The following is a 57,671-nucleotide window of genomic DNA, read 5'->3' on the forward strand; positions in this document are numbered from 1 at the left end:
GAAACCGTGACGGATGAGGAATTGACTATGATTGAAAACCGATTGAATCACCGCCCCAGAAAGCGACTAGGATTCAAGACACCTCACGAGGTATTCCATGCCTCGTTAAAGCGTGTTGCACTTCGTCCTTGAATCCGCCGGTTGAATTAGGCTCATCTGAACCTGAATATTCATCGCTTGCGCTCATGTATGAGCTTGGCAAAATTCGCGCCATGAACGCACACCCCCAACAAAATCTGGCGCACGCCATCCGTTTTCTCTCCATTGACGCCATCGTCAAAGCCCAAGAGGGCCACCAAGGCGTACCGCTGGGCATGGCAGAAATTGCTACCGCTCTCTACACCAGACACCTCAAGTACAACCCACAAGACGCTGGCTGGTTTGACCGAGATCGCGTAGTGCTATCTAACGGGCATGGCTCCATGCTCTTGTATTCGTTGCTGCACCTAACTGGCTATCCAGCGTTCCCCATTGAAGAAGTGCAACGCTTTCGCGTACTGGGCTCTGTGTGCGAAGGCCACCCCGAGCGTCCGCACGATAAGCCCAACGGCATTGAAGTGACCACCGGCCCGCTGGGCCAAGGCATTGCCAACGCCTTCGGCATGGCCGTGGCCGAGGCGTATCTGAGCGCGCGCTTTGGCAACGACTTGATCAACCACTTCACCTACGCGTTTGTGGGCGACGGTTGTCTTCAAGAAGGCGTCGGCCAAGAAATGATTTCATTGGCAGGCCACTTGCAACTGGGCAAGCTCGTGCTGTTGTGGGACGACAACCTCATCACTGATGACGGCAGCACTGATTTGTCCATCAGCGAAAACGTGGCTGAGCGTTTTCGTGTTGCGGGCTGGCATGTGGTGGAGTTAGACGGCCACGACATCGACGCCTTAACGGCAGCACTGGATGTCGCGCGGCTTGACCCGCGCCCTTCCATGCTGGCTTGCCGAACCGTCATCGCCAAAGGCATCGCACGTTTGCAAGGCAAACGCGGTGGACACAGTGGTCGCTTGTTTGAAGAAGACGCCCAAGCAGCACGTGACATGCTGGGCTGGCCGCATGGTCCGTTTGAAATACCAGCAGATGTGCAACATGCGTGGCGCAGTGCCGGTCAACGCAGTGCTAGCGAATATCGGGCTTGGCAAGCACGTGTGGCAGCTTTACCCGCGGCTAAACGAGAAGAATTTGAACGCGTCATGCGCGGCGAGTTGCCAGCGCAATGGCAACAAGTGCTGCTGGACTTCAAACAACAAGCCTTGCAAGCGCCACCCGCGCCCAGCGGCATATTCATCTCTGCAGAAATCAACGACTTGCTCACGTCCGTGTTGCCCGAACGCATGGTGGGCTGCGCAGACCTGGAAGCACCCACCAGCCACAAGCGTGGCCTGACCGCTTTCAACGCACAAGACCGCTCCGGCTCTTATGTGCACTGCGGCGTACGCGAGCATGTGATGGGCTCTATGGCAAACGGCATGGCAGCGCACGGCGGTGTGACTCCGCTGTCGGTCACCTATCTTGCGTTTGCCGACTACGAGCGCCCTGCCATGCGCATGGCAGCACTCATGGGATTGCCTGTGAAGTTTGTGTTCAGCCATGACTCGATTGGCATTGGTCGCAATGGCCCCACACATCAGCCAGTGGAAATACTCGCTTCGCTGCGGGCCATGCCCAATATGTGGGTCATGCGTCCGGCCGATGCAGTGGAAGCGGCTGAGTGTTGGGAGCTGGCATTGGCAAACCAAGATGGTCCTGTGAGCATGGTGTTTGCACGTCAGTCATTGCCATTGGTACGTCACACACACACCACCGACAACCTCACGCGCCGAGGTGCGTATGTTTTGCACGAAGCTGCCTGCGGCCTGCGCAAAGTAACCTTGCTGGCCACTGGCTCTGAAGTGTTGCTGGCTGTACAAGCGCGTGAACAACTCGAAGCAGCAGGTGTAGGTACGGCGGTGGTGTCCATGCCTTGCTGGGAACTTTTTAACGTACAGGACACTGCCTACAAACACAGCGTGTTAGGCACAGGCGTGCGCGTGGGCATCGAAGCTGCGGTACGTCAAGGTTGGGATGCCTACCTTGGTATCGATGGCGGGTTTGTAGGCATGAAAGGTTTTGGTGCTTCTGGCCCAGCTGACGAGTTATACAAATTGTTCAACATCACGCCCGAAGCGATGGTGGCAGAGGCCAAGCGCCTGCTTAAAATGTAAATTACTGCAAAAGCCCGGGATGCGCGGCAACGTGGTGCTCGCCCAATTTTTATGAACAAATAAAACTAGGGGACTCGGCCACGACTTGTTTGATTGTTTCTTTAGGACAAGTCCATGACCACACTGCTCATCCACCGCGCCCGCTGCATCGCTTTGCTCGACGATGCCAACACCGAACTCAAAGACGCCTCGCTGCTGCTAAAAGGTGGCCGCATTGAATGCATCATTCAGGCTGACGAGAACATCGACGAACTGCAGAAGCAAGTGGATGAGGTGATCGATGCACGCCGCCATGTGGTGGTGCCTGGCCTCATCAACACGCACCACCACATGGTGCAAAGCCTCACGCGTGCCGTGCCGCAGGTGCAAAACGCCGAGCTGTTCAGCTGGCTCAAAGGGCTGTACCCCATTTGGGCGGGCCTCACGCCCGAGATGGTGTTGGTGTCTAACCAAGTGGCCATGGCCGAGCTGCTACTGAGCGGCTGCACCACGAGCAGCGACCACCTCTACATCTACCCCAACGGCGTGCGATTGGACGACAGCATTGAAGCCGCGCACACCATTGGCATGCGCTTTACCGCCACGCGCGGCAGCATGAGCGTGGGCGAGAGTCAAGGCGGCCTGCCGCCCGACCGCGTGGTGGAAAAAGAAGCCTTCATCCTCAAAGAAACCCAACGCCTGATTGAGACCTACCACGACGCCAGCTATGGCGCGATGACGCATGTGGCCGTGGCCCCTTGCTCGCCCTTTAGTGTGAGCCAAGACCTCATGCGCGAATCCGCCAAACTGGCCCGCGCACACAAGGTGCGCCTGCACACGCACTTGGCCGAGAACGACCACGACATTGCGTACACGAAAGAAAAATTCAACTGCACGCCCGCGCAATACGCCGAAGACTTAGGGTGGGTGGGCCACGACGTGTGGCACGCACACTGCGTGAAGCTAGACGACGAAGGCGCGTATTTGTTTGCACGCACGCGCACCGGCATTGCCCACTGCCCGTGCAGCAATATGCGCTTGGCCAGCGGCATCTTGCCCCTGCGCAAGATGTTAGATACTGGTGTGCCTATTGGCCTAGGCGTGGACGGTAGCGCCAGCAACGACGGTGCGCATCTGCTGAACGAAGCCCGCCAAGCCATGCTGCTGGCTCGCGTGGGGCGAGCACTGGACGAACCGAGCGTCGTAGGCGGGCATAACGTATTCGGCTGTGACCGCGGCCCCTCGGAGATGACGCCCCGCGACGCCCTGCGCCTAGCCACACGCGGCGGCGCAGAAGTGCTGGGCCGCGCACACGAACTGGGGCAAATCAAGCCAGGCTACTGCGCCGACATCGCCATGTTCCGCACCGACACACTCAGCATGGCCGGTGGCGCCGTGCACGACCCCGTGGGTGCGCTGCTGCTGTGCGCCAGCGATAACGCTGACTACGTCGTAGTCAACGGCCGCGTGGTGGTGCGCAAGGGTGAGATTGCCACGGTGGACATGGGGCCGTTGATTGAACGGCATAACCAGCTGGCGATGCAGCTGGCGTTAGGTGCACACTAAATCGTCTCTGTTTTCATCACAAGTGTTTTGACAAGTCATCTAGCGGTAGCTTGTCTACACTGACCCCATGATCCAAGGCCTCGTCCAACTCTTCATCTTCCAAGCCCTCGGCGAACTCGTCTCTAAGTTCGCCCTGCCCTTCATTCCCGGCCCTGTCTTGGGCTTGGTGTTGTTGCTGGCGTATCTCATCGTGCGCGGCCACGTGCCTGCGGCAATTGATTTGGTGGGCGGCAGCGTTCTGCAGCACTTGGGGCTACTGTTCATCCCCGCGTCGGTGGGCGTGGTGCTTTACTTGCCGGTGTTGCAGGCTAACGCGTGGGCCATCAGCGCGGCGTTGGTGGTGAGCGTGGTGGCCACGGTGGCTGTGACGGCGGGCTTGCTCAAGGTGTTGGCAAAGCAGGAGCCGACCGATGAGTAACGAATTTCAAACGCACTTGCCGCCCATCTCTGACATTTGGGTGTACCTCTCGGGCAGCCCGCTGCTGGCTTTGGTGCTGACGCTGAGTGCGTATTTGCTGGGCCTCACCCTTTACGAGCGCAGCCAGCGCAACCCTTTGGCCAACCCTGTGTTGATTGCGGTGGTGGTGGTCACGTTCAGCATCAGTGTGCTTGACATGCCCTATGCCAAGTATTTCGAGGGCGCGCAGTTTGTGCACTTCTTGCTGGGCACCGCCACGGTGTCGCTGGCCATTCCGATCTACAAAGGTTTTGCGTCGCTCAAGGGACGCATGCTTGTGTTGCTGCTGTCGCTGATGACGGGTGGCGTGACCTCGGTGTTCACCGCCGTGGGCGTGGCGCGTTGGTTGGGCGTAGACGAATCCTTGGTGCGCGGACTGGTGGCCAAGTCGGTCACCGCGCCGATTGCGATGGGCATTGCCGAGCGCGTGCAAGCCTCGCCCACGTTGACCGCCATCTTTGCAGTGAGCACAGGCATCTTGGGCGCCATTCTTGGTCGCTACGTGCTAGACGCCCTGCGCGTCACGCAATGGTGGCAACGCGGCTTTGCCCTTGGCGTGGCCGCACACGGCATAGGCACCTCACGCGCATTCAGCGTGCACCCAGAGGCCGGCGCCTATGCCAGCCTAGGCATGGGCCTGCACGGCATTGTGGGTGCGGTGGTGATTCCGCAAGCGGTGTCTTGGTGGTTCTAACGCAAGACCGAACGCGTTAACGCGACAAGTCTTGCATCACCTTGATCAAATCCGACTTGCCTTCAAAGCCAATGCCGGGAAGGTCTGGCATGGTGATGTAGCTGTTCTCCACCTTCACGCCATCGGGAAAGCCGCCAAAGGGTTGGAACAAATCTGGGTAACTTTCATTGCCGCCCAGACCCAAGCCCGCTGCAATGTTCAGCGACATTTGATGGCCGCCGTGCGGCACGCAACGGCTGGCTGACCAGCCGTGCTCTTTGAGCATGTCCAAGGTACGCAGGTACTCCACCAAGCCATAGCTCAAAGCGCAGTCAAACTGCAACCAATCGCGGTCAGAGCGCATGCCGCCATAACGAATGAGGTTGCGCGCGTCTTGCATGGAGAACAGGTTTTCACCCGTGGCCATGGGGTTCTTGTAGTAGCTGCGCAGAGTTTGTTGCAGTTCGTAGTCGAGCGGGTCACCTGCCTCTTCGTACCAAAATAAATCGTATTGCGAGAGGGCTTTGGCATAGGCCACGGCGGTGTCGCGGTCAAAACGACCATTGGCATCCACACACAATTTTTGACCGTCTTGCAACACACTCAGGACCGAGTCGATGCGACGCAGGTCTTCGTCTAACGAAGCACCGCCAATTTTTTGTTTTACTACCGAGTAACCACGGTCGATGTAACTGCGCATTTCGTCTTTGAGCTTTTCGTGGTCTTGGCCTGGGTAGTAGTAGCCACCTGCCGCATACACAAACACACGGCGATTGGGCTGGCCATTGCCATAGCGGTCTGCCAGCAATTGAAACAGGGGCTTGCCTTCAATCTTGGCCACGGCATCCCACACCGCCATGTCGATGGTGCCCATGGCCACCGAGCGCTCACCGTGTCCACCGGGTTTTTCGTTGATGAACATCGTGGCCCAAATTTTGTGAGGGTCGAAGTTGTTACCAGTGTCGTCTAGCAAGCTCTCAGGCTTGGCTTCCAGCACGCGAGGAATGAAGCGCTCGCGCATCAACATGCCCTGCCCGTAGCGACCGTTCGAGTTAAAGCCGTAGCCGACCACGGGCTTGCCATCGCGCATCACGTCGGTGATGACGGCAACGAGGCTCAACGTCATTTTGGTGAAGTCGATGTAGGCATTGCGGATCGGCGAGCTGATCGGCAGGGTGACTTCTCGGATTTCTACGATCTTCATTCTTGATTCCTCGGGCATTCAAAGTTAACAACCAAGGAATGCTAAGGTAATTTCTGCTGGCGCAGGCCCATGTTTGAATCAAGGCGACATCGCTTGGCTTGCTAGGTTTCAGCGCTCACGTCAAGAACCTGCGTTTCAGCAGGGCATGACAAGTTCACGCAGAATCGGCAGTGTTCATTTTCATAACAGGAGACAAACATGCACATTGGTATCGCAGGCATTGGCAAGATGGGCGCAGCTGTAGGCGCTCGACTGTTGTCGACGGGGCATTCCGTGACCGTGTGGAACCGCAGCGCAGAGCGCGCCCAACCCCTGCTTGATGCAGGCGCGACATGGGCCGATTCGCCCAAGGCATTGGCTGAGTCTGTCGATGTGATCATCACCTTGCTGACCAACGAGGCCGCCCTCGACGATGTGTATGGATCGGCATCTGGTTTGTTGGCGGGCCATGTAGAAAACAAAATCTTCATCGACATGAGCACGGTTCGGCCAGCCAAACCGCAGGAATTGGCCAAGCGTGCACACGCCGTCAAGGCGACCTTTTTAGAGTGCCCGGTTGGCGGCAGTGTGGGGCCCGCCAAAGAAGGCAAATTGTTGGGTTTTGTGGGCGGCGACGCGCAGGACCTGGCCAAGGTGAAAGCCTTGCTGGATGTGATTTGCAGACGTGTGGAGCACGTTGGCCCACATGGCTCAGGCGCCACCATGAAGCTGGCCATCAATTTGCCCTTGATGGTCTACTGGCAAACCTTGGGCGAGGCATTGTCTTTGGTTGAGCCCTTGGGTCTCGACCCAAAGCGGGTGATTGATATTTTTTCAGACACCTCGGGCGGGCCCAATATGTTGAAAGTGCGCGGCGGCATGATTGCCCAAACGCTGAGCCAACACAAAAGCGATCAGATCACGGTCAACGTGTCGACGATGCGCAAAGACATGCAGGCCATGCTCGACCAAGGCGAAGCAACGCACAAAAACATGCCGCTGACAGCCTTGGCCTTGCAACAGTTTGAATCCGCCGCGCACAGCGGACTCGACGACCGCGATTGCACGGAACTGCTGGTGTGGTGGTTGTCGCAAGGCAGCCGCGCTTAAGCGCTCGAGAGCTGCCCCATGCGCCTCGTTATTCGAGGCGCATTTCGCGAATGATGGCGCGGAATTGATCCATCTGTCGACGCAGCATGGCATCTTGCTCGGCAGGGGTTGAGCCTACGCCCTCTGCGCCCAAGTCGTTCAAACGCTTCACCACATCGGGGTGGCGCACAGCCGCAATGACTTCTTTGTTCAAGCGGTCAATGATGTCCTTGGGTGTTTTGGCGGGTGCGAACACGCCGTTCCAGCCTTCGAGCTCCAAATTAGGAAAGCCCAATTCTTTGACGGTTGGGATCTCTGGCAGACCAGGAATGCGCTTCGAAGCGGTGGTAGCCAAGGCCTTCAATGTGCCCGCCTTGATTTCAGCCAAAGAAGACGACAACTGATCGCCACCCACTTGGAGTCGGCCCGCCAACATTTCTTGCTTGAGGGGTGCAGCACCTTTGAATGGAATGTGCGTGATGTCAACCTTGGCGTCTTTTTTGAACGCCTCACCCAACACGTGCATGGTCGAGCCTGGGCCGGTAGAGCCATAGTTGTATTGCAGCGCAGGGTTGGCACGCAGCAGGGCTGCCAACTCTTTCAGATCTTTGGCAGGCACGCTGGGGCTGGCTGTCCACACAAAAGGCACATACACCGCAATCGAGACGCCGGCAAAGTCGGTGTCCACATTGAAGGGCGAGCGGTTGGCCAGTGTTTGCGCCACGGAGGCGAGTGGGAACGACAGGTTGTGCATCATGATGGTGTAGCCATCGGGGGCTGCCTTGGCCATCATGTCAGCGCCAATCGCACCGCCTGCACCGCCACGGTTGTCAACCGTGACGGGCTGACCCATGGACTCGCTCATGCGCTGGGCCACCAGTCGGGCCACGATGTCGGTGGTGCCCCCTGCAGCAAAGGGCACGATCATCTTGATGGGTTTGTTGGGATAGGCCTGAGCCATGGCGACTGGATGAAGCGCCAAAGACAAAAGTCCCAGCAGGCCTGCGGCGCATGTCTGTCGCCATGGTTGGAAAAATGAACGCATGTTGTCTCCTTGTGTGATCGCCCTCTGATGGGTGAAATGGGGCAAAAACACTATCGCATAGGGCACAGGTTCACGCGCATCACCAAAGTGACATGCCTTTCACGCCAATGACTAGGTTTACTTAACCAGCGCCACAGACTTCACCTGCGCCCAAGCAGGCATGCCCACCTGCAACCCCAGCGCATGCACCCCACGCGATGTGACGCGCGCCAGCAGAAAGGTGTCGCCACAGCGCAAGCGCAGCAGGGTTTGCGAGGGATGCGCCTCAGGCGTGATGGCATCCACCACGCAAGGCACGTGGTTTTGAATGCTGGTGTGAGTAGCTTCGTGCAAGGTCACGCTCACGTCGCGGGCCAGCACGCGCAGGCGCACGGTTTGGCCAATGGCCAAACCACTGTCGCGCACCCACAGTGCACCGCCAGCAAAGCCTATTTGGGCCAAGTGCCATTGCGAGTCAATGTTCAACACGATGCCCGTGAGTAACGCGCCTGCATCCTCGCCCAACGCCACGGGCAAGTTGGCTTGGGTCAGCACTTCGGCCACGGGGCCGTTGGCTTGCACGCGGCCTTCGTTCATCACCACCAGCGTATCGGCCAAGCGGGCCACTTCGTCCACCGCGTGGGTCACATAGAGCATCGGAATATTCAAGTCATCGCGCAGTTTTTCTAACCATGGCAGCACTTCTTGTCTGCGAGCGTGATCGAGCGCGGCCAAGGGTTCGTCTAGCAACAGCAAGCGCGGCTGCGTGACCAGGGCGCGAGCAATGGCCACGCGTTGGCGCTCGCCACCCGACAGCTCGTGGCTGCGACGCTTGAGCAAGTGGCCAATGCCTAGCAGCTCTGTGACTTGCACCACCACTGCTCGGCTCATCGCATTGCGGTTGTTTTTTTCAGCACGTTGGTGGCCATAGGCCAAGTTACCCGCCACGTCTAAGTGGTCAAACAACGACGCCTCTTGAAACACATAGCCCAAGGCACGTTGGTGTGTAGGCAAGTTCACACCTTGCGCATCGTCTTGCCAAACTTCGTGGCCCAGTTGCACCACGCCACGCGCCGAGGGCTCTAGCCCTGCAACGCAACGCAACAAGGTGGTTTTGCCGCAGCCCGATGGGCCGTAAATCACGGTAATGCCATGCGCGGGCAACTGCACATCGACCGACACATCAAAGTCGGCACGCGCAATGTCTAGCTTGAGGTGGATGTTCATGCGCCCACCTTTTTGCGCTGATCAGCGCGTCGGTTGAACCAAGACAGTCCCAACAACACCACAAACGAAAACACCAACATCACGCCAGCCAAACCATGCGCTTGTGAATATTCCATCGCTTCCACATGGCCATAAATTTGGGTCGACACCACACGCGTTTTGTCGGGGATGTTGCCGCCAATCATCAGCACCACACCAAACTCACCCACCGTGTGCGCAAAGCTGAGCATGGCGGCCATCACAAAACCGGGCTTGGCCAAAGGCACAGCCACGGTGAAGAACGCATCCCACTTACTGGCTCGCAGCGTGGCAGCCACTTCCATGGGGCGCGAGCCCATGGCTTCGAACGCGTTGACGAGCGGCTGCACTGCAAACGGCAACGAGTACACGATCGAACCCAACACCAAACCCCAAAAGCTAAAGGCCAAGGTGCCCCAGCCCGCCCATTGCGTGAACTGGCCAATCGGACCATTGGGCCCCAAGGCAATCAGCAAATAAAAACCCAGCACCGTGGGCGGCAACACCAAAGGCAGCGCGACGAGCGAGGCCACAGGCGCGCGCCAAGCAGAGCGCGTGTGCGCCAGCCACCACGCAACCGGCGTGGCAAGCAACAGCAGCAGCACGGTGGTCACGCTGGCGAGTTGCAGCGTGAGTGCAATGGCTTGGAAATCTTCGGCGCTTAAATTCATGTCCACACTTTACAAGGCGTAGCCATATTGGCGAATGATGGTCTTGGCTTTGTCGGCTTGTAGGTATTTCAACAACGCGATTGCGGCGGCGTTGTCTTTGCCTGCGTTGAGCAACACGGCGTCTTGCTTCAAGGGTGTGTGCATGCTTTGCGGCACGACCCACGCAGAGCCTTGGGTGATGCGACCGTCGAATGAGATTTGTGACAAAGCCACAAACCCCAGCTGTGCATTTTCGGTACTGACGAACTGGTAGGTTTGGCCAATGCTTTCGCCTTGCACCAGCTTCGTCTTAACGGCAGGCCATACGCCGAGATGCGTCATCACCTCCATCGCTGCTGCGCCATACGGTGCGAGCTTGGGGTCGGCCAAGGCAATCTTGTGAATACCCAGTTTTTCAAAGCGGTTGCCGCGTAACACGTCGCCTTGATCGTCCACCAAGCTGGAGCTTTTGCTCCACAACGCCAAACGTCCGGTGGCATAAGTCAAGCGCGAACCTGCGACTGCCAAGCCTTCTTTTTCTAGGCGTGCGGGTGTTTCATCATCCGCAGCCAACAGCACATCAAACGGCGCTCCGTTTTTGATTTGCGCGTAGAACTTGCCCGTTGCGCCAAAAGCAAGCTGCGCTTTGTGCCCTGTGTCTTGCTCAAATGCTTGCGCGATTTTTTGCATGGGGGCGGTGAAGTTGGCAGCCACAGCCACAGTCACTTCACCCGCTTGAGCAGCAACAAAAAATAGAGAGCTGACGATTGCCAGCATCAGTCGCAATTTCATAGGCACTGATTATCTCAGCGCAGCGCCCGCCTCGTACCAACGCTTGATCACAGCCCGCTCTGCCTCGGTGATGCCGGTGGCGTTGTTCATGGGCATTTGTTTGGTCACGACGGCTTGTTGGTAAATGCCCAAGGCGTGTTGCTTGACGCCCTCAGCCGTATCGAAACGCACGTTCTTCATTTGCACTTGTTCACCGTGACAGCTGATGCAGCGCTGCACAAAGACGGCGTTAACTTCAGCAAAGCTCACGGGTGCAGCATTCACTGCAGTGGGGGCAGCGGTTGAAGTTGAGGCTGCAGGCCGCATCCACACAATGACACTCAGCAAAATCACCACGCCTGCAATGGCAAACGGCAGTGGGTTCTTGGCGCGGCCCAAGTGGTAGCCGTGACGTTGCACAAAAAACTGGCGAATCAGCGCACCCGCCAACATCATCATCACCAAGATGACCCAGTTGTTTTCGTAGGTGTACAAAAAGCTGTAGTGGTTGCTCAGCATCGCAAAGATGACGGGCAGCGTGAAGTAGGTGTTGTGCACGCTGCGCTGCTTGCCGCGCTTGCCATGCGTGGCCAGCTCTTTGGGGTCCATCGCTATGCCAGATGTCATGGCAGCCACCACTTTGCGTTGGCCAGGGATGATCCAGAAGAACACGTTGGCGCTCATTGATGTGGCAATCATGGCGCCAACCAACAAGAACGCTGCGCGGCCTGCAAATAACTGGCACGACAACCATGAGGCAAACGCGACCACGACGATCATCAAAATCGCTACCGTGCGTTCGCCGTTTTCACGAAAACCAAACACGCGGCACACCGCGTCGTAAATCAACCAAAACGCCACCAAGAAACTCAACGCTGCAGTGATGGCCGCGGCGGGCGACCAGTCCATCAACGACTTATCGATCAAAAATGTGCCCGCATTCCACAGGTAAAGCACCGTGAACAAACCAAAGCCTGTGAGCCAAGTGGAATAGCTCTCCCAGTAAAACCAGTGCAGCTTGGTGTGAATCTTTTTAGGCGCCACCATGTACTTTTGCGGGTTATAAAAACCACCACCATGCACGGCCCACATCGCCCCGTCCACGCCTTTTTCAAGCAGGTCAGGTGAGTTGGGTTTGATGAGGTTGTTGTCTAAGAAGACAAAGTAGAACGAGGAACCAATCCACGCGATGGCGGTGATGACGTGCACCCAGCGCAGCAGCAGGTTGGCCCAGTCTAAGAAATACGTGTCCATGTCGAAACCTCAGTCACTTGATACAAAGTTGCCATTCACCACTGCGGGCGCTGTGAATGACACGAGGGTCGCGAACAAGGGCTGAATCTGCCCTGCTCCGCTGCGACAGGTGGTGCAAAGTGTATACAAAATTTGTCGCCAAACAAAGATGAATGTTTCGGGGCAAACCCTAGCGCCAGGACGACGCTGCAGTCTCAATGGTGCTGTCCTTAGCCAAGCGCTATGCAATGGTCAATTCATTCTAGAAATGGCAGACATCGCAGTGCATACACTTGGCCTATGGATCACAAAGACTTTTCACCATGGCGTGTCAAACCCAAGGGCAACTTCAAGCTCAATGACATCGACACCTTGCCCAAAGCCAAAGATTTACCCACCGACGAAGAGTGGGAGAACAATCTTAAAAAACTAGGCGACAAGCTCAACAAACTCCAAGGCACGTTGCATGCAGGCAAACACAAAGGTTTGTTGGTGGTATTTCAAGGCATGGACACTGCAGGCAAAGACGGCGTGATTCGCAGCGTGTTCACCCACATCAGCCCCTTGGGCGTGCGTGCAGAGGCATTTGGAGCGCCCAGCGATTTGGAAAAGGGCCACGACTTCTTGTGGCGCATCCACCAAAAAACACCTGCGCTGGGCGAGATGGTGATCTTTAACCGCAGCCACTACGAAGATGTGCTGGTCACACGCGTGCGCGGCTGGGTGAAAAAAGACACCTGCGAAGAACGCTACGAACACATCAAAAACTTTGAGTCCGTGCTGCACGATGAGGGCATCACCGTCGTCAAATGCTATTTGCACATCTCAAAGGGTGAGCAAAAGAAACGTTTGCAGTCGCGCCTAGACGATCCACTCAAACACTGGAAGCTACAACCCTCAGACTTTGAAGATCGAAAGCTATGGCCGAAATTTGCAGAGGCCTATGAAGACGCGCTGTCGGCCACCAGCACCAACGATGCGCCTTGGTATGTGGTGCCCGCCGACTCCAAGCCTTACCGAGATTTGTTTGTGGCGGGTTTGCTGGTGCAGACCTTGGAAAACATGAAACTGGAAATGCCCAAACCGTTATTTGACCTTTCACAAGTCAAACTGGATTAAGCGCGCTGCTGCAACAGCTGCGCCGCCACCGACACCGCAATGACTTCGGGTTCTTTGCCCGTGATGCCACTCACCCCGATGGGGCATGTGATGAACGCCAGCTCCTCGGCGGTAAAGCCCTTGGCCTCTAGGCGGTGTTGAAACGTGGCCCATTTGGTTTTGCTGCCAATCAGGCCGACAAATTTCAAATCACCCTGCAGGCGTTGGCGCATGAGGCAAGCAGCCACCACATCTAAATCTTCGGCGTGACTGAAGCTCATGATGAGCACGCTTACACCGCTGGGCAAATCGGCCACAGCCGCATGCACCGGGTCGGAGTGCTCGCACACCACATTGGGCGGCAAATGTGTTGGGAAGATTTCATCGCGGCTGTCGACCCACTGCACGTTGTAGGGCAAGCTACTGAGCACGTTCACCAAGGCGCGGCCAACATGGCCACCACCAAAGAGTGCGAGCGGTTGGCCATTGGCCAACAAGCGTTGTTTGAGTGCGGGCGCGTCCGCCGCACTGATGCGCTCAAACTTCAAGTGCACCACGCCACCGCAACATTGGCCCAAGGCGGGGCCTAGGGCGTAGCGGGTTGTGAGTGCGTTATCTTCGTGGGTCGCGCTTTGAAGCAAAGCACGCGCTTCGGTGATCGCCTGAAACTCCAAATGTCCGCCGCCAATGGTGTTGACCAAGGTCTGCGGAAACACCGCCATCCAAGCCCCCACCTCGCGCGGGCCCGAGCCGTGCACGCTGGCGACCGACACCAACACGCCGTCGGCATGTTGGAGTTGGTTCAATAACTCAGCGGTGTGGCGTGGCACGAAGGGTTTAAGCCGCGGCCTTGGCCTTGGCAGCTTCGCACGCCATCAGGATGCGCTCTGGCGTGGCCGGCGCATCCATGTACACCACCGCTTTGTGATCGGCACTAGCGGCCACGGCATCGCGCAAAGCGAAGAAGGCAGACAGGCCCAACATCAAAGGCGGCTCGCCTGTGGCCTTGCTGTTAAAGGGTGTGGGCTTGTTGTTTTGGTTTTCAAACAAAGACACCTTGAAGTGCTCTGGAATGTCGCCCGCCACGGGGATCTTGTAAGTGCTGGGGCCGTGCGTGAGCAGCTTGCCCTTTTTGTCCCAAATGCACTCTTCCATGGTGAGCCAGCCCATGCCTTGCACATAGGCGCCTTCGATCTGGCCTTTGTCCAATGCGGGGTTGATGCTGCGGCCCACGTCGTGCACGATGTCCACGGCCAAAAGCCGCCACTCGCCCGTGCGCGTGTCGATCTCCACTTCGCTCACGGCAGCGCCGTAGCAGTAGTAATAGAAAGCACGGCCGTTCAGGGTGGCGAAGTCGTATTTGATTTCGGGTGTCATGTAGAAGCCCGTGACCGACAAGCCCACACGTTCCATATACGCTTGCTTGGTCAGATCTGCCCACTTGACGGATTTGCTGCCACCGTGAACTTCGCTGTTCGCAAACGTCACATCACCCTCGGCGCAACCCAACATGCGGGCCGCTACAGGCTTCAAGCGCTCACGCATTTGCGTGGTGGCGTTCATGATGGCCGCGCCATTGATGTCGGCGCCGCTCGAGGCGGAAGTGGCCGAAGCGTTGGGCACTTTTTGTGAGTCGGTGGCAGTGATGCGCACTTTGTCGACGCTGATGCCCAAACCATCGGCACAAACCTGAGCCATCTTGGTGTTCAGGCCTTGGCCCATTTCGGTACCGCCGTGGTTGCAGCTCACCGAGCCGTCCATGTAAACCACCAGCAGCGCGCCACCTTGGTTCAAATGGGTAGCGGTAAAGCTGATACCAAACTTCAAAGGCACGAGCGACAAACCACGCTTGCGGGTTTTGCTCTTGGCATTGAAGGCCAACACCGCAGCACGACGCTCGGCGTATTTCGATTCGTGTTCGACCTGATCAATCACCTTGTCACCCACCCAGTCTTCGATGAGCTGGTTGTATTGGGTGGTCATGGTGTCGGGCGTACCGCTGATGGCGGGGTCTTTGTAGAGGTTGAGCTTGCGCACTTCCAAGGGGTCTTTGCCCAAAGTCATGGCAATCTCGTCCATCACCGTCTCAATGCCAAACATGCCTTGTGGGCCGCCAAAACCACGGAAAGCGGTGGCGCTTTGCGTGTTGGTTTTGCAGCGGTGGCTGACCAGCTTGAGTGCTGGCAAGTGGTAGGTGTTGTCAATGTGCAAGCAAGCGCGGTCGTTCACAGGGCCTGAGTAGTCGGTGCTGTAACCGCAGCGTGACATGAGCGTGATGTCTGCACCCAGCACGCGGCCGGTGTCGTCAAAACCCACTTCGTAGTCGATGCGGAAGTCGTGGCGCTTGCCGGTGATGGTCATGTCGTCGTCGCGGTTCACACGCAGCTTGACGGGCTTTTGCAGCTTGAACGCGGCCAGCGCAGCGCTCTGGCTGAAGATGCTGGCGTTGCCTTCTTTGCCACCAAAGCCGCCACCCATGCGGCGGCAAATCACCTCCACATCGTTGGTGTGCAGGTTCAGGGCGTGGGCGGCTTCGCGCTGGTTGCCGTCGGGGTGCTGGGTCGACACGTACAACGTGAGCTGACCGTCTTCTTTGGGCACCGCGTAAGTGATTTGGCCTTCCAGATAGAACTGCTCTTGCTGGCCAGTGCGGGTCGTGCCCTTGATTTTGTGGGGCGCATTGGCAATCGCTGCCGCTGCGTCACCGCGCGTGATGCCCTTGGGCGGCATGATGAAGCTGTTCGCTGCCATCGCTTCTTCCACCGTCAAGATGGGCTTGAGTTCTTTCACCAACACCTTGGTTTTGTGAGCGGCTTCGCGTGCATAGAGCATGTCGCGCGCCACGACCACGGCCACGGCCTGGCCGATGAATTCGACCTTGCCTGCGGCCAAGAACGGATCGTCATGGATGATGGGGCCACAGTTGTTTTCGCCGGGAATGTCTTTGGCGGTGTACACCGCGACAACGCCGTGCTCTTTCAGAATGGCTTCGCGGTCGATGCCATCGCCAATCAACTCGCCATGTGCCACGGGCGACAAGATGAGCGCGGCGTACAAAGTGCCAGCGTGCTCAGGGATGTCGTCGATGTAGGTGGCCGAGCCGGTCACGTGCAAGTGTGCTGACTCGTGAACGATGTCGGTGCCTTGCTGAACGCCTGACACAGGCAGCAGGTTTTTGAGTGCGGTAGGAGCGTTCATTCAAGCCACCTCTTTCGTTTGTTCTTCGATGAATTCCAAGGCCAAGTTGCGGGCCACCAAAGCGCGGTAAGCCCAAGTGGCACGCAAGCCGTCACGCGCGGTGAAGCTGGCGGTGATCGCGGCGTCCAGGTCGGCCGCTTTCACATCAGCGGGCAACTTGCCCTCAAGCACGGCTTCGAGCTTGGGTGCACGGCAAGGCGATGGGGCCAAGCCGTTGTAGGCCAACTTCACGCCGCTCAACTTGCCGTCTTTGAGCGTGTAGCTGATGGCAGCACAAGTGGCCGAAATGTCTTGCTCAAAACGCTTGCTCACCTTGTGGGCGCGGAACACTTGACCGGCCACGGGCTTGGGCAACTCGACCGCTTCGATGAACTCACCGGCTTCGAGCACGTTTTTCTTCATGCCGGTGTAGAAGTTTTCCAACAGCACGTTGCGGGTCTTCTCGCCACGGCGCAATACGAGGTTGGCACCCAACGCCAGCAAGCAAGGCATGGAGTCGCCAATGGGCGAGCCGTTGGCGATGTTGCCCGCCAGCGTGGCGGTGGAACGGATGGGGGGCGAACCAAAGCGGCGCAGCACTTCGGTGAAGTCGGGGTAAGCCTGGGCAACCAGCGCTTCCACTTGGGTCAACGACACCGCAGCGCCAATGCGCCAAGCCTTGTCGGTCTCGGTCACTTGGCGCAACTCTTTGACGTTGCCCAAATACATGATGTGGTCAGGGCGTGCGAACTGCTTGTTCACTTGCAAACCAATTTCGGTGCTGCCAGCCAACAAGGTGGTGGTGGGGTGCTTGACCAAATAGTCAGACACTTCGGCCAGCGTGGCAGGCGATACAAACTCGTTGCCCTTCTTGGTGCGCACCACCGGCTGCACGATGATGTCGCCCTCAAGGCTCATGGTCGGCACGCTGGCACGCTTGATTTCTTTGAGCAGTGGCAAGTCAGCGCTGTCGTCCACTTTCAAAGCAGATTTCTTTTCGCAGGCTTTGGCAGCCGCGTCGATGATGGGCACGTAGCCAGTACAACGGCACAAGTTACCGCTCAGGGCGTCGGTGATGTCTTGGCGCGCAGGCGAGGTGTTGGTTTGCACCAAGTTCACCAAACTCATCACGATGCCGGGCGTGCAAAAACCGCACTGCGAGCCATGGCACTTGACCATTTCTTCTTGCACGGGGTGCATTGCGCCATTGGCGTTTTTCAAACTCTCGACCGTCTTGATCGATTTGCCGTCCAGCGAAGGCAGCAACTGAATACATGCATTGGTGGCCACATAGTCCACGCCCGTGCCAGCGGCATTGAGTTCACCCACCATCACCACGCAGGCGCCACAGTCGCCCTCGGCACAACCCTCTTTGGTGCCGGTGCGGTGGAGCTGCTCGCGCAGGTAATCAAGAACGGTGGTGGTGCGACGGGCACCTTGGGCTTCGACGATCTGGCCGTCGAGCACAAAGCGCACGGTGTTGGTGACTTGGGTCATGGTGTGGGGTGTAGAAATCTGGGGGGGAAGACCCAGATTTTAGTGACTTGCACCCCATTTCGGTGGCAGGTATGCCACCGCGTATACAAAAAAACTTAAGACCCGCGGTAGGTTGAGTAACTCCAAGGACTTACCAACAGCGGAACGTGATAGTGCTGATCAGTGTGGGCCACGCCAAAGTCAAGGCTGACTTGGTTCAAGAAATTAGGCTCAGGCAATTCAACGTGCTTAGAGGCAAAGTAGCCCTTCACGTCAAACACCAAGCGGTAAGTGCCGCGTTGAAGGCTGTCGTTGTCATACAGCAAGCCATCGGGGTTGCGACCATCGTGGTTGAGGGTGAACGACTTGACCAAGGTGGCCTGGCCGTCCTCGGTGGTGGTGAACAACGACACCTTCATACCGGCTGCGGGGCCGCCGTGCATGGTGTCTAAAACGTGTGTGCTCAATCCCATGAAGTGCTCCGAAAATTGGTTAGCGACCGGCTTGGTCGACTGAAAGTGTATACAATTTTTGCATTCGGGTCTATCATCAGACCTCAGTGTATTTGCCGGAGATTCCAAATGGACAGCTCAACCGCCACCCGTAGCATTGTGGACGCCCTCACCAAAGCCATAGTGGAGCACCGCCTGCACCCCGGCACCAAACTGGCCGAGCAAAAGCTGGCAGACCACTTTGGCGTGTCGCGCACCCTCATTCGCCAAGCGCTGTTTCAACTCGTGCAAAAGCGCCTCATTCGCATGGAGCCCGCACGCGGCGCGTTTGTGGCCACACCCTCTTCCGACGAAGCGCGCCAAGTGTTTGCCGTGCGTCGTATGGTTGAGGCAGAAATGACGCGCAGCTTTGTGCGCAACGTGACGCCTGCACAAATCAAAGCCCTCAAAGACCACGTGGCCGAAGAAAAAGCCGCTGTGAGCCGTGGCGATGTGGCGGGGCGCACCGACTTGTTGGGCGACTTCCACGTGCGCATGGCCGAGCTGATGGGCAACGATGTGCTTGCGCAAATTTTGGGCGAACTGATTTCGCGCTGCGCCCTCATCACCTTGATGTACCAAAGCACCAACGCGGCCGAACACTCGGCTGAAGAACACGCCGAAATTTTGAAAGCCATCGCCGCCAAAGACGAAGACTTGGCCGTCAAGCTGATGGACGAACACTTGCGCAACGTGGAAGAAGGCTTAGCCCTGGACCGCAAAGTACCTAGCAACGACATCGCCATGGCGTTGGCCTAAGGAGTATTTAGATGTCCAACCCCAACGCCACCTACGACAGCACCGCCGCCTACCCCCGCGACTTGGTGGGCTACGGCCGCCAAGTGCCCCACGCGCAATGGCCCAACCAAGCCCGCATTGCGGTGCAGTTTGTGCTGAACTATGAAGAAGGTGGCGAGAACGCCACCGTGCATGGCGACGCCGGCAGCGAGATGTTTTTGAGCGAAATGTTCAACCCACCCAGCTTTCCCGAACGCCACCTGAGCATGGAAGGCATTTACGAATACGGCTCACGCGTGGGCGTGTGGCGCATCTTGCGCGAGTTTGAAAAACGCGGCCTGCCCCTGACCGTATTTGGCGTGAGCATGGCGCTCGAGCGTCACCCCGAACTCACCGCTGCTTTTGTCGAACTCGGCCACGAAATTGCCTGCCACGGCTACCGCTGGATCAACTACCAAACCACCGACGAAGTCACCGAGCGTGCGCACATGAACCAAGGCATCGAGATCATCGAGCGCCTCACAAGCACCACGCACGGCAACAGCATTCATGGCGCAGGCTGGTACACCGGCCGCGACAGCCCCAATACCCGCCGCCTCGTGGCCGACCACGGTGGCTTTGAATACGACAGCGACTATTACGGCGAAGACCTGCCCTTTTGGATGAAGGTCCAAAAAACCAATGGCGATGTGGTGCCCCAACTCGTCGTGCCCTACACGCTGGACTGCAACGACATGCGCTTTGCGCTGCCCCAAGGCTTTAGCCAAGCAGACGACTTCTTTGTGTATTTGCGCGACAGCTTTGATGCGCTGTATGCCGAAGGTGACCCAGACGGCGACAACGCCCCCAAGATGATGAGCATCGGCATGCACTGCCGCTTGCTGGGCAAGCCCGGCCGCATCGTGGCACTTCAAAAGTTCTTAGACCACATCGCCAAACACGACCACGTGTGGGTGGCCCGCCGCATCGACATTGCGCGCCACTGGAAGCAAGTGCATCCCTACAGCGGCAACTAAACAGCAGGACACCCCCATGAGCACCATCACGCTGAACCAAATCAACACCCTGCCCCGCGCTGAGTCTGCGGCCTTGCTGACTGGCTTGTACGAACACTCCGATTGGATTGCAGAGCAAGCACTCGACGCCCGCCCTTTTGCATCCGCCGCCGCGCTGAAACACGCCATGGTGAAGGTGCTGGCAAAAGCAGGCCGCGCACCCCAGCTCGCCTTGGTGCGTGCCCACCCTGAGTTGGCAGGCAAGGCGATGGTGAGCAAAAGCCTCACCGCTGAATCGACCCACGAGCAAACCAAAGCGGGCTTGACCAACTGCACGCCTGAAGAATTTGCGCACATCCAACAACTGAACGCCAGCTACAACACCAAATTTGGATTTCCGTTCATCTTGGCCGTGCGCGGCCCGCGTGGCACTGGCTTGAACAAGCAGCAAATCATCAGCACCTTTGAGCGCCGCCTGCACAACCACCCCGACTACGAACTGGCCGAGTGCTTGCGCAACATCCACCGCATCGTGGAGATTCGCCTCAACGACAAGCTGGGCTACGAACCCGCGCTTGGCCATGAAGTGTGGGACTGGCACGAATGGCTGGCCCAGTTCAGCGATGCCCACGAAGAACTCACCGTCACCTATCTGACCGACGCACACCTGAAATGCGCACGCACGATCGAGCTGGGCATGAAGGCCTGCGGCTTTGACGAGGTGCGCATTGACGCCGTGGGCAACGTGGTGGGCATCTACAAAGCGGCCTCACACAACGCCAAAACTTTGATGACCGGCTCGCACTACGACACCGTGCGCAACGGCGGCAAATACGACGGCCGTCTCGGCATCTTCGTGCCCATGGCCTGCGTGCGCGAGCTGGCCCGTGCGGGAAAGCGTCTGCCCTTCAACCTTGAAGTGGTGGCCTTTGCCGAGGAAGAGGGCCAACGCTACAAAGCCACTTTCCTCGGCTCTGGTGCTTTGGTGGGCGACTTCAAAAACGAGTGGCTGGACCAAAAAGATGCAGACGGCATCACGATGCGTCAAGCCATGAAGCAAGCGGGTTTGAAGATTGAAGACACCCCCAAACTCACCCGCAACGCAGCTGAGTATTTGGGCTTTGTGGAAGTTCACATCGAGCAAGGCCCTGTGTTGAATGAGCTCGACATTCCACTGGGCGTAGTCACCTCCATCAATGGCAGCGTGCGCTTTGTGGGAGAAATCGTTGGCATGGCCAGCCACGCAGGCACCACGCCTATGGACCGCCGCCGCGACGCTGCAACAGCCGTCTCCGAACTTGCGTTGTACGTTGAAAAACGCGCTGCAGCATTGAATGCCGGCTCTGCCGACACGGCGAAGTCGCCAACTTCAGCATGCGTTGGCACGATCGGCATGCTCACCGTGCCCAACGGTTCTATCAACGTGGTGCCCGGCCGCTGCCAATTCAGCCTTGACCTACGAGCCACCACCAATGACTTGCGCGACAGCCTGATGCACGATGTGCTGGCCGAGCTCAAAGCCATTTGCGAACGCCGTGGCCTGCACTACACCCTGGAAGAAACCATGCGCGCCAGTGCCGCACCGAGTGACGCCAAGCTGCAAGCTCTGTGGGAACACGCCGTGCAAAGCTTGGGCGTACCCGTGTTCCACCTGCCCAGCGGCGCAGGCCACGACGCGATGAAGCTGCACGAAGTCATGCCACAAGCCATGTTGTTTGTGCGCGGTCAAAACGCAGGCATCAGCCACAACCCGCTTGAATCAACAACGAGCGACGACATGCAACTGGCCATCGACGCCTTCATGCACGTGCTGCACAACTTATAAGAGACACACCATGAGCCAAACCCAATACGCCCAACTCGACGCATGGATTGACGCGCACTTTGACGAGCAAGTGAAGTTCTTGCAAGCCTTGGTGCAAGTCCCCACCGACACCCCGCCTGGCAACAACGCACCTCACGCCGAACGCACGGCAGAGCTGTTGCACGCCTTTGGCTACGAAGCTGAAAAACATGCTGTGCCCAGCGATGAGGTCAAAGCCTACGGTTTAGAAAGCATCACCAACCTCATCGTGCGCCGCAAGTTTGCCGATGGCGGCAAAACCATTGCTCTCAACGCCCACGGCGATGTGGTCCCTCCAGGCGAAGGCTGGACACACAAGCCCTACGGCGCTGAAATTGAAAACGGCGCGATGTATGGCCGCGCCACGGCGGTGAGCAAGAGCGACTTTTCTACCTTCACCTTTGCCACACGCGCACTCGAATCATTGGGCTTGCCGTTGAAAGGCGGGATCGAGTTGCACTTCACCTACGACGAAGAATTCGGCGGCGAAAAAGGCCCAGGCTGGTTGCTGTCACATGGCCTGACCAAACCCGACTTGATGATTGCCGCCGGCTTTAGCTACCAAGTGGTCACCGCGCACAACGGCTGCCTGCAAATGGAAGTCACCGTGCAAGGCGAAATGGCGCACGCCGCCATTCCCGACAGCGGCACCGATGCCCTGCAAGGCGCGGTGCACATCTTGAACACCCTGCACGCGCTCAATGAGGGGTACAAACAAACCACCTCGAAGATTGAAGGCATCACCCACCCCTACCTCAACGTGGGCCAAATCAGCGGCGGCACCAACACCAACGTCGTGCCTGGCAAGGTCGTGTTCAAACTCGACCGCCGCATGATTCCGGAAGAAAACCCCGTTGAAGTGGAAGCGTCCATCCGCAAAACCATCGAAGACGCAGCCGCCTCATTCAACCCACCCCGTGGCGGCAAGCAACTCAAGATCGACATCAAACGCCTGTTGCTCGCCAAGGCCATGGTGCCGCTCGCGGGCAACAAGCCTTTGGTGGACGCCATCCAAAAACATGGCGAACAACTATTTGGCGAACCCATCCCTGCGGTGGGCACGCCGCTGTACACCGATGTGCGTTTGTATGTGGCTCAGGGCATCCCAGGCGTTATCTATGGCGCAGGGCCACGCACGGTGTTGGAGAGCCACGCCAAGCGCAACGATGAGCGTGTGATGTTGGAAGATGTGCGTCGGGCGACCAAGGTGGTGGCGCGCACTCTCTTGGATTTGTTGAACTAAATCTAACTCGTGGGGGCTCTCTCCGGAGAGGGTTGAGCCACTTAGGTGCGGCGGCCTCCTCATGCTGGAGTACCAGAAATCGTTGGCCGCCGCACCCAAACGGCTCAACTGTTTCATCTGAAAAACTGCTCGCCGTAGTCTGTAGGTGGAGGCAGTGGGCAGGTGACGATTTCTGGTACCCCAGCATGAGGAACCTGCCCATTGCCTCCGCCTACAGCGAGCCCAGCAAAGAAACCCAAAAATAGGGTTTCTCCGTAAAACAACCCAATGATATTTTGTATACAGTTTTGTATGCGAAAAATCCCAAAGGAGAAACCATGACCCAATCCACCCATCCCGTCGATGAGCACCTGCCCACCGGCAAGCTCGCCGCTCTCGGCTTGCAACACGTGCTCGTCATGTATGCAGGCGCCGTGGCTGTGCCACTCATCGTCGGTCGTGCTTTGAAGCTCAGCCCTGAACAAGTGGCCATGCTCATCTCGGCTGACTTGTTTGTGTGTGGCTTGGTCACCCTCATTCAGTCTTGGGGCGCTACCCAATGGTTTGGCATTCGCTTGCCTGTCATGATGGGCGTCACTTTTGCAGCCGTAGCGCCCATGGTCGCGATGGCCAATGCCAACCCCGGCGACACAGGTGCACAAATGATCTTCGGCGCCATCATGGGCGCAGGTGCGATCTCTATCCTCATCGCGCCACTGGTCAGCCGCATGTTGCGCTTCTTCCCGCCTGTTGTGACCGGCACCATCATTGCCGTCATCGGCATCAGCTTGATGCGCATTGGCATCAACTGGATTTTCGGCAACCCCTTCGGCCCCACGGCGCCTTCCATCGTCAATCCAGAGCATGCCAAGTGGCTGGCTGATGCAGCAGCAGCAGCCTCAGCCCCGGGCTCTACGCTGGCTGCCGTGCCCAAAGATTTGGCGTTGATGGCCAAAGTACCTAACCCCAAATACGCCGACCTCACAGGCGTGGGCATTGCCGCTTTGGTGCTGGTGTCGATCTTGATGATTGCTAAGTTCGCCAAAGGCTTCATTGCCAACATCTCGGTGCTCTTGGGCATCATCATTGGCGGCATCGTGGCCACCAGCATGGGCCTGATGAACTTTGACAAAGTGGGCAAAGCCGAGTGGTTTGGCATCGTCACACCGTTCCAGTTTGGTATGCCGGTGTTTGACCCTGTGCTCATCCTCACCATGACTTTGGTCATGATCGTGGTGATGATCGAATCCACCGGGATGTTCTTGGCCTTGGGCGAGATGACCGACCGCCATGTGGACCGCGCTGCGCTCACCCGTGGTTTACGCACCGACGGTTTAGGCACGCTGATTGGCGGCATCTTCAACACCTTCCCCTACACCAGCTTCTCGCAAAACGTGGGCCTCGTCGCCGTCACTGGCGTGAAGAGCCGCTTTGTGTGCGTGGCAGGCGGCATTATCTTGATTATCTTGGGCGTCATTCCTAAGATGGCTGCTTTGGTTGAGTCCTTGCCCACTGTCGTGCTGGGCGGCGCGGGCTTGGTGATGTTTGGCATGGTGGCAGCCACCGGCATTCGCATCTTGGGCGGCGTGGACTTTAAAAACAACCGCTACAACAGCTTGGTGGTGGCCATCTCGATCGGCATCGGCATGATTCCGCTGATCGCCCCTAACTTCAAACAATGGATACCGCACAACCTGCACCCACTGATTGAGTCTGGCATCTTGTTGGCCTCTATTTCGGCGGTGGTGTTGAACCTGTTTTTCAACGGCGCCTCTCAAGACGACTCAGCCGCCATAGCGGCCGCACGTCAAGCTGACAGCCACTGATCCAGCGCTAACTTAAGAAATAGCCCGCCAAATGAGCGGGCTATTTTTTTGGCGGTGGGCTATGCCCCGTGCGCGGTGTGTCACATAAGCACTATTACCAACAGGTCCAGCAATACCGCGCCGTTACACTCGTTGATCAAAAAGCGGCCTGGTAATAAGGCCGTCAAACTAAAACATACCCATTGTCTGGAGCAAACAAAACATGGAACTACTTCAAAGCACTGACTTCTGGCTAGGCTTGCTGCTGATCATTTGGATCAACATCATCTTGTCAGGCGACAACGCCGTGGTGATCGCATTGGCGGCACGTAGCCTGCCACCCGAGCAACAAAAGAAAGCCATCATGTTTGGCTCGGGCGCAGCTGTGGTGTTGCGTATTGGCTTGACCGTGGTGGCCGCCAAGTTGATGACTTTGGAATACCTGCAAATCGTCGGCGGCTTGCTGCTTCTGTGGATTGGCGCTCAACTGCTCGAAGCTGAAGAAGAAGGCGACGAAGAAGGCGCCGAACACAGCAGCATGTTCTCAGCCATTCGCACCATCTTGATCGCTGACTTGGTCATGAGCTTGGACAACGTCATCGCCGTGGCCGCAGCTGCCAAAGGCAACGAAGTCTTGCTGATCATTGGCTTGGCCATCAGCATTCCCTTGGTCATCTTTGGCAGCACCTTGATGATCAAACTCATGGAGCGCTATCCCGTCATCATCACATTGGGTGCATGTTTGATCGGCTGGGTGGGCGGCGAAACCATTGCCAACGACGTGGTACTCAAAGAGTTTGGCGCTGCTAACTCTTGGTTCCACTTGGCAGCCGCTGCGACGGGCGCCGTGGTTGTGTTGGGCTGGGGCAAGATCAAATCTGCCAAGCACCACAAAACTGTGGAAGCCGAGTAATCATTTCAGATGAGCGCTCCTCAAAAGCCAGCCTTTGCGCTGGCTTTTTTCATGGCCTCATGCATCTAGACCGATGCGCACCATGCCAGTGCAAAACGCCACATTGGTGCAAACCCGTTTTGTATACAAACCAAAGTCGCGCACAATTTGTACCCAGCAGCCAGCAAACGGGTCCTTATGACTAGGCACCAATATTGCAAGCTTGTATACATCACCCTTTTTTCATTTTGATTTTCAGAGGCTCACATGATCAAACGCACTTTCATCAAAACCACCCTCGGCTTGGCACTGGCTGCCAGTTTTACAGGTGTTTCGGCACAGACCACCCCTTTGAAATTTCAACTCGACTGGCGTTTTGAAGGCCCAGCCGCCTTCTTCTTGGTGCCCGTGGCCAAAGGCTATTTCAAAGACGCCAAGTTGGATGTGACGGTCGACGCAGGCAACGGCTCTGGTGGTGCGGTGAACCGTGTGGCTTCTGGCGCCTACGACGTGGGCTTTGCCGACTTGGCCGCCTTGATGGAATTCCACGCCAACAACCCAGACGCACCCAACAAGCCTGTGGCCGTCATGATGGTCTACAACAACACGCCCGCTTCGGTGATGGCCTTGAAGAAATCAGGCATCAAGACCCCAGCCGACTTGGCTGGCAAAAAGCTAGGCGCACCTGTGTTTGACGCAGGCCGCCGCGCGTTCCCCATCTTCGCCAAAGAAAACAGCGTGGGCGCCGTGACTTGGGTGTCGATGGACCCTCCTCTGCGTGAAACCATGTTGGTGCGCGGCGATGTGGATGCCATCACGGGTTTCACCTTCACCTCCTTGCTCAACATCGAAGCCCGTGGCGTCAAAGCGGACGATGTGGTCATCATGCAATACCCAGACTTGGGCGTGAAGTTGTATGGCAACGCCATCATCGCGTCGCCCAAATTAATCAAAGAAAACCCAGCAGCCCTCAAAGCCTTCTTGGCCGCATTTGCCAAAGGTGCGAAGGACGTGATCGCTGACCCAGCCAAAGCCATTGAAACAGTCAAGGCCCGTGACGGCATCATCAACGTGGAACTCGAAACACGCCGCTTGAAGCTGGCCATCGACACCGTCATCAACAGCCCAGACGCACGCGCTGAAGGTTTTGGTCAAGTCAAAGGCCCACGCTTGAGTTTGATGGCGTCTCAAGTGTCTGACGCGTTCAACACCAAGACCCGCGTCAAAGCGGACGACGTGTGGAACGGTTCTTTCCTGCCCACAGCCAAAGAACTCGACGTGTTGCCAAAAGGTAAGAAGTAAATAGGCCCTGCTGCATGACCGCTTCTCCTGAACACTTCGTCGATTTCCAAAACGTCTGGCTCGCCTATAACGACGAGTTGTTGGCGCAAAACCACTTTGCGGTGGAAGACATCAACCTGCAGGTCAAACAAGGCGAGTTCATCGCCATTGTTGGCCCCTCGGGTTGCGGCAAATCCACCTTCATGAAGCTCACCACGGGTTTGAAAAAACCCAGCCGTGGTGAAATTTTTGTAGATGGCCAGCCCGTCAACGGCCCGCTCAAAATCAGTGGCATGGCGTTCCAGTCCCCTTCGCTCCTGCCGTGGCGCACCACGCTGGACAACGTGTTGCTGCCTTTGGAAATCGTGGAGCCTTACCGCTCCAACTTCAAAGCCAAAAAGGCCGAGTACGAAGCACGCGCCATCGAGCTGCTGCAAACCGTAGGCTTGGGCGGCTACGAGCGCAAGTTTCCGTGGGAGCTGTCAGGCGGTATGCAACAACGCGCCAGCATTTGCCGCGCCTTGATCCATGAGCCCAAAATGCTGTTGCTTGACGAGCCATTTGGTGCGCTCGACGCTTTCACCCGTGAAGAGTTGTGGTGTATCTTGCGCGACTTGCATGCGGCTCAAAAGTTCAACGTCATCTTGGTCACACACGATTTGCGCGAGTCCGTTTTCTTGGCTGACACCGTGTATGTGATGAGCAAGAGCCCGGGCCGCTTTGTGGTCAAACGCGACATCGAATTACCCCGCCCCCGCGACTTGGAGGTGACCTACACCCCCGAGTTCACCAACATCGTGCACGAGCTTCGAGGCCACATCGGCGCCATGCGCAAAACCGGCGCAACCATTCAGCAGTAACGCAAGACCATGAATTCAAAACAACTCGAAACCTGGGCACCTTGGGGCCTGCTCGTGGCCACCTTGCTGATTTGGCAAGCCGCGTGCTCGCTGTTCAACGTGTCTGAATTTGTCTTTCCCTCGCCGCTGCGTATTTGGGAACAAATGGTCGAATTCCGCGAGGTCATTGCAGGCCACGCATGGCGCACCTTCTGGGTGACCATGGTGGGTTTTGGCATTGCCATCGTGGTGGGTGTGCTGTTGGGCTTTGTCATTGGCAGCTCGCCCTTGGCTTATGCGGCCGTGTACCCACTCATGACTGGCTTCAACGCTTTGCCCAAAGCCGCGTTTGTACCGATCTTGGTGGTGTGGTTTGGCATTGGCGTGGGCCCAGCCATCTTGACCGCGTTCCTCATCAGCTTCTTCCCCATCATGGTGAACATTGCCACTGGGTTGGCCACGCTAGAGCCTGAGCTCGAAGATGTGTTGCGCGTCTTGGGTGCCAAGCGCTGGGACGTGTTGATCAAAGTCGGTTTGCCCCGCTCCATGCCTTATTTCTACGGATCTCTCAAAGTCGCCATCACTTTGGCGTTTGTGGGCACCACTGTGTCAGAGATGACCGCGGCCAACGAAGGCATTGGCTACTTGCTCATTTCTGCGGGCTCGGCCATGCAAATGGGCTTGGCCTTTGCGGGTTTGGTGGTGGTGGGCGCCATGGCCATGATCATGTATGAGCTCTTCAGCATGCTCGAAAAGCACACCACGGGCTGGGCGCACCGAGGTTCGCAAAACCACTGATGCAAGGCATCAAAGCCTCCTGGCCCGCCATCGCCATTTGGTTGCTGGCTTGGGGACTTTTGTTTGAGCTAGACGGCACCTTCAACCTCGCCAACTTGGCCTTGCTGCTGGTGCTGGCCAGCGCCATGGCTGGCGTGTTCTTGTCGACTCTTTTATCGTTGTTAGGCAGCGCCGTTTCTGTGCTGCTGTTCAACTGGTTCTTCATCGAGCCACGCTACACCCTCAATGTGCACCTGCACCAAGATGCGTTGTTGCTCATCTCTATGCTGGGTGTCAGCACGGTGGTGAGCTATCTGATGTCTAGACTGCGCTTGGCCGCCGATCGAGAAACACAGCACGCGCAGGCTGCTGAACAATTGAGGCAGCTGAGCGAGTCCTTGCGCGAAGCGGCTGACGCGTCAGTTTGTGCCCAATTGCTTCAGGCCTTTACTCAACAAAAAACCAAGCATCCAACATCTGTGCTGCTGGCCGAACCACAGCGGGTGATCGGCAACGCCAGCAGCCAAGACCAGCAAGGCCTGTGGGCTTGCGTGCAACAGTGTGCAGCACTCGGCCCGGGCTCGGGACGGTATGAAAATCAAACCACCCTGTTTTTGCCCATCCGTGGCCATGCCCGCGCCATAGGCGCTTTGGCGGTACATCGCCACACATCGTTGGCGCTCGGTGCAGCACACCAGCAGCTGCTTCAACAAGCCTGCGACCTGCTGGGCTTAGAAATTGAACGCGCCCACAACCTGCAACTCACCCAACAAGCCAAGCAAGATGCCCAAAGCCAAAGCTTGCGCAACACCTTGCTCACCTCAATCTCGCACGACTACCGCACGCCATTGGCCAACCTCATGGGTGCAGCGTCTGCCATTCACGACCAGTGCAGCAGGTTAAGCACTGACAAAGTAGAAGCCTTGGCCAGCACCGTCATCAGCGAGGCGCAGCACCTGCACCGCATGACCACCAACACCTTGCAGCTCGCTCGCCTAGATGCCGCCCCGCTGCAAATTAAGAAAGATTGGGAATCACTGCAAGAGATCTTAGGCTCGGTGCTCGCCAAAGCCAGGCAGCGGTTTCCCACGCGCCAAATCTTGGTGGACTTACCTGGCGACTTGCCCTTGATTCACTGCGATGCCATTTTGTTGGTGCAGCTCTTTGACAACTTGCTTGAAAACGCCGTCAAGTACAGCCCAGACCACGCCCCCATCCAAATCAAAGTGCAGGCACACCCGACAACCTTGGACATCCGCGTCATCGATGGCGGCCCCGGCATTGCCGATGCTTGGAAAACCAAAGTCTTTCAAGCCTTTGAGCGTGTGCACGACGACATTGCCCAAGCCGATGCCTCGCATGACCAACAGCTGCGCCGAGGCATGGGCGTGGGTTTGGCTGTTTGCCAAGCCATTGCCAAAGTACACGGCGCCAAAATTTGGGTAGAAGACCACCCGCCACAGGGGGCTGCACTTTGCTTGTCCATGCCTGTGGTGCCTCAGCCCAGTCTTCATTTGCAAGAAACTTGACCGATGACTCTCAAAGTACTGCTGATTGAAGATGACCGCGAGCTGCGCCTCACCCTGCGCGACGCCTTGGTCGTCGAGGGCTACGAGGTGCTCACCAGCGGCAGCGCAGCTGATGCACACGCGGTGCTGCGCCATGCCATGACATCGGATCGGCCGCTGGACCTGCTCATCCTCGATCTCGGCTTGCCTGACGGCGATGGTGCCGACTTGCTGCGTACCGTTCGGGCACAACACACCCTGCCCATCTTGATCATCTCTGCACGGCATGACGACAGCAACAAAGTCCACCTGCTCGATGCAGGCGCTGATGACTATTTGGTCAAACCCTTCAGCATCAGTGAGCTACTGGCGCGCATGCGCGTGACACTGCGCCACAGGGGTACCGTGGTGTTGGCCCCACAGACACACTACCAATGCGGCCCACTGCAGATTGATTTAGCCAAACATACGGTGCTGAAAGAGGGCGATACCGTGCACCTCACCCCCACCGAGTTCAAGCTTCTCGCCAGATTGGTGCGACAAACGGGGCAAGTGGTCACTCACCGGCAATTACTGGTGGATGTGTGGGGGCCTGAATTTGTGGAGCACACCCACTACCTGCGCCTGTACATGGGGCAACTTCGGGCCAAACTCGAAACCAACCCCACAGAGCCTGCGCTGCTGCTGACCGAGCCCGGTGTGGGCTACTGGCTGGCAGAGGCAGCGGTCTGATTCGTCACTTATGCGTTCCTAACGCCGGGTCTGGCAACCTGCAAGCACTTAAATTGGAGTGCACATGTCAGACCTTGATTCAGACAACCCCTCAGCGCATATCAAGCGCCAAACCACGGCGGCGCTCACGCTGGGCGCCATTGGCGTGGTGTACGGCGACATAGGCACCAGCCCGCTGTACACCGTCAAAGAAGTGTTCTTGCCCGCCACAGGCGTGGCCATGACACCCGACAACCTCATTGGCGTGGTGTCCGCCATCTTTTGGGCCTTGATGCTCATCGTCACACTCAAGTACATCATCTTGATTTTGCGCGCCGACAACCGCGGCGAAGGCGGCGCTTTGGCACTCACTGCCTTGGCCGCGAACGCGGTGAAGCACAACCCCCAGCTGCGCCACTTCTTGCTACTGCTGGGTTTGTTTGGCGCCACCTTGTTTTATGGCGACAGTGTCATCACCCCCGCCATCTCGGTGCTCGGCGCCATGGAAGGCCTGCAAGTCATTGCACCCAGTCTGGAGCCTTTCATCGTTCCGGTTTCACTGGCTGTGCTGATTGTCTTGTTTGTGATGCAGCGCCATGGCACGCACTTTGTCGGCAAGTTCTTTGGCCCCATCATCGTGGTGTGGTTTTTGGTCTTGGGTGCCACGGGCGTGGCGCAAATCATCCAAATGCCCATGATTTTGGAAGCCCTCAACCCCATACACGCAGCCACCTTTTTGTGGGACCGCGGCCCCTTCATCTTGGCGGCTGTGGGTGCCATCGTTTTGGCACTGACAGGGGCAGAAGCCTTATATGCCGACATGGGCCACTTTGGCCGCAAACCTATTCAAATTGCTTGGATGGGCTTGGTCTTGCCCTCGCTGGCCTTGCATTACATGGGACAAGGTGCCTTGCTCATGCGTGACGCCTCGGCCATTGAAAACCCCTTCTTTCGCATGTTCCCAGAAGATTGGCTGATTCCAGCCGTGGTCTTGGCGACGGTGGCGGCCATCATTGCCTCACAAGCAGTCATCTCTGGCGCTTACTCCATGACCAAGCAAGCCATTTTGTTGGGCTTCTTGCCACGCATGGACATCAAGTACACCTCTGAACAAGAGGTGGGCCAAATCTACATGCCAGGCGTCAACTGGATTTTGTTGGCCGGTGTGGTGGCTGCGGTCTTGGCCTTCAGAAGCTCATCGGCCTTAGCCGGAGCCTATGGCATTGCGGTCACGCTCACGATGGTCATCACCACCATCATGACCTTCTTTGTGGTGCATGACGCTTGGAAGATGTCCACGCCTTTGGCATTGACCGCCACTTTGTTCTTCCTGAGCATTGACACCTTCTTGTTTGCGGGTTGCATCATCAAGTTTTGGGATGGCGGTTGGTTCCCCTTGGTCATGGGCCTCACCTTGTATGTGGTGATGACCACTTGGGCCAAAGGCCGCGAGCTGGTGGTCGACACCATTCGTCGCGACGGCTTGGACTTGAATGCCTTCATCCAACACATCGACGCAGGCACCCCACACTTGGCCAAACGCACCGCCGTGTATGCCGTGGCCAACCCAGAAACCGTGCCCCAAGCCCTGCTGCACAACATGAAGCACAACCAAGTGCTGCATGAGAAAAACATCATCTTGACCGTGGTGTTTGAAAACGACCCTTGGATTTCCAACAAACAGCGCGTCAAAGTCGAGCGGCTGAGCGAACACTTCTGGCAAGTCTGGGTGTACTTTGGATTCATGAACACACCCGACGTGCCTAAAGCACTCAGCCTGTGTGCTCAACATGGCGTAGACATTCCCGTCTTTGAAACCTCTTACTTCCTCAGCCGTGAGACCGTGGTGTCCACTCCCGGCGGCGGCATGGCGCAGTGGCGGGAAAAACTGTTTTCAGCCATGACACGTAATTCAGGCGGCGTGGTGGAGTTCTTCCACTTGCCCGATAACTCAGTGGTTGAACTTGGAACAAGGGTACAAATATGATTGAACACACACTCCCCATCACGCTCAAACTCACCGGCAAAAACGGCCTTGATGCCCGCGTGTCTGCAGAATTGGCCATGACTGCGGCTAAGTTTCACAGCCATATCACCATCGCCGCACACCACCAAGGGGTGGACGCCAAGTCGGTGTCGCTCGTCATGGGCTTAGGCGCAGAACACAACGATTTGGTTGAGCTTCACGCCGAAGGTGACGACGCCCAAGCCGCCATCAATGCGCTGATCGCCGTGATCCAAAAATAAGGTCCTCAAATGAGGCTTGAGCCCGCCTTTAACGGCGCTCAAGCCCAGTTCAAAAGCCGCTGATTCAGCGGCTTTTTTACGCCTTTACTATTCAGTAAAAACGTCAACTTCGTCGAATATCTAGTGTTAAATCGATAAATTCACATAATTTACGAATATCATCAAAGCCATTTTCAACCGGCACAATAACCCTATGGAGCTGCCGGATTTCTTCCACTTGAATGGCGAGACCCCATGGCATCTTCCACAGACCACAGCACCGAGCATCCACACCTCGGCACCACCTCCGCAGATAAGCTTTTTCTGGCTTTTTTGGTTCTCGTCGTCGTAGCCGTCACTTGGCTTGGCGTGGTGAACTACAAAGAAGCACTCAAAGTTGAAGCCGCCAAAAGCAACGGCGAAGCTTGGGTGGAATGGCTGACCGAAGCCGGCACCACACGCTTTGAGGCAGACACCAAAAACGCCGCGTGTAAAGGTGGTGTCAAACCTGCGGCCGATGCCAAAGCCGACACACCCGGCACTTGGGGCGCTTGTTTGGCCCACATCTTGGCCAACACGGATTTGAAAGACCAAGTCAATGCGTTTTTCAACAAGCCCCCTCACTTTGTAGCGGCTTGTGACCCCAAAGACCGCACGTTGATGGGCGCCATTCTGTTGGAAGACTTGATGCCCACGCCTCCAGGCTCGGCCACACCATTCGTCGCGTCACAGCTGCTGGAAACCGACCCCATTGACTACAAGATGCAATTGCGCCTTTCTGTATGTGACAAGGGTGGCTACGCCATCAAAGTTGCTGAGTTTGAATTCTGAGGTCTGACATGAACACCACTACCAAACACGACAAATTCCTCGAAGACCTGGACGTCAAGGCCATCTTGGGCCAAGACGAAGAAGCCAATATCGACCGCAACTTGCCCATGCGCAAGTGGCTGTACTCATGGTTGCTCGACCCCAACATCCCCGGTAACTTCCAAAAAGACTTAGACAAGTGGATCAGCTATCTGATCATCATCAACTTGTTCACCTTGATGTTCGAAAACGTGCCTGCGGTGTTCGAACCGTACCGCGCTTGGTTTGAGTTTTTTGACATTTTCTCAGTGGCCGTGTTCACCATTGAATACGTGTTGCGCCTGTACTTGGCACCTGAAGACGAAGAGTTTAAAAATCGCAAAAACGCACGTTTGGGCTTTGTGACCAGCCCATTTGCCATCATCGATTTCTTGGCTGTGGCACCGTTCTACTTGCAAGCTTTCATCCCGATTGACTTGCGCGTGTTGCGATTCCTGCGACTCTTGCGAATCATGAAGCTGTTCCGCGTCTTGATTCCCGCCATTGCTGAATTCAAAGAACTCAACAAAGGCCGTACCTTCCGTCAAAAAGTGCACGCTTTGGTGTTCCCCAGCAACTACGGCGGCACCATGCAACACATCTTTGAAGTGTTCATTGGCGTGTGGGTGATCTTGTCTGTGATGGCCGTGATCTTGGAATCGGTCAAGGGCATCAACTACATCTTGCATTTGCAGTTCGTGATCTTGGACGCCGTGGCTGTGGCCATCTTCACGGTTGAGTACTGCATGCGTATGTACTCTTGCGTAGAAGAGCCTGGCTACAAAGGCGCACTCTTGGGTCGCTTCAAGCAAGCCAAATCGCCATCGACATTGATCGACTTTTTGGCCATCTTGCCCTTCTTCTTGGAAGTGTTCTTGCATCACCTGATTGACTTGCGCTTCTTGCGAGTCTTCCGTTTGGCACGACTGCTCAAGCTCACACGCGGCAGCGATGCCACCGCCGTGTTGGTCAAAGTGGTGGTGCGCGAGTGGCCTGTGATGGGCGCTGCCACCTTCATCATGATGTTGTTGTTGGTCTTGACTGCCAGCTTGGGCTACTTGTTTGAATACGACGCTCAGCCTGAAAAGTTTGAAAACATCCCCACTTCCATCTATTGGGCGGTCATCACCTTGGCCTCTGTGGGCTATGGCGACATTTCACCCGTCACACCGATGGGCCGTGCGATGACCAGCATCTTGGCTTTGATGGGTATTGGTATCTTCGCCATCCCCGCCGCTTTGTTGGCCTCGGCCTTCAGCGACGAGTTGGTGAAAGAACGTGACCAATTGAAGGCCAAACTGTTTGGCATTCTGAAAGACGGCCATATCAGCGACGCAGAAGCCGCCATCATTCGCTCTGAAGCCAAGCGTTTGCATTTGACAGTGGCTGAAGTGAATGCACTGATTGAGGTGGTGGTCAAAGAGCATGAGCTCGAAGAGCGCAACCCATTGCCCCTCCACAAAATTGCCGAAAACCCAGCCTTGGCAGTGGAGCACTACAAAGTGTTGTTGGGTCAAATCCGACAGCTCGGCGTGCAAGTGGATGCCTCGAAGTTTGACCAAGTCGCACAACAAGGCGAACGCTTGTCTGCCACCGAATTTGCCCTATGGCAAAAAATTCAAGGCAAGGCATAAGCCAGACTTAAGCCTCAATGCAAGCGGTCACACACAAGGTGTGTGACCGCTTGTCTGTTAAGACCCCCTACTTTCAATTTCGTTAGATCTTCGACATGACAACAGGTTTCAAGCAAACACTGATGGAAATATTGGATGGTTCGCCCAAACATGCGGCGAGCCATTACGTTGAATTGGCCATCACCTTTGTCGTGCTGGTCAACTGTTCTGCGGTGATTCTTGATTCCGTCCCCGAAATTCACGCCCAATACAAAGACTTCTTCCACGAGCTGGAGTTTTGGAGCGTGATGTTCTTCACGGTTGAATACATTTCTCGGGTTTGGTCGCTGGGTGCTAAGTACGACAAAGAACATGGCGGCTCTTGGAAAGGTCGCTTTCAATACATGTTCAGCCCGTTTGGTTTGGTTGACTTCTTTGCCACCATGCCCTACTACATGCACATGTTCATGCCCGGCCTGGACTTGCGCATCCTGCGCGTCTTGCGCTTGCTGCGAATCTTGAAGCTCTCCAAATACAACACAGCGTTACAAGACTTGTTTCATGCCATTCACTCGGAGCGCCAAGCATTTGGCTCGGCCGTGTTCTTGCTGACCATTGCCACCATTGTGTCGGCCTCGTTGATGCATTTCGCTGAAGGTCATGACCAGCCTGAGTTCTTTGGCACGATTCCACACTCTATCTATTGGTCGATCGTCACCATCACCTCAGGTTATGGCAACGTCGAGCCGATGACCAAGGCTGGCGAAGCCATTGCGCTCATCACGGGCTTCTTAGGCGTGTGTATGGCCGCCATCATGACGGGTATCGTCGCTTCGGCCTTCTCAAACCAAGTGGCGCGTAAGAAGGCGGCGTTTGAAGCGCAGCTGCGCGAAGTCTTCAAAGACGGCAATATGTCTGTCGAAGAAAAAGCAACCCTCCAACGCTTGCAAGCGCACTACCGTCTCAGCGATGAGCAGGTTGAAGCCATGATGCTGCGCGCCAAAAACAAATCGTCCGCCAATGACTGAGCGCACCATGAATACCGTCGCCGCTAACCTCTCGACTTACCAGCGCATCAAGCGCCGCACCTTTGAAATCATGGAAGGTGAAGTGCCTGACAAGTACAGCCACTTCGTAGAAGTCTTCATCGCTCTCTTGGTGGTGGCCAACGTGGTTGGCATCATCTTGGAATCCGTGCCAGAGATCCACGAAGCCTACTTAAACGAATTCCATTTGTTTGACATGTTCAGCGTGGCCGTGTTTTCGGTTGAGTTCGTCATGCGCGTTTGGTCGTACAGCGAGAAATACGTTCATAGCGGCGGCACAGCTTGGCAAGGTCGCAAAGAGTATGTGTTTAGCTTTTACGGCATCATCGACTTTGTCAGCACGGTGCCGTTTTACCTGCAGCTGCTGTTCCCAGGCGCTGACCTGCGCGTGCTGCGCATGTTCCGCTTGATGCGAATTTTCAAGCTCTCACGCTACAACAGCGCATTTGAAGACATGGTGGCAGCCGTCAAAGCCGAGAAAGACTCTTTCTCCTCTGCTGTGTTCTTGCTGTTCATCAGCTGCTTGCTGTTCTCTTCGTTGATCTACATCATTGAAGGCCACGAGCAGCCCGAGGTGTTCCCTTCCATCCCCGCAGCAATGCACTGGTTTGTCATCACCATCATCTCGGGCTGGGGCAATGTGGACCCCGTGACCTTTGTGGGCACGATCTTGGTCATCCTCACGCAAGTGCTGTCCATCGCCTTGGCGGCAATTCTGACCGGTGTGGTGGCCACGGCCTACACGGCTCAGGTGGAGCGTCGCCAAGCTTTGTATGAAATGGAAGTGCGTAACGTGCTGTCCGATGGCGTTGTCACAGAAGAAGAACAAGCCCAACTTAAAATCATGCAAGCCAAGCTGGGCATGTCTGATGAGCAAGTCGAAGCCATCAAGCATCAGATGGAAGAAGAAAAGCACATTTCAGAAGCCAACAAGCAATCCAAGTAACTACTCACGAAGGTCATCATGGACAACGGCGCATACGAAAAATACAAACAAGAAAACCCAGACGTTTACACCCCACTGTCAACCTATGACTATGTGGACCAGTTTGTGCACACCCTCACCAATGCAGAGTTGGTGGTGTGCGTGGTAGCAGCTGTCTTGGCTGTGTTTGCCCTGTACAAAATCTTTGCTAAGCGCAAAGACAAAGACTCAGACGATCACAACGCTAAAGGAAGAAACCATGAGTGAAGTTCCAGAAACCGAATTGCCAGACCACGGCAGCGACCCCTTTCGCACACGATGTGCCATGCTCGTGTCATTGCTGGCCATGTGCTTGGCCATTGCCAGCTTGGGTGGCAACAACGCTGCCAAAGAAAGCATGAGCAACAACATCTTGGCCTCGAACGCTTATTCGTTTTACCAAGCCAAGAACATTCGCCAGACCGATTACAAAATTGCAGCTGATGATCTGCGCATTCAACTGGCCAATGACAAGCTCTCTCCCGCCGCCAAAGCCATCGCTGAGAAAAAAATTGAAGGCTACGAAAAAAACATCGCACGCTATGAGTCAGAGCCAGAAACTGGCGACGGCAAAAAAGAGCTGATGGCCAAAGCCAAAGAACACGAGCACGAGCGCGACATTGCCCTGCGCCAAGACCCTTGGTTTGACTACGCCGAAGCCCTGCTGCAAATTGCCATTGTGCTGACATCAGTCGCCATCTTGACTGGTGCCCATGTGCTGTTCTGGGTGCCTTGCGGCCTGGGCTTGCTGGGTATCTTGTCCACCATCAACGGTTTTTTGCTTTTTATCTAAACAAATAACTGAATTTAAAAAGCCCCGAAAGGGGCTTTTTTGTCACTTTTACTCTCATCTATTTTTTAGCAATGCAAAGCACTTCTACTGCTACATCTTGGCGCGACCGAATTGAACAATTCATCATGCACCACGGCGTTCAACATTTCTTAGTTTTTCTCATTGTTGTCAACGCTGCCATCCTAGGCGTTGAGACAAACCACAGCATCATGGCGTCATGGGGAGAAGAGCTTTTCATGCTGGACCATGTGATCTTGGGGATCTTCATCGCTGAGATTGTCTTGCTGATCGCAGCACGTGGTTTTTCATTCTTCAAAGATCCTTGGAGCCTATTTGACTTCTTAGTCGTTGGCATTGCACTGGTCCCTGCCTCTGGCTCCTTGTCTGTGTTGCGCGCCCTTCGCGTCTTGCGCGTCTTGCGCCTGATTAACAAGGTTGAGAGCATGCGCAAGGTGGTGGGTGGCTTGCTCAGCTCATTACCAGGCTTGGGCTCCGTATTTGGCCTGATCATGATCATCTTTTATGTGGCCTCAGTCATTGCCACCAATCTGTTCCACAAAGACTTTCCCGATTGGTTTGGCGACTTGAGCATGAGTGCCTTCACTCTGTTCCAAGTGATGACCTTAGAGAGTTGGGCTGACGGGATTGCGCGCCCCATCATGGAAGTGTTCCCGTATGCGTGGATCTTCTTCATTTTGTTCATCTTGATCGCCACGTTCATCATCTTCAATTTATTCATCGCGGTGATCGTGGACTCCATCACAGCTGACCATGAAAAAGACCACCGTGACCACCACCACCAACTCACCGTGCAAGAAGAACTCCAACAGCTTCGCAGAGAAATGGCTGAATTGCGTCAACTACTGATCGAAAAGCACACCCGATGACCACACATCACACCTCGCCACTCGCTAGCTTTTACAAATGGGTGTTTGATCCCGAGTTCAAGCATGGTTTTCAACACCAAGTCGAACGCACGATTGCGTTTTTGATCGTGGCGAGTGTGATTGCTGTTCTGATCGAAAACACGCCCGAGATCTACAACAACTACAAGTCTTGGTTCCATTGGTTTGACGTCATCACGGTAGGCATCTTCACCGCCGAATATGTGATGCGCGTGGCCACCGCGCACCTGCACCCCGACTACGCGGGCAAGAGCTTTCCGCGCTTGCGTTATGCCTTTAGCTTTTACGCACTGATTGATTTGATCGCCATCGCGCCCTTCTACTTCGCACGCTTTGTGGATGTGGACGTTGAAATGTTGCGTGTGCTGCGGGTCATGCGATTGGCGCGGATGTTCAAGCTGTCGCGCCAAATCATCCCTGCTTGGCATGAGTTTCAAGAGCTCAACCAAGGCCGCACGTTCCGCGCCAAAGTGTTTGCATTGCTGGAACCCACTGGCCACTCTGGCCGCTTGCATGCCTACATTGATAACTTCATTGTATTTTGGGTGGCCTTGTCGATCACCTGCGTGATCTTTGAGTCGGTGGCCTCGGTACGCAGCTTGTTTGCGGTGGAGTTTCACGTCATCGACGTGATGGCGTTCACCATCTTCACGATTGAATACATCGCTCGCGTTTACTCAGCACCAGAGAATCCCAAGTACAAACATTTGCGTATGACCCGTTGGGCACATATGCGCTCGGGTTCGGCCATCATTGACTTGTTGGCCATCCTGCCATTCGTGTTGGAAAGTTTGTTCAGCCAACACCTCGATTTGCGTTTCTTGCGTGTGTTCCGCTTGGTTCGTATGCTCAAACTCACGCGCTACACGTCTGCACTGGAAACCCTTTACAAAGTGGTGCAGCGTGAGTGGCAAGTTATCTTTGCTTCGGTGTTTGTGATGATGCTGTTGGTGGTGCTCACCGCCAGCTTGGGCTTCTTGCTTGAGCACGAAGCGCAGCCTGATAAGTTTGAAAACATCCCGCAATCCATTTACTGGGCCATCATCACTTTGGCATCGGTGGGGTATGGCGATATTTCACCCATCACGCCCATGGGTCGTGCGCTGACTGTTGTGTTGGCACTGGTAGGCATTGGTATTTTTGCCATTCCTGCGGGCTTGCTGGCTTCGGCCTTTACCGACCAATTGCGCATTGACCGCGATGCTTTCAAACAGCGCCTGATGCTGGCCTTTGAAGACGGCATGCTCAACGGCGCGGAGCGCGAGCTCATCATTGCCGAAGCCGAGCGCTTGCACTTGTCGCACGACGAGGTCACACGCCTGACCGAAGAAGCCCGCGCCGAGTTTGCAGCCAAAGAAGCCGAAGATCACACCCACGCCAACGGCTTGGTGCTCGACGCCAAAGCGCACCCTGCTTTGGCTGCTGCGCAGTTCAAACTGCTGGTGGATCAGCTCAGCTTGATTGCCCAAGCCACTGGCGAAGAGAGCTTGCGCAAAGGTTTAGGCCAGATCAAAACCGATCACCAAGCCGAGCTGGATGTGTTGGCCATCGTGGCCAAGCGCAGCCTGTAAGACCCACGCGCACAGCGGTTTTGCAAGTAGGCGACAGCCTGCTTGCACGTTTGCGTTTACCGTATGGCTATGACGCATTTTTACGAACCCAAAAACGGCCACGGCCTGCCCCACGACCCTTTCAACGCCATTGTTGGCCCACGCCCCATTGGTTGGGTATCGACTCGTAGCAACGAGGGCGTGCTGAACCTTGCCCCCTACAGCTTCTTCACAGCGTTCAACTACATCCCGCCCATCATTGGCTTTTCTAGCACGGGCCCCAAAGACTCGCTGCGCAACGTGCAAGAAAACGGCATGTTTGTGTGGAACCTCGTCACACGTCCGCTGGCTGAAGCCATGAACGAAACCTGCGCGCCGGTAGGCCCAGAGGTGAATGAGTTTGAGTTGGCTGGCCTAACTACTGCGCCTTCACGCGTGGTCGATGTGCCGCGCGTGGCCGAGAGCCCTGTGTCGTTTGAGTGCCGCAGCACGCAAATCATCCAGCTCGAAGGCTTGGACAAACAAAAGGTACCCACTTGGTTGGTGCTCGGCGAAGTGGTGGGCGTGCACATTGCCGACCACTTGCTGAAAGACGGTATTTACGACACGGCCAATGCAGGTCACATCTTGCGTGGTGGTGGCCCTGCCGACTACTTCAGCATTGGGCCTGAGCAACTGTTCAAGATGTCACGACCCAAGGCTTAAGAAAGCTTTTTACTGGCCAAAGCTATCCGGCATTTGCACGGCCACCACTTCACCACGTGCAGTGGCCACATCACCAGCGTAAACGGTGGCTTCCACCACCACTTTGCGGCCTTTGATTTCTTTCACTCGGCCGCGAATGACCAGCTCGCATTCCAGCGGCGTGGGCTTTAAAAAGTCCACATGCAAGGAGCCCGTGACAAAACGAAACGCAGGCAACGAATCGTGGCTGCGCCCTTCTTGCTTGTACATGGCCGCCGCAGCTGTGCCGGTGCAGTGGCAGTCAATCAGTGATGCAATCAAGCCGCCATAGGCATAGCCCGGCACCGAGGTGTGATACGGCTCGGGCTTGAAACGCGTGACGGTTTCGTCGCCTTCCCACACGGTTTTGATTTGGTGGCCATGCTCATTGAGGTGGCCACAGCCATAGCAATGGGCTACGTTTTCGGGGTAGTGGTCTTGAAATGCGTCCATGGAAACTTCCTGTGATTGTTAAAGATGGGGCTGTTTTTCAAACACCACGCTGACGCATAAACCCTGAGGCTGCACGGGCTTCAGAGCCACACGTGCACCCAGCAACTTGGCGTAGGTATTTACAATTGCAAGTCCTAAGCCAAGACCTGCCTTGAGGGCCTCACCCGCTGCCCCTTGTACCCAGCGCTGGCTAATTTGCTTCAGTTTATCGGGGGGGACGCCTGCACCGTTGTCGATGACCGAGAGCGTGACGTTTTGATAAGTCTGCTCTAGCGATACCGTGATGTGACTTTCACCATCCATTGCACGGCCGTATCGCAAGGCGTTGTCAATCAAGTTGTTCAAAATTCCTTCAATCAGCGCAGCATTGCCTTGAACGACCACCGCATGGTCAATGCCTTTGGCCCCCAAGTCCACGCCTGCAGCATCGGCTTTAGGCAAATAGCGCAGGACGGCGTCGCCCACCAACACGTCCAAAGGCACCGCGGTTTTTTCTAAGTTTTGATGCGCTTCATCAGCCAAGGCTAAGGCCAGCAATTGGTCCACCAAATGGCTGGCTCGCTCTTGACTTTGTGCAATGCCTTGCAACTGCTCGCGCCACACCTGTGGATCGTTTTGACGTAAGCCATAGTCGGCCAAGGCACGAATACCTGCCAATGGCGTGCGTAACTCATGCGCCACATTGCCCGAAAATTCGCGCTGCGCTTGCACGCTGTAGGCAATTCGCCCTAAAAGTGCATTGATGGCTTGACCCAAACGCTGCACATCACGTGTGGTGGCCGTCACAGGCACAGGTGTCAAGTCACGTGCATCGCGCTGGCCCACGGCTTCTTCAAGATCGGCCAAGGGCGTCAAGTCGTCCTCAATGGCATGCTGCAACCATGCAGCCAACAAAACCAGTAGCAGCAACTGCGGCACGATAGAAAAGGTGAACAAGCGTTGCAACAATCTGTCTCGACTGGCTGTTGTTTGCGCCATCACTACATAAAAGTCACCCGGCTGTTGGCGGCGAATCGTCACCGTGCGCAACATACGCCCTTGGTATTCCATGGCTGCGAACTGGGGCTTCACCGCTGAGCCAAATTGATCGGGTCTCAAGCCCGCATGGCCGGCCAACAAATTACCCGTGGGGCTTAGTACAGCAAAGTAGAGGGACTCGCTTTGGTCAAACAACACGGTGCTCATCTCTTGTGCGGACAGGCTTAAGTCCAAAGTGCCCGCATCATCTGGGCCAATACGCACGTGGCTGGCCACCAAGTAAGCATCATCCAGCAATGAACGATCCAACGCCTGTTGTGCAAAGTACGACGCAATACCCACCACCAAAGCCGATCCCACCAGCCAAGTCACGGCCAATGGCACCAGCACGTGGCGCATCAAACGGTTGCGCAGCGAAGGCTTGCGTGGTGCGTCAGTCATAACTACTCCTCTAAAACATAACCAATGCCGCGCAAGGTGCGAATTTTTGCCCCGCTGTCGGCCAGTTTTTTACGCAAGCGCGAAATGAAAGCCTCAAGCGCGTTGTCGCCCAAAGCCTCATCAAAATCAGAAAGTTTGTCTGACAACACGCGCTTACTTACAGCTCGTCCAGGTGGCGTCATCAGTTCGCATAACACTTCAAATTCGCGCGCGGGCAACGCCAAATCGGCATCGCCTACAAAAATGCGGCGCAGCTTGCGATTCAAGCGCAAGCGCCCCACTTGCACTTCGTCGCTCACGCCTTGGGTGCGACGCACCAAGGCACGCAAGCGCGCTTCCACTTCTTCCAAATCAAAGGGCTTGCCCAAGTAGTCATCTGCGCCAGCGTCTAGACCAGCAATGCGCTCGTCTGTGCGATTTCGGGCCGTCAGCACCAGCACAGGCGTGCGGTCACCGCGCGCACGCGCTCCGCGCAGCAGCTGCAAGCCACTGCCTTGGGCAGCATGGGGCAGCCCGTTGAGCGGCAAGTTCAGGTCTAACAACACGGCGTCATAGGCCTGCACTTGCCAAAAATGCGCGCCATCTTCCAAATGGCTTGCCGCGTCTACGCGATGGCCTGCATCGCTGAGGCTGCGCAGCATCACCGCTTGCAGCACGGCGTCGTCTTCAATCAGCAAAATTCGCACAGGATGGACTCAATAAAAGTTAAGTCAGGGACTGGTCAGCCACGATGAACGATAAACGTGACATGAGCATACGACATAACCTGCAAGACCGCCTCCGCGACACCACGCGCCAACTGTTAGACACGCCCACCAAACGCTATGTCACTGGTGGCACAGCACTCGCCATCGCTGTGCTTGTGTCCTCGCTTCTGAATCAAGAAGCACCACACAAGCCTCCGGTGCCGCTGCCCATCGTGCAAGGGCAACAATTGCGCTTTCCTGCGGGTCACCCTCAGCTTGCCTTGCTCAGCGCTGTTGAAGCCAAGGCCGCAGACAGCGTGACCATTGAACTGCCCGCACGCTTGGTATGGAATGAAGAGCGCACTCAGCGCATTTACCCAGCATTTGCAGGCCGCGTGCTGAGTCTCCAAGCCGACATTGGCCAAAACGTGAGTGCAGGCCAAGTGTTGGCCACCTTGGCCTCGCCTGAATTTGGCGCAGCGCAAGCCGATACCGCCAAAGCCCTGGCTGATGCCCAAGTGGCTGACCGCGCCCTCGCCCGTCACCAAACCTTGTTTGAAGCCGATGTGATTTCACGTAAAGAACTCGACCTCACCGAAGCAGACGCTATGCGTGCACGGGCTGAGCTGTCCCGTGCACAAGCCCGTACACGCATGTACGGCAGCGGCGCCAACAACGTGAACCAACAACTCGGCATCGCCGCCACCGTCAAAGGCGTGGTGGTGGAGCGCAATCTGAGTGCTGGCCAAGAGGTGCGCCCTGACCAAGGTGGGCCCGGCAATCAAGCCTTGTTTGTGGTGAGCGACCCTAGCGTGCTGTGGGTACAAATTGATGCGCGTGAATCCGACACCGCCTCACTCAAAACAGGCACCAAAGTCTCATTGACCTTGCCCAACTTTCCTGGTCAAACCTTTGAAGCCAAAATCACCGCCACCGGCGACTTCATTGATAGCACCACCCGTTCGATCAAAGTGCGCGCCGTCATTGACAACGCACAACGAATGCTCAAAGCAGAAATGCTCGGCACTGCCCGTATCGAACGCAAGCTTGGTGCCGGTGTTTTGGTGCCTGCCAGCGCTGTGCAATTGCGCGGCACTGAGCACTGGGCCTATGTACAAACTGAGCCAGGCGTGTTTGAACCACGTCGTGTCAAGCTGGGCTATGAAGGCCTGCAAGAAGTGCTCATCGTCGAAGGCGTGCAAGCCAACGAACTGGTGGTGAAAGAAAACAGCCTGCTCTTGGCTCGTGAATTCCGCAATGCCCAAGACGAGGCCATGCAACACACGCCAGCCCCCGGTTCTGCCACACCCGCAAGCGGCGCAGGTAACAAATGAAGCGTCTCATTGACTATGCGCTGAACCAGCCGCTGTTCATCCTGCTGGGTACCTTGTTGTTTGTGATGGCGGGCGTGTTCGCCTTTAAAAATTTATCCGTTGAAGCCTTCCCCGACGTCACCGACACCCAAGTAACGGTGATTGCGCTTTACCCAGGCCGTGCAGCGGAAGAGGTAGAAAAAGAAGTCACGCTGCCCATTGAAGTGGCGCTGTCTGGTTTGCCCAACTCGATTCGCGTGTTCTCACATACGCAGTTTGGTTTGTCCTTCACCGTGGTCACCTACAACGACAACGCAGAAGTCAACCTGGCACGTCAACAAGTCAACGAACGCTTAAGCAGTGTGGACTTGCCTGTTGGGGTGCAAGCCAACGTCATGCCCAACGCCACACCTGTTGGCGAGGTCATGCGCTATCGCCTTAAAGGCGACGGCAAAACATCGACCGATCTGCGCACCATCCAAGACTGGACCGTGGAACGTGCACTGCGCCAAATCCCGGGCGTGGCCGATGTGGTGGGCATGGGCGGCTACATCAAACAATACGAAGTGCAGCCAGACATGCAAAAGCTGCGTGCCTACAAGCTCACCCTGCAAGACTTGCAAAACGCCATGGGCCGAGGCAACTCCAACGCCGGTGGTAGCTATGTGGCCCAAGGCACACAACAGTTCGCCATCCGCGGCATTGGTTTGCTGCGCTCGCCCCAAGACATTGGCAACATCGTGGTCACCGCACGCGGCAATACGCCGGTGCTGGTCAAAGACGTCGCCACCGTCGCCATTGGCGCCGTGCCACGTTTGGGCACTGTGGGTCAAGACATGGACGACGATGTGGTCACTGGCATCATCATCATGCGCAAGGGCGAAAACCCCAGCGTGGTGCTGAAAGGCATCAAAGACAAAGTGGCTGACCTCAACGACCGCGTGCTACCCAAAGGTGTGCAAATCGTGCCGTTTTATGACCGCACGTGGTTGATGGGCAAGACCCTCACCACCGTATTCAAAAACTTGGTAGAAGGTGCGTTGCTGGTGTCGCTGGTGTTGTACCTGTTCTTATCCAACATGCGTGCGTCATTGGCCGTGGTGGTGGTCATTCCACTCGCCTTGCTGTCGACCTTCTTGGGTCTGAAAATTTTGGGTGTACCCGCCAACTTGCTGAGCTTGGGCGCGATGGACTTCGGCATCATCGTGGACGGCGCGGTGATCGTGATTGAAAACATCATGCACCGTTTGGCCGAACGCGGTGAAGGCATGAACGAAAAAGAGCGTCGCACCCTCATCACCAATGCCGCTAGCGAGGTGGGCCGTCCCACGGTGTTCTCAATGCTCATCATCATTGCCGCGCACATTCCTATTTTTGCGCTGCAACGTCATGAAGGCCGTATCTTCCAGCCGATGGCTTTGTCGGTCACGACAGCGCTGATTGGCTCGCTTATTTTCTCGCTCACCCTCGTGCCTTTGCTGGCGTATTGGTTGCTGCGCAAAGGTGTGCCCCACGGTGACAACGGTTTGGTGTCATGGGCCAAGCGTGTGTACGACCCTGTGTTGAATTGGGCGATTGAGCAACCTCGCAAGGTCGTGAAAATTGCACTGGCCTGTTTTGCCGCATCGGTCTTGGCAGCGGGCAGCTTGGGCTCAGAGTTCTTGCCTGAGTTGAATGAAGGCACGTTTTGGGTCAACTGGGACATGCCAGCCAGCGTGTCACAAGAAGAAGCCGCCAAAGTGCTGCGCAAAGCGCGCTTACAACTGCTCACCATTCCCGAAGTTCGCACGGTGGTGTCCAAAGCAGGTCAACCCGAAGATGGCACCGACCCCAAAACGCTCAGCATGGCCGAGGTGTTTGTCGACGTGAAGCCCGCCGAAGAATGGCGCAAAGGCATAACGCGGGATTTGTTGATCGAAGAGATGGACCAAAAGCTGGCCATCATCCCCGGTGTCGATCCAGCGTTCTCCATGCCCATTCGGGACAACGTGCTTGAATCGATCTCACAGATCAAAGGCCAAATCGTGGTCAAGGTCTCGGGTGACGACTTAGATGTATTGCGAAAAACCACAGAAGCCATGCAACGCGAGTTCAAGCAAGTGGTGGGCGTACAGCGTGCCGAGATTGACCGCTTAGGCGAAGTGCCTCAACTCATCGTGGATATTGACCGAGACCGCGCTGCGCGCTTAGGCCTCAACGTGGGCGACATTCAAGATGTGATCGAGTCCGCCTTGGCGGGCCGCGCCACCACAGAAATCTGGGAAGGCGAACGTAAATTCTCAGTGGTGCTGCGTTTGGCGGGTGACCGTCGCTCGGTCATCAACCTGCCTGCCACGCCCATCGCCTTACCCAGCGGCGGCTATGCCACGCTTGAAAACGTGGCCACCATTCGCCAAGGCAGCGGCGCCATGAACATTGCCCGCGAAGCAGGCCGACGCACCATGGCCATCGGTATCTTTGTGAAAGGCCGTGACATGGGCTCGGTCGTGGCCGACATGCAAGCCCGCGTGGAAAAGAACGTGACCATCAGTGAAGGCTACGCCGTCACTTGGTCGGGCGAGTTTGAAAACCAAGAACGCGCCATGAAACGCTTGGGGGTGGTGGTGCCTATTTCGCTGCTGCTCATCTTTGTGTTGCTGTTTGACGCATTTGGCTCATTCAAAACTGCAGGCCTGATTTTGATCAACGTGCCTTTGGCTTTGATTGGTGGCTTTGTGGCCTTGTGGATGTTCAGCATTCCGCTTTCAGTATCGGCCGCCATTGGCTTTATTGCGCTGTCTGGGCAAGCCGTGCTCAACGGTGTGGTGATGCTGTCGGTGTTCCAGCAGCTGCGCAACGCGGGTTACACCGTGATTGATGCGGTCAAAGAAGGTGCGCTGCAACGTCTGCGCACCGTGCTGATGACTGCCATGCTCGCGGCCTTGGGCCTGTTGCCCATGGCTTTGAGCCATGATATTGGGTCGGAGACCCAACGCCCCTTGGCCATCGTGGTGATTGGTGGCTTGGTCACCGCCACGCTGCTAACGCTGGTGGTGTTGCCGGCCTTGTACGTGTCTTGGTTCTCTAAACCTCAAGACAGCAAGTCTGCACCCTTGAGGTAATCCATCTTGCCCACATCCACACCGTTGTGGCGCAAGATGTTGTAGGCCGTGACCGTGTGGAAATACAGGTTAGGCAACATCCACTGGTACAAAAAGTCGCGGCCTTTGAGCTTCAACACACGCTCGGGGCCTGCGGGAAAAGACACCACGTTGTCTTCTACGCCAGCCAAGCTCTCAGCGGTGACGGTGTGCAAAAAATCAATTGTTTTACCAATACGCGCTTGCAGTTCTTCAAACGTGGTTTCGGTGTCGGCAAACTTGGGGGCGTCGATGCCACTCAAGCGAGCAAAACCAAGTTTGGCCACATCGCAAGCAATTTGCACTTGCTTGGACAAGGCAAACATGTCGGGGGCCAAGCGTGCGCTGGTGAGCACCAGTGAGTCAATCTTGCGGGCTTGGGCTGAGGCTGCGCCTTTTTCAAGGATGCCACTCAAAGCAGTGAGGGTGCGAATGAAATCGGGAATGGATTGGGCAATCATGGTGTTTCCTTTTTAATCAGCCGTGATCTTAGCGTTCAGCACCACGGGTCGCCAACGCTTGATCTCGCGTTGAATGAGTTGGCCAAACGCTTCGGGGGTAGTGGGCGTGGCAGTGGAGCCTTCGGTTCTGAGTCGGGCCACCATTTCGGGAGCCGTCAAGTTGGCATTGACCACTTGGTTGAGTTTTTGCACGATGGCAACCGGTGTGCCAGCAGGGGCCACCAGGCCATACCACTGGTCTGCTTCAAAACCTTCTAGGCCTTTCACACCAGACTCAGCCAAAGTTGGCACATCAGGCAGCAGGTCTAAGCGCTTAGGGCTAGACACGGCAATGGCGCGCAGCTTGCCTGCTTTGACCATCGGGACCAACGCGGGCGCACCGGTGAACACCATTTGAATTTGCCCAGCCACCGCATCGGTCACCGATGGTGCAGTGCCACGGTAGGGCACATGCACCACGAAGGTTTGGGTGGAGAGTTTGAAATACTCCATCGCCAAATGCGCGGCACTGCCATTGCCACCCGAGCCATAGTTGACTTTGCCCGGATTGGCCTTGAGGTACTTCACCAACTCGGCCACGGTGTTGGCCGGCACTGAAGGGTGAACGGCCAACACATTGGGTACCTTGGCCACCCACGCCACAGGTGTGAACGACTTGATGGGGTCATAAGGCAAGTTGGGATACACGGCAGGCGCCACAGCCAAAGTGCCCACATGGCCCATCAGCAAGGTGTAGCCGTCAGATGCGGTTTTGGAAGCACGATCAGCACCCACCGTGCCGCCTGCGCCCGCCACGTTTTCAATCACCACAGGTACGCCCGTGCTCTCAGAAATTTTTTGGCCGATGGTGCGTGCCAACACATCGGGGCTACCACCAGGCGTGAACGGCACGATGATGCGTATCGGTTTGTTGGGGTACGTTGGGTCGGCCCACACGGGTGAAGTAGCCACTGTGGCAAGCGCTAGCAAGAACGTCGATCGTTTCATCATCTCACTCCAAAAGGTGTCTGTGGCTGGGCATACTACATGGATAGCGGTGCGCACCTACACCGGATGCCCAAGGATTTCACCATGAACTTCATCGACCCCGTCCTCACTCGCCGCCAACTGTTGACCAGCACCGCAGCATCGGCACTGAGTTTGTCGCCACTGCAATCCCATGCACAAGCGGCATGGCCCACCAAGCCTTTGAGGTTGGTGGTTCCGTTTGCGCCGGGCGGCAGCTCTGAAATTGTGGCGCGCGCCTTAGCGGGCGAGATGGGCAAGACGATGGGGCAAAGCGTGTTTGTGGACAACAAGCCCGGCGGCGCAGGCAACATTGCCATGCAAGAGGTGGCCAATTCAACCGATGAGCACACCCTCATCTTGGGCCACATCGGTACGCTGGCGGTCAACCCGTATATCTTTCCCAAGTTGTCCTACGACGCCAACAAAGACTTCACGGCCATCACCCTCATCTCGAAAGTGCCCAGCCTCTATGTGGTGCACCCCGACTTGCCAGTGAAGAACCTCAAAGAGTTTGTGGCCTACGCCAAAGCCAACCCTGGCAAACTCAACTACGGCTCGGCGGGCAATGGCAGCGCGGGACACTTGGCGTTTGAATACCTCAAGATGGTGTCTGACACCTTTGTGTTGCACGTGCCCTACCGTGGCACAGGCCCCATGCTCACCGACTTGATGGCGGGCCGATTAGATGCCGCCGCGGTGGGCGCACCTGCTCTGCTGCAATTCATCAAGGCAGGCAAGCTGCGCTGCATTGCCACCGGCACCAGCACACGACTGCCTCAACTGCCCGATGTGCCTACCGTGGCCGAGCAAGGCTTTAAAGGCTTTGAAATGACACAGTGGTACGGACTGATGGCCCCAAGCAAGATGCCCAAAGCCAACTTAGAAAAACTAGAGAAAGAAGCCATCGCTGCCGCGCGTGGCAAAGTGGTGCACGACAAACTCAGCCAAGACACGGCACTGGCCATTGGCAACACGCATGCCGAATTTGAAGCCTTCATCAAACTCGAACAAGCGCGTTGGAAGCCCGTGATTGCACGGGCGCAGATTAAGCCTGAAGGGGTTTAAGCGTCCGTCAAGTCTTTGAGCAAGCATCCAGTATGCTCACTGGCTCACGCACATATTTAGCCCGTTTTTTTGCCCGTTCTGCCTCACATGTCTAGCCCCCACGCCACCGGTTTTATGGTGCTTCATAGCAACCAGCTAGAGGGCCTGCGCGAGTTGGCGGTGCAGTTCATCCGCAACCACCCGCTGCCCGTGCTTGCGCCCGAGGTGTTGCTGGTGCAAAGCAACGGCATGAAGCATTGGCTAGAGCTGGCTTTGGCCAAAGACCTTGGCATTTGCGCGGCCACGCAGGTGGATCTGCCGTCGACGAAGCTGTGGCAAATTTACCGCGCCGTGCTGGGCCCCAGCCATGTGCCCGCGCACATGCCGCTGGACAAGTCGCCGCTGGTGTGGCGGATCATGCGTTTGCTGCCCGTGTTGTTGGCCAAGCCCAGCTTTGCGCCACTGAAAAACTATCTAGGCCAAGCTGAAGACCAAGCTTCGCTCATGAACCGCCGCTCGTATCAACTGGCCGCGCAGCTGGCCGACGTGCTGGACGGCTACCAAAACTACCGCGCTGATTGGCTAGAAGACTGGGCTAATCACAAAGACACACTGCGCACACAAGCAGGCATGGCAACGCCTCTGCCCGCCGCACAAAGCTGGCAGCCCGAACTGTGGCGCGATTTGCTGGACGACCTAGCGGCTGATGCCGATGTCAAAGCAGAGCTTCAACACAGCTACAGCTCACGCGCCAAAGTGCACGAGGCCTTCATGGCCAAGATGGCTACTCTTGCCGAGGGCCAACGCCCTGCGGATGTGCCGCATCGCATCATGGTGTTTGGCGTGACGTCGCTGCCCATGCAAACCGTGCAGGCACTGGCCGCGTTGGGCCGCGTGTGCCAAGTGCTCATGCTGGTGCAAAACCCCTGCCAGCACTACTGGGGCCATGTGGTGGAAAGCCGTGTGCCATTGGCCAAGTTGTCTAAGCAACGCCAAGCGCACAAAGCCGGTTTGCCCGTGCCGCAAGACGATGGCTCGCTGTCTGAGGCCGACCAATACACCCTGCACACCGACACGCACCCCCTGCTGGCCGCATGGGGCAAACACGGCCGCGACTACTTGCACTTGCTCGATGGCTTTGACGACGTAGACCAATACAAAGGCCAGTTCAATCGCGTGGATGTGTTTGTCGACCCTGCAAACACAGCAGCCGATCAAGGCCGCGAGCCCACGATGCTCGAGCACTTGCAATCGTCCTTGCTCAACCTTGCGCCATTGCCCGACCACTTAACCGACGTGCCCGCAGACGACACCAGCGTGCGCTTTGTGCAAACGCACTCGGCCCAGCGCGAAGTAGAGGTGCTGCACGACCGCCTGCTGGCGTGGCTAGATGCAGACCCTACGCTCAAGCCCGCCGACATCATGGTGATGGTGCCCGACATGGCCAACTTTGCGCCGCACATCCATGCGGTGTTTGGGCGCTTCGCCAGCAATGATGCACGCCACCTGCCCTACACCGTGGCCGACACCACGCCGCGCACCGAGCCACTGGTGCAAGCCCTTGACACCCTGCTGCAACTTCCTCAACTGCGCGTGACACGCGTGGAGTGGCAAAGCCTGTTTGAAGTGGCCGCTGTGCGCGAACGCTTTAGCCTAGAAGAACACGACGTAGCCCAGCTCGACACTTGGCTGGCCGACGCCGGCGTGCGCTGGGGCCTAGACGCGCCACACCGCAAACCGTGGGGCATTGCGCCCGACATGGCCGATGCAAACCAAAACAGTTGGCTGTTTGGCATCGAGCGTTTGCTGCTGGGCTACGCCACGGGTGCGAGCGACGACCTTGCCACACCATGGGCCGACACACTGCCCCAAGCAGGCGTGGGCGGGCTAGACGCACGCGTGGTCGATGGCCTGTTGCAATGGCTGCGCCACACACAAATTGCGCTGATCAAACTGCGCCAAGAACACACGCCTACCGAATGGGTGGCGGTGTTGCAGCAGTTGGTGAGCTTGTTCTTTAAGCCGAGCGACGAAGCAGATGAGCGTTTGATCGAGCGCGTGATGGCCCCGCTAGAAACATGGCTGGCCGAATGCCAGCTGGCCCGCCTCGACAGCCCACTGCCACTGGTGGTGGTGCGCGAACACTGGATGGCCCAGCTGCAACAGCCCGCCATGCAACGCCGCTTTTTTGGTGGTGGCGTGCAGTTCGCCACGCTGATGCCCATGCGCTCCATCCCCTTCAAGTGCGTGTGCTTGCTGGGCATGAACGATGGCGACTACCCACGCAGCCAAACCCCACGCGACTTTGATTTGATGAGCGACTCCGCACACGCAGGCAGCACGCAATCACACTGGCGCGCAGGCGACCGCTCGCGCCGAGAAGACGACCGCTATTTGTTTTTAGAGGCGTTGCTATCAGCACGCGACAAGCTCTACATCAGCTGGCAAGGTCGCCGCACGACGGACCACGAAGTGAAGCCACCCTCGGTGTTGGTGGCGCAGCTGATGGACTACCTCAATGCGGTGTGGACGCAAGATGGCGGCTTGGCCTGCGATGCACCGTTGCAACCGCTGCAAGCGTTCTCGCCCAAGTACTTCACGCAAGACTCCACGTTCCAAACCTATGCGGATGATTGGCAGCGTGCGTTGTTGTCGTCCTCTGCTTCGTCTGCGGCGGCAAAGCCAAACGAAGCAACGCCAAGCGAAACAGCACCCACCGAGCTGACGCTGCAACATTTGCAACGCTTGCTGCGTCAACCCGTGGAAGTGTTTTTGGTGGACCGTTTGCGCTTGCGCCTAGACCAGCCCGAACAAGCCGCCGAGGAAGAAGAGCCTTTCTCGCTGGACGGTTTAGAAAAATACAAACTCAACCAACGCATTGCACAGGCAGAAGATGCGCAGCAAGCCATAGACCAACTGCACCTGAGTGGCCAACTGGCCATGGCCGGTTTTGGCGAAGCGCAGCAACACCTGTTTGAGAACGACCGCGAAAAACTGCGTGAGCAATTGGATGTGTTGTTGCCCAAATGGCCAAACCACTTGAGCGTGCAATCTGCCCACTGCCAACTGGGCCACACGCACCTGAGTGCCGAGTGGGCCAATGGCCAAACCATGTGGCACACGAATGGCAAAGCGCATGACGCTGGGCAGCATTGGCTGCAAGTGGCGCTGCGCCCAGGCGCGGTGACCGAAGGCAAAAAAGAAAACCAAGTCACCCGCATCGACACGCTCAGCCACCTGTGGCTGCACCACTTGGCCGCGTGCGCCAGTGGCACGCCCACCACCAGCGTGCAAATTGGGCTTGATGCGGCCATCGAACTCAAGCCCATCAAAGCGGAACAAGCGCAAGAACATTTGCAAGACCTGTGCAATGCCTATCTAGAAGCATGGGCACAGCCCCTGCCCGTGGCAGCCAAAACCGCCTGCGCGTTTGTGATGGGCGTGTACGGCGGCAGCAAAGACGCGATGGGCAAAGCGCAAGCTGCATTTGAAGGCGGCTTCGGCAAGAGCGGCGAATACACAGGCTCGCCCGCCTTGCAACGCGTGTTCACGAGTTTTGAAGATGTGGAAGGTGGCCTGAACCATTGGGCCACCCGCTTGTACGAACCCATGTTCAAAGCCGCCAAGGTGATTCACCTGAATGCCGACAGCGCGGACCACGCCGAGGAGGCTGACGCATGAAAGCCCTCAACGCACACACCCTGCCGCTGCGCGGCCGCCAAGTGATTGAGGCCAGCGCCGGCACAGGTAAAACATGGACACTCGCTGCGCTTTATCTGCGCCTAGTGCTGGGCCACGAACGCACCGAGGCTTTGCTGCCCCCTCAAATTTTGGTGATGACGTTCACCGATGCCGCCACCGCCGAGCTGCGCGAGCGCATTCGCACACGCCTGAGCCAAGCTGCGACCTACTTTGACTTGAGCGCGCAAGGCCGCGACTACCCTGCCTCAATAAAAGTAGATGCGTTTTTAGAAACACTGCGCGACAGTTTTGACGACGCGCTGTGGCCACGCTGTGCGCTGCAACTCAACTGCGCCGCCGAGTGGATGGACGATGCGGCCATCTACACCATTCACGGTTGGTCACGCCGCATGCTGACGCAGCACGCGCTGGAGAGCCACAACCTGTTTGAGCAAACGCGACTTGAGAATGCCGACCAACTCAAACTCACGCTGGTGCAAGACTATTGGCGCGAATGGTTTTACCCACTCAGCGGCGACACGCTGCAACACATCACCCCCCTCATCGGCCAAGACCCAGCCAAGCTGCTGAAAACCTTGAGCGAGATGTGGAAGGAACAAGAGCGCAAACCACGCGAGGTGGTTGCACCCGACATCACGCCCACACAAGCCATTGACACGCACATGGCGTGGCAAGCACAAGTAGAAGCTGCGGCACTTGCTGCGCGTGAGGCATGGGGCGAGACGACGCTGCAAGCCCTGCAAGAAGCAGGTGCGCAGAAAAAAATCAAAGGCTTGCGTGCCGACTACTTTGCCAACTGGCTCAAAGCGCTGCAAGCGTGGGCCACGCAAAGCGCGAAGGCGCACATCAGCAAAGAAGAATTCAAAGTACTCGAGCGCTTCACCACCCAAGCCCTGAAAGACAAAGGCTGGGCTGAGGCCGAGGGTTTTGCTTTCTTCGCGGCGATGCAAACCTATGTTGCGTTGTTTGACGCCAAGCCAAGCACCGACAAACACATAGCCCTGCACGCCGCACACGCGGTGGGCGAAGCCTACAAAGCGGCCAAAACGCAACGCGCCGCGTTTGACTTTTCAGACCTGTTGCAAAACCTGCATCACGCCGTGATGGCCGACGACGGCCGATTGGCCACTGCCATTCGCCAGCAATACCCGGTGGCGTTGGTGGACGAGTTTCAAGACACCGACCCTTGGCAGTACGGCACGCTCAACCGCATCTATGCGCCAGACGCCTGCAACGATAGCAACGCGCTGGTGATGATTGGCGACCCCAAGCAAGCCATCTACAGCTTTCGTGGCGCAGACTTGGGCACGTACTTGCAAGCGCGCAACGATGCGCAAGCCACGAATGAGGACGCGCTGCACACCCTCACCGGCAACCACCGCTCCAGCGTGGGCTTGGTGCAAGCGGTGAACCATGTGTTCATGCAAACCGAGCAACCGTTTGCATCCACACAAGGCGAGATTGAATTTGTGGAAGTGTCGGCCCAAGGCAAAGAGCCTGCGCTGGTGGTGAGCGGCGAGGCATGCCCGCCCTTCACCGTGTGGCAAATGCACCCGCAAGGGGACACTGAAGTAGTCAGCAGCACAAGCTACTTGCAACACACCGCACAAGTGTTTGCCGACCAAATGGCAGACCTGCTGAACAAAGGTGCAGCCACCCCCGGCGACATGGCCGTGCTGGTGCGCAGCCAAAAGCAAGCCGATGCGGTGCGTCACGCCCTGCGTGCGCGACTCATTCCTAGCGTGTATTTATCAGACCACACCAGCGTGTACCAATCGACCGAGGCCACCGACTTGTGGCGCTTGTTGCGTGCAGTGGCTTCGCCCCGCCAAACAGGCTGGGTGCGTGCCGCAGTGGGAAGCCGCTTGTGGGCGCTGGACTTGCACCAAGTGCTGGCCATCACGCAAGACGAGGCGCAGTGGGAGCAACTGCTAGAACAGTTCCACCAATGGCACGGGCTGTGGCAACAACACGGCGTGCTGCCCATGCTGCACCAGTGGCTGCACAGCCAGCACGTGGCGCAGCGCATGTTGGCGCAGCCCGATGGGGAGCGGCGTTTGAGCAACCTGTTGCACTTGGGCGAATTGCTGCAACACGCCGAGCAAAGCCTGCAAGGCGAACACGCGCTGGTGCGCCACCTGGGCGAACAAATTCAAAGCCAACACCACGACAGCGATGCACAGCAAGCACGCTTAGAAACTGACGCCTTGTGCGTGAAAGTCATCACGTACCACAAGAGCAAGGGCTTGCAATACCCGCTGGTGTTTGTGCCGTTTGCAGGCGCGTTTGCGGTGGAGAAAAAAGCCAAGACCAACTTCGCGCAAGCAGACAAGAGCGAAGAAGGCGATGACGACGGCGACCCAACCGCCACGTCGGTGGAAGAAGACATGCGCTTGTTGTACGTGGCCCTCACGCGTGCACAACGCGGGTTGTGGCTGGGCGTGGCGGAAACCAAAAATGATGTGAGCAAAGCCACCACCAAAAGCGATTTAAAGCTGAGCGCGTTGTCGCAATTGCTGATGCGCCAAGAGCGCGGCGATTTAGGAAATCAATTGCACGCCTTGTGGGGCGCATGCCCACACATCCAAGTGGCCGACTTGCCACAGTTGCAAGGCATTCGCTACCAAGCCACCGCTGCCATCAGCGCACCCAAAGATGCCCTGACACCCACACGCACCCACCACAGCTTGTGGTGGACGGCAAGCTTTAGCGCCATCACGCGCGGGTTGGTGTCTGAATCGAAACGTGACGAAGCAGTGGCCGACGCCATCACGGATGCGCTTGCTGACACAGCTGCAGATGCGCTGTCTGTCGTCACCACACTTGCACATACAACTGGGACTGCCGCCTCTGCGCTAGAACCCGAAACCATC

48 protein-coding genes (1 of these 48 running past the window's edge) are annotated in these 57,671 nt (G+C 56.8%); 33 read left to right on the top strand and 15 right to left on the bottom strand.

Annotation, left to right across the window (positions count from 1 at the left end; all coding sequences use genetic code 11):
- The first annotated feature begins 185 nt into the window (after positions 1–185).
- From tkt to RMR24_RS02755, 4 genes are all read left to right on the top strand, one after another.
- On the top strand, positions 186–2,201 hold the full coding sequence (gene tkt, locus RMR24_RS02740) for a transketolase (RefSeq protein WP_310613660.1): 2,016 nt from the start codon (positions 186–188) through the stop codon (positions 2,199–2,201).
- Between the two features lie 114 nt (positions 2,202–2,315).
- Positions 2,316–3,746 carry an 8-oxoguanine deaminase gene (locus RMR24_RS02745; protein ID WP_310613563.1) on the top strand — a complete coding sequence of 477 codons (1,431 nt, stop codon included), beginning with the start codon at positions 2,316–2,318 and terminating at the stop codon, positions 3,744–3,746.
- Positions 3,747–3,813: 67 nt separating this feature from the next.
- Complete coding sequence (locus RMR24_RS02750) at positions 3,814–4,164, top strand: CidA/LrgA family protein (protein ID WP_310613564.1); 351 nt, start codon at positions 3,814–3,816, stop codon at positions 4,162–4,164.
- The gene (locus RMR24_RS02755; RefSeq protein WP_310613565.1) at positions 4,157–4,897 is read left to right on the top strand and encodes an LrgB family protein; all 741 of its coding nucleotides are present in this window, start codon (positions 4,157–4,159) and stop codon (positions 4,895–4,897) included. The genes RMR24_RS02750 and RMR24_RS02755 overlap by 8 nt, the downstream gene beginning before the upstream one ends.
- A gap of 16 nt (positions 4,898–4,913) precedes the next feature.
- Here RMR24_RS02755 and RMR24_RS02760 read toward each other — a convergent pair whose 3' ends face one another.
- Complete coding sequence (locus RMR24_RS02760) at positions 4,914–6,080, bottom strand: mandelate racemase/muconate lactonizing enzyme family protein (RefSeq protein WP_310613566.1); 1,167 nt, start codon at positions 6,078–6,080, stop codon at positions 4,914–4,916.
- Positions 6,081–6,278: 198 nt separating this feature from the next.
- On the opposite strand from RMR24_RS02760, the gene RMR24_RS02765 reads away from it, so the two are divergent.
- Positions 6,279–7,169, top strand: coding sequence for an NAD(P)-dependent oxidoreductase (locus tag RMR24_RS02765; protein WP_310613567.1), 891 nt, complete (start codon positions 6,279–6,281; stop codon positions 7,167–7,169).
- A gap of 28 nt (positions 7,170–7,197) precedes the next feature.
- Here RMR24_RS02765 and RMR24_RS02770 read toward each other — a convergent pair whose 3' ends face one another.
- The 5 genes from RMR24_RS02770 to RMR24_RS02790 form a co-directional block, all read right to left on the bottom strand.
- Positions 7,198–8,193 carry a tripartite tricarboxylate transporter substrate binding protein gene (locus RMR24_RS02770; protein ID WP_310613568.1) on the bottom strand — a complete coding sequence of 332 codons (996 nt, stop codon included), beginning with the start codon at positions 8,191–8,193 and terminating at the stop codon, positions 7,198–7,200.
- 117 nt (positions 8,194–8,310) lie between these two features.
- The gene (modC, locus tag RMR24_RS02775) at positions 8,311–9,399 is read right to left on the bottom strand and encodes a molybdenum ABC transporter ATP-binding protein (protein ID WP_310613569.1); all 1,089 of its coding nucleotides are present in this window, start codon (positions 9,397–9,399) and stop codon (positions 8,311–8,313) included.
- Positions 9,396–10,088 carry a molybdate ABC transporter permease subunit gene (gene modB / locus RMR24_RS02780; protein ID WP_310613570.1) on the bottom strand — a complete coding sequence of 231 codons (693 nt, stop codon included), beginning with the start codon at positions 10,086–10,088 and terminating at the stop codon, positions 9,396–9,398. The genes modC and modB overlap by 4 nt, the downstream gene beginning before the upstream one ends.
- Before the next feature lie 9 nt (positions 10,089–10,097).
- On the bottom strand, positions 10,098–10,859 hold the full coding sequence (modA, locus tag RMR24_RS02785) for a molybdate ABC transporter substrate-binding protein (protein WP_310613571.1): 762 nt from the start codon (positions 10,857–10,859) through the stop codon (positions 10,098–10,100).
- Between the two features lie 9 nt (positions 10,860–10,868).
- Positions 10,869–12,092 (bottom strand): urate hydroxylase PuuD, encoded by a 1,224-nt coding sequence (locus tag RMR24_RS02790; RefSeq protein WP_310613572.1) that lies wholly within the window; start codon positions 12,090–12,092, stop codon positions 10,869–10,871.
- A gap of 279 nt (positions 12,093–12,371) precedes the next feature.
- Between RMR24_RS02790 and RMR24_RS02795 the strand changes: the two genes are divergently transcribed.
- Positions 12,372–13,190, top strand: coding sequence for a PPK2 family polyphosphate kinase (locus tag RMR24_RS02795; protein ID WP_310613573.1), 819 nt, complete (start codon positions 12,372–12,374; stop codon positions 13,188–13,190).
- On the opposite strand, the gene xdhC is transcribed toward RMR24_RS02795, so the two are convergent.
- From xdhC to uraH, 4 genes are all read right to left on the bottom strand, one after another.
- The gene (gene xdhC / locus RMR24_RS02800) at positions 13,187–13,999 is read right to left on the bottom strand and encodes a xanthine dehydrogenase accessory protein XdhC (RefSeq protein WP_310613574.1); all 813 of its coding nucleotides are present in this window, start codon (positions 13,997–13,999) and stop codon (positions 13,187–13,189) included. The two genes, RMR24_RS02795 and xdhC, sit on opposite strands and share 4 nt — an antisense overlap.
- Positions 14,000–14,006: 7 nt before the next feature.
- Positions 14,007–16,367: a xanthine dehydrogenase molybdopterin binding subunit gene (xdhB, locus tag RMR24_RS02805; protein ID WP_310613575.1), complete on the bottom strand. Its 2,361-nt coding sequence runs from the start codon at positions 16,365–16,367 to the stop codon at positions 14,007–14,009.
- On the bottom strand, positions 16,368–17,843 hold the full coding sequence (gene xdhA / locus RMR24_RS02810) for a xanthine dehydrogenase small subunit (RefSeq protein WP_310613576.1): 1,476 nt from the start codon (positions 17,841–17,843) through the stop codon (positions 16,368–16,370). It abuts the gene before it with no gap.
- 95 nt (positions 17,844–17,938) lie between these two features.
- Positions 17,939–18,295 carry a hydroxyisourate hydrolase gene (gene uraH / locus RMR24_RS02815; protein WP_310613577.1) on the bottom strand — a complete coding sequence of 119 codons (357 nt, stop codon included), beginning with the start codon at positions 18,293–18,295 and terminating at the stop codon, positions 17,939–17,941.
- Between the two features lie 108 nt (positions 18,296–18,403).
- Here uraH and RMR24_RS02820 point away from each other — a divergent pair, with 108 nt between their 5' ends.
- The 22 genes from RMR24_RS02820 (at position 18,404) to RMR24_RS02925 (ending at position 41,575) form a co-directional block, all read left to right on the top strand.
- Positions 18,404–19,072, top strand: coding sequence for a GntR family transcriptional regulator (locus tag RMR24_RS02820; protein ID WP_310613578.1), 669 nt, complete (start codon positions 18,404–18,406; stop codon positions 19,070–19,072).
- A gap of 11 nt (positions 19,073–19,083) precedes the next feature.
- A complete protein-coding gene (gene puuE, locus RMR24_RS02825) occupies positions 19,084–20,067 on the top strand; it encodes an allantoinase PuuE (RefSeq protein ID WP_310613579.1) in 984 nt (327 codons plus the stop codon).
- A gap of 16 nt (positions 20,068–20,083) precedes the next feature.
- Positions 20,084–21,871: a 2-oxo-4-hydroxy-4-carboxy-5-ureidoimidazoline decarboxylase gene (gene uraD, locus RMR24_RS02830; protein ID WP_310613580.1), complete on the top strand. Its 1,788-nt coding sequence runs from the start codon at positions 20,084–20,086 to the stop codon at positions 21,869–21,871.
- Between the two features lie 10 nt (positions 21,872–21,881).
- The gene (locus RMR24_RS02835; RefSeq protein ID WP_310613581.1) at positions 21,882–23,132 is read left to right on the top strand and encodes a M20/M25/M40 family metallo-hydrolase; all 1,251 of its coding nucleotides are present in this window, start codon (positions 21,882–21,884) and stop codon (positions 23,130–23,132) included.
- A gap of 317 nt (positions 23,133–23,449) precedes the next feature.
- Entirely contained in the window at positions 23,450–24,937 is a 1,488-nt protein-coding gene (locus RMR24_RS02840; protein WP_310613582.1) for a nucleobase:cation symporter-2 family protein, read from the top strand.
- Between the two features lie 202 nt (positions 24,938–25,139).
- Positions 25,140–25,829 (top strand): TerC family protein, encoded by a 690-nt coding sequence (locus tag RMR24_RS02845; protein ID WP_310613583.1) that lies wholly within the window; start codon positions 25,140–25,142, stop codon positions 25,827–25,829.
- Between the two features lie 246 nt (positions 25,830–26,075).
- Positions 26,076–27,110 (top strand): ABC transporter substrate-binding protein, encoded by a 1,035-nt coding sequence (locus RMR24_RS02850; protein ID WP_310613584.1) that lies wholly within the window; start codon positions 26,076–26,078, stop codon positions 27,108–27,110.
- A 14-nt stretch (positions 27,111–27,124) separates the two neighbouring features.
- On the top strand, positions 27,125–27,949 hold the full coding sequence (locus tag RMR24_RS02855) for an ABC transporter ATP-binding protein (protein WP_310613585.1): 825 nt from the start codon (positions 27,125–27,127) through the stop codon (positions 27,947–27,949).
- Positions 27,950–27,958: 9 nt separating this feature from the next.
- Complete coding sequence (locus tag RMR24_RS02860) at positions 27,959–28,726, top strand: ABC transporter permease (protein ID WP_310613586.1); 768 nt, start codon at positions 27,959–27,961, stop codon at positions 28,724–28,726.
- Positions 28,726–30,234, top strand: a complete 1,509-nt coding sequence (locus tag RMR24_RS02865; protein WP_310613587.1) for an ATP-binding protein — start codon at positions 28,726–28,728, stop codon at positions 30,232–30,234. Before RMR24_RS02860 ends, RMR24_RS02865 begins: the two co-directional genes overlap by 1 nt.
- Positions 30,235–30,237: 3 nt before the next feature.
- Entirely contained in the window at positions 30,238–30,945 is a 708-nt protein-coding gene (locus RMR24_RS02870) for a response regulator (protein WP_310613588.1), read from the top strand.
- A 64-nt stretch (positions 30,946–31,009) separates the two neighbouring features.
- The gene (locus tag RMR24_RS02875; protein WP_310613589.1) at positions 31,010–32,911 is read left to right on the top strand and encodes a potassium transporter Kup; all 1,902 of its coding nucleotides are present in this window, start codon (positions 31,010–31,012) and stop codon (positions 32,909–32,911) included.
- On the top strand, positions 32,908–33,171 hold the full coding sequence (locus RMR24_RS02880) for an HPr family phosphocarrier protein (protein WP_310613590.1): 264 nt from the start codon (positions 32,908–32,910) through the stop codon (positions 33,169–33,171). Before RMR24_RS02875 ends, RMR24_RS02880 begins: the two co-directional genes overlap by 4 nt.
- Positions 33,172–33,405: 234 nt before the next feature.
- Entirely contained in the window at positions 33,406–33,981 is a 576-nt protein-coding gene (locus tag RMR24_RS02885; protein WP_310613591.1) for a hypothetical protein, read from the top strand.
- Between the two features lie 8 nt (positions 33,982–33,989).
- The gene (locus tag RMR24_RS02890) at positions 33,990–35,633 is read left to right on the top strand and encodes an ion transporter (RefSeq protein WP_310613592.1); all 1,644 of its coding nucleotides are present in this window, start codon (positions 33,990–33,992) and stop codon (positions 35,631–35,633) included.
- A 95-nt stretch (positions 35,634–35,728) separates the two neighbouring features.
- Entirely contained in the window at positions 35,729–36,640 is a 912-nt protein-coding gene (locus RMR24_RS02895; RefSeq protein WP_310613593.1) for an ion transporter, read from the top strand.
- Positions 36,641–36,647: 7 nt separating this feature from the next.
- Positions 36,648–37,604 carry an ion transporter gene (locus RMR24_RS02900; RefSeq protein ID WP_310613594.1) on the top strand — a complete coding sequence of 319 codons (957 nt, stop codon included), beginning with the start codon at positions 36,648–36,650 and terminating at the stop codon, positions 37,602–37,604.
- An 18-nt stretch (positions 37,605–37,622) separates the two neighbouring features.
- Positions 37,623–37,850: a hypothetical protein gene (locus RMR24_RS02905; RefSeq protein WP_310613595.1), complete on the top strand. Its 228-nt coding sequence runs from the start codon at positions 37,623–37,625 to the stop codon at positions 37,848–37,850.
- Entirely contained in the window at positions 37,843–38,415 is a 573-nt protein-coding gene (locus RMR24_RS02910; RefSeq protein ID WP_310613596.1) for a DUF4337 domain-containing protein, read from the top strand. The genes RMR24_RS02905 and RMR24_RS02910 overlap by 8 nt, the downstream gene beginning before the upstream one ends.
- A gap of 71 nt (positions 38,416–38,486) precedes the next feature.
- A complete protein-coding gene (locus RMR24_RS02915; RefSeq protein WP_310613597.1) occupies positions 38,487–39,302 on the top strand; it encodes an ion transporter in 816 nt (271 codons plus the stop codon).
- Entirely contained in the window at positions 39,299–40,891 is a 1,593-nt protein-coding gene (locus RMR24_RS02920) for an ion transporter (RefSeq protein WP_310613598.1), read from the top strand. The genes RMR24_RS02915 and RMR24_RS02920 overlap by 4 nt, the downstream gene beginning before the upstream one ends.
- A 69-nt stretch (positions 40,892–40,960) precedes the next feature.
- Positions 40,961–41,575 (top strand): flavin reductase family protein, encoded by a 615-nt coding sequence (locus RMR24_RS02925; protein WP_405023301.1) that lies wholly within the window; start codon positions 40,961–40,963, stop codon positions 41,573–41,575.
- A 9-nt stretch (positions 41,576–41,584) separates the two neighbouring features.
- Here RMR24_RS02925 and RMR24_RS02930 read toward each other — a convergent pair whose 3' ends face one another.
- Genes RMR24_RS02930 through RMR24_RS02940 form a run of 3 tightly spaced genes read right to left on the bottom strand, consistent with a single transcriptional unit; the run spans position 41,585 to position 44,151 of the window.
- On the bottom strand, positions 41,585–42,046 hold the full coding sequence (locus RMR24_RS02930; RefSeq protein ID WP_310613600.1) for a PaaI family thioesterase: 462 nt from the start codon (positions 42,044–42,046) through the stop codon (positions 41,585–41,587).
- Positions 42,047–42,064: 18 nt separating this feature from the next.
- On the bottom strand, positions 42,065–43,465 hold the full coding sequence (locus RMR24_RS02935; protein WP_310613601.1) for a sensor histidine kinase: 1,401 nt from the start codon (positions 43,463–43,465) through the stop codon (positions 42,065–42,067).
- Positions 43,466–43,467: 2 nt separating this feature from the next.
- Positions 43,468–44,151 carry a response regulator transcription factor gene (locus RMR24_RS02940; RefSeq protein WP_310613602.1) on the bottom strand — a complete coding sequence of 228 codons (684 nt, stop codon included), beginning with the start codon at positions 44,149–44,151 and terminating at the stop codon, positions 43,468–43,470.
- A 62-nt stretch (positions 44,152–44,213) separates the two neighbouring features.
- Here RMR24_RS02940 and RMR24_RS02945 point away from each other — a divergent pair, with 62 nt between their 5' ends.
- Both RMR24_RS02945 and RMR24_RS02950 read left to right on the top strand, forming a co-directional pair.
- Positions 44,214–45,485 carry an efflux RND transporter periplasmic adaptor subunit gene (locus RMR24_RS02945; RefSeq protein WP_310613603.1) on the top strand — a complete coding sequence of 424 codons (1,272 nt, stop codon included), beginning with the start codon at positions 44,214–44,216 and terminating at the stop codon, positions 45,483–45,485.
- Entirely contained in the window at positions 45,482–48,565 is a 3,084-nt protein-coding gene (locus RMR24_RS02950) for a CusA/CzcA family heavy metal efflux RND transporter (protein ID WP_310613604.1), read from the top strand. Before RMR24_RS02945 ends, RMR24_RS02950 begins: the two co-directional genes overlap by 4 nt.
- Here RMR24_RS02950 and RMR24_RS02955 read toward each other — a convergent pair.
- Together RMR24_RS02955 and RMR24_RS02960 are read right to left on the bottom strand one after the other, a co-directional pair.
- Positions 48,535–49,044, bottom strand: coding sequence for a DUF1993 domain-containing protein (locus RMR24_RS02955; RefSeq protein WP_310613605.1), 510 nt, complete (start codon positions 49,042–49,044; stop codon positions 48,535–48,537). The genes RMR24_RS02950 and RMR24_RS02955 overlap by 31 nt on opposite strands.
- A gap of 12 nt (positions 49,045–49,056) precedes the next feature.
- Positions 49,057–50,031: a tripartite tricarboxylate transporter substrate binding protein gene (locus tag RMR24_RS02960; RefSeq protein WP_310613606.1), complete on the bottom strand. Its 975-nt coding sequence runs from the start codon at positions 50,029–50,031 to the stop codon at positions 49,057–49,059.
- 84 nt (positions 50,032–50,115) lie between these two features.
- Here RMR24_RS02960 and RMR24_RS02965 point away from each other — a divergent pair, with 84 nt between their 5' ends.
- The 3 genes from RMR24_RS02965 to recB all read left to right on the top strand — a co-directional run.
- Positions 50,116–51,117, top strand: coding sequence for a Bug family tripartite tricarboxylate transporter substrate binding protein (locus RMR24_RS02965; protein WP_405023300.1), 1,002 nt, complete (start codon positions 50,116–50,118; stop codon positions 51,115–51,117).
- Between the two features lie 87 nt (positions 51,118–51,204).
- Positions 51,205–54,777 (top strand): exodeoxyribonuclease V subunit gamma, encoded by a 3,573-nt coding sequence (recC, locus tag RMR24_RS02970; protein ID WP_310613608.1) that lies wholly within the window; start codon positions 51,205–51,207, stop codon positions 54,775–54,777.
- Positions 54,774–57,671 carry the 5' portion of an exodeoxyribonuclease V subunit beta gene (gene recB / locus RMR24_RS02975; RefSeq protein WP_310613609.1) on the top strand. The gene runs 747 nt beyond the window's last position, so the window shows 2,898 of its 3,645 coding nt (coding positions 1–2,898); the start codon lies at positions 54,774–54,776; its stop codon lies beyond the right edge, outside the window. Before recC ends, recB begins: the two co-directional genes overlap by 4 nt.

It is taken from the genome of Limnohabitans sp. (genome assembly GCF_031539105.1).
Classification (GTDB): Bacteria; Pseudomonadota; Gammaproteobacteria; order Burkholderiales; family Burkholderiaceae_C; genus Limnohabitans.

Coding starts and splice junctions, on each gene's coding strand:
- RMR24_RS02955 (WP_310613605.1), bottom strand. CDS start 49,044: ATGATTGCCCAATCCATTCCCGATTTCATTCGCACCCTCACTGCTTTG.
- modB (WP_310613570.1), bottom strand. CDS start 10,088: ATGAATTTAAGCGCCGAAGATTTCCAAGCCATTGCACTCACGCTGCAA.
- modA (WP_310613571.1), bottom strand. CDS start 10,859: ATGAAATTGCGACTGATGCTGGCAATCGTCAGCTCTCTATTTTTTGTT.
- uraD (WP_310613580.1), top strand. CDS start 20,084: ATGAGCACCATCACGCTGAACCAAATCAACACCCTGCCCCGCGCTGAG.
- RMR24_RS02900 (WP_310613594.1), top strand. CDS start 36,648: ATGAATACCGTCGCCGCTAACCTCTCGACTTACCAGCGCATCAAGCGC.
- RMR24_RS02835 (WP_310613581.1), top strand. CDS start 21,882: ATGAGCCAAACCCAATACGCCCAACTCGACGCATGGATTGACGCGCAC.
- RMR24_RS02910 (WP_310613596.1), top strand. CDS start 37,843: ATGAGTGAAGTTCCAGAAACCGAATTGCCAGACCACGGCAGCGACCCC.
- RMR24_RS02855 (WP_310613585.1), top strand. CDS start 27,125: ATGACCGCTTCTCCTGAACACTTCGTCGATTTCCAAAACGTCTGGCTC.
- RMR24_RS02860 (WP_310613586.1), top strand. CDS start 27,959: ATGAATTCAAAACAACTCGAAACCTGGGCACCTTGGGGCCTGCTCGTG.
- RMR24_RS02755 (WP_310613565.1), top strand. CDS start 4,157: ATGAGTAACGAATTTCAAACGCACTTGCCGCCCATCTCTGACATTTGG.
- RMR24_RS02845 (WP_310613583.1), top strand. CDS start 25,140: ATGGAACTACTTCAAAGCACTGACTTCTGGCTAGGCTTGCTGCTGATC.
- RMR24_RS02820 (WP_310613578.1), top strand. CDS start 18,404: ATGGACAGCTCAACCGCCACCCGTAGCATTGTGGACGCCCTCACCAAA.
- RMR24_RS02960 (WP_310613606.1), bottom strand. CDS start 50,031: ATGAAACGATCGACGTTCTTGCTAGCGCTTGCCACAGTGGCTACTTCA.
- RMR24_RS02945 (WP_310613603.1), top strand. CDS start 44,214: ATGAGCATACGACATAACCTGCAAGACCGCCTCCGCGACACCACGCGC.
- xdhA (WP_310613576.1), bottom strand. CDS start 17,843: ATGACCCAAGTCACCAACACCGTGCGCTTTGTGCTCGACGGCCAGATC.
- RMR24_RS02895 (WP_310613593.1), top strand. CDS start 35,729: ATGACAACAGGTTTCAAGCAAACACTGATGGAAATATTGGATGGTTCG.
- RMR24_RS02950 (WP_310613604.1), top strand. CDS start 45,482: ATGAAGCGTCTCATTGACTATGCGCTGAACCAGCCGCTGTTCATCCTG.
- modC (WP_310613569.1), bottom strand. CDS start 9,399: ATGAACATCCACCTCAAGCTAGACATTGCGCGTGCCGACTTTGATGTG.
- RMR24_RS02890 (WP_310613592.1), top strand. CDS start 33,990: ATGAACACCACTACCAAACACGACAAATTCCTCGAAGACCTGGACGTC.
- RMR24_RS02760 (WP_310613566.1), bottom strand. CDS start 6,080: ATGAAGATCGTAGAAATCCGAGAAGTCACCCTGCCGATCAGCTCGCCG.
- RMR24_RS02870 (WP_310613588.1), top strand. CDS start 30,238: ATGACTCTCAAAGTACTGCTGATTGAAGATGACCGCGAGCTGCGCCTC.
- RMR24_RS02770 (WP_310613568.1), bottom strand. CDS start 8,193: ATGCGTTCATTTTTCCAACCATGGCGACAGACATGCGCCGCAGGCCTG.
- RMR24_RS02865 (WP_310613587.1), top strand. CDS start 28,726: ATGCAAGGCATCAAAGCCTCCTGGCCCGCCATCGCCATTTGGTTGCTG.
- RMR24_RS02880 (WP_310613590.1), top strand. CDS start 32,908: ATGATTGAACACACACTCCCCATCACGCTCAAACTCACCGGCAAAAAC.
- xdhB (WP_310613575.1), bottom strand. CDS start 16,367: ATGAACGCTCCTACCGCACTCAAAAACCTGCTGCCTGTGTCAGGCGTT.
- RMR24_RS02850 (WP_310613584.1), top strand. CDS start 26,076: ATGATCAAACGCACTTTCATCAAAACCACCCTCGGCTTGGCACTGGCT.
- RMR24_RS02885 (WP_310613591.1), top strand. CDS start 33,406: ATGGCATCTTCCACAGACCACAGCACCGAGCATCCACACCTCGGCACC.
- RMR24_RS02840 (WP_310613582.1), top strand. CDS start 23,450: ATGACCCAATCCACCCATCCCGTCGATGAGCACCTGCCCACCGGCAAG.
- RMR24_RS02790 (WP_310613572.1), bottom strand. CDS start 12,092: ATGGACACGTATTTCTTAGACTGGGCCAACCTGCTGCTGCGCTGGGTG.
- RMR24_RS02875 (WP_310613589.1), top strand. CDS start 31,010: ATGTCAGACCTTGATTCAGACAACCCCTCAGCGCATATCAAGCGCCAA.
- RMR24_RS02965 (WP_405023300.1), top strand. CDS start 50,116: ATGAACTTCATCGACCCCGTCCTCACTCGCCGCCAACTGTTGACCAGC.
- puuE (WP_310613579.1), top strand. CDS start 19,084: ATGTCCAACCCCAACGCCACCTACGACAGCACCGCCGCCTACCCCCGC.
- RMR24_RS02905 (WP_310613595.1), top strand. CDS start 37,623: ATGGACAACGGCGCATACGAAAAATACAAACAAGAAAACCCAGACGTT.
- RMR24_RS02795 (WP_310613573.1), top strand. CDS start 12,372: ATGGATCACAAAGACTTTTCACCATGGCGTGTCAAACCCAAGGGCAAC.
- RMR24_RS02925 (WP_405023301.1), top strand. CDS start 40,961: ATGACGCATTTTTACGAACCCAAAAACGGCCACGGCCTGCCCCACGAC.
- recC (WP_310613608.1), top strand. CDS start 51,205: ATGTCTAGCCCCCACGCCACCGGTTTTATGGTGCTTCATAGCAACCAG.
- RMR24_RS02935 (WP_310613601.1), bottom strand. CDS start 43,465: ATGACTGACGCACCACGCAAGCCTTCGCTGCGCAACCGTTTGATGCGC.
- RMR24_RS02920 (WP_310613598.1), top strand. CDS start 39,299: ATGACCACACATCACACCTCGCCACTCGCTAGCTTTTACAAATGGGTG.
- RMR24_RS02765 (WP_310613567.1), top strand. CDS start 6,279: ATGCACATTGGTATCGCAGGCATTGGCAAGATGGGCGCAGCTGTAGGC.
- tkt (WP_310613660.1), top strand. CDS start 186: ATGTATGAGCTTGGCAAAATTCGCGCCATGAACGCACACCCCCAACAA.
- uraH (WP_310613577.1), bottom strand. CDS start 18,295: ATGGGATTGAGCACACACGTTTTAGACACCATGCACGGCGGCCCCGCA.
- RMR24_RS02930 (WP_310613600.1), bottom strand. CDS start 42,046: ATGGACGCATTTCAAGACCACTACCCCGAAAACGTAGCCCATTGCTAT.
- RMR24_RS02745 (WP_310613563.1), top strand. CDS start 2,316: ATGACCACACTGCTCATCCACCGCGCCCGCTGCATCGCTTTGCTCGAC.
- RMR24_RS02750 (WP_310613564.1), top strand. CDS start 3,814: ATGATCCAAGGCCTCGTCCAACTCTTCATCTTCCAAGCCCTCGGCGAA.
- RMR24_RS02915 (WP_310613597.1), top strand. CDS start 38,487: ATGCAAAGCACTTCTACTGCTACATCTTGGCGCGACCGAATTGAACAA.